The organism is Pseudomonas sp. S2_H10 (assembly GCF_054668285.1).
Genome location: NZ_CP162754.1, coordinates 6,207,153 through 6,264,823 on the forward strand (window position 1 = coordinate 6,207,153; position 57,671 = coordinate 6,264,823).

Below are 57,671 nucleotides of genomic sequence, written 5' to 3' on the forward strand. Positions count from 1 at the left end.
GTGCACCTGCATTACGACAACCCGCTGGGCCGCCTGAGCGATGTCAGGCGCGTGGTCGACAACGAGGCCGTTGAAACCCTGGTGCAATACCGTTACGACGACAACGGCCAGCTTGCTGAAGTCATCAACCGCAACGGCGATTCAGTGCGCCGTTTCAGCTACATCGACGGCGTGATGGCCAGCCACAGCAACGCCCTGGGCCTGACCTGCAATTACCGCTGGGAGCACATCGACAGCCAGCAACGGGTAGTGGAGCATTGGACCAGCGATGGCGAGCGCTTCCAGTTCCGCTACGACAGCAAGGCGCGCACCACGCGGGTCACTGACGTGCTCGGGCGCGAAGCCGAGATTCACTACAACGCCGATCATCGCATCACAGCCAGCCGCGACTTCGGCGGCGAGCACTACGTCATCAACATCGATGACACCGGCAACATGACCGGCCTGACATTGCCCGAAGGCAACAGCATCACACTCAAGTACGACGAATACTCACGCCTGCTCGAAGAGACCGACCCGCTCGGGCGCACGATCAAATACCGCTATCACCACCTGACCCCGCTGATCACGCAGGTGGACTACCCCGACGGCAGCACCTGGAAAGCCCGCTACGACGACAAGGGTAACCTCATCGCCGAAGTCGACGCCCTCGGCCACACCACCGAATACCTCAACGGCGACGACGGCCTGCCGCATACCATCATCGACGCGACCCACAAGTCCAAATACCTGTGGTGGAACACCCTGGCCCAGGTCGAACGCTTCCAGGATTGTTCGGGTAAAAACACCACCTACCGCTTCGACGAGCGCCAGCACCTGGTCGCCGTCACCGACGCGCTGGGCCAGACCACTACCCTGGAACGCAAACCCGACGGCGAAGTGCTGCGCATCAATCATCCGGACGGCAGCGCCGAGTCCTTCACCTACAACGCCCTCGGCCAAGTACTGACGCACACCGACGGCAAAGGCCAGACCACGCGCCTGCTGCGCACCGCCCGAGGATTGCCGAGCAGCCGCCAGGACGCCAAGGGCCAGCGCATCCGCTACGAATACGACCCGGCGATTCGCCTGACCGCACTGATCAACGAAAACAACGCGGCGTACCAGTTCGCCTACGATGCGTCCGACCGGTTGATCGAAGAGAAACGCATCGACAACCTGATCCGACGCTTCAGCTACAACCTCGGCGGGCATCTGACCCAGGTCGACGAAACCGGCTACGGCGAACGCGGCGAACGACCACAGCGTCGTACCGAGTTCGAGCGCGACAGCATTGGCCGACTGCTGGCCAAACTCAATGCCGATGCCCGTCAGGATTATGTGTACGACGACGGCGACCGCCTGCTGTCGATCCAGCGCCTGCCGACCGGGCAGGGCAAGCAACTGGGTGTCAGCGAAGAAACACTCGAGTTCTCCTACGACCTGCTCGGCCGACTGGTCCAGGAGACCACGGCGCAAGGCGCCTTGTCCTACGAATACGACCCACTGAGCAACCTCACCACCCTGACGTTGCCCACCGGCCAACACCTCAATCACCTGTACTACGGCAGCGGCCACCTGCACCAACTCAACCTCGACGGCCAACTCATCAGCGACATCGAGCGCGACGACCTGCACCGCGAAGTCCTGCGCACCCAGGGCACGCTCACCAGCTGCTTCGGCTACGACGCCCTGGGCCGCAAGAGCTGGCAGTTCGCCTCGCGCCTGCCGGCGGAAAAACTCTCGAGAATCCACAACCCCGGCATCCAGCCCGACCTGCTGGTCGAACACGCCTACAACCCGATCCACCGCCGCCACCAGTACGACCCCGCTGGCGAACTGACCCGCACCCTCGACAAACTACGCGGCGAGATCAAGTACGAATACGAAGCCAACGGCCAACTGCACAGCCGCGACACCGGGCAGTTGATCGACAGCGAAGAATTCCGCTACGACGCCGCGGCGAACCGGCTGAACTTCAACACCAGCCAGTTTGAACACGTCAAAGACAACCGCCTTAAACGCTGGCGGGATCAGGAATTTGCCTACGATGCCTGGGGCAACCTGATTGAAAAACGCAGCGGCATGGGCACGCTGCAGACGTTTGGTTATGACTGTGAAAATCGCTTGGTGCGGGCTGAGACGTTGGTCAATGGCAAGCTGGAAAGTACCGGTGCGTATCGGTATGACAGCCTGGGGCGGCGGGTTGCCAAGGTTTCAGAGGTCAACGGCAAGACCGAGCAGAAGCACTTTTTGTGGCAAGGCTTGCGGATGTTGCGTGAGGAGCGACCGGGGCAGAGTAGTTTGTACCTGTATGAGCCGGGGAGTTATGCGCCGCTGGCGCGAGTGGATCAGGCTGAGGGGGAAGAGCAGCAGCTCTATTACTTCCATACCGATCAGATTGGTACGCCGTTGGAGATGACTGACCGTGAAGGGCAGATTGTCTGGCAGGCGACGTACAAGGCTTGGGGGGCGGTTGAAAAGCTGGCGGTTAATGAAGTCGAGCAGAACCTGCGGTTTCAGGGGCAGTATTTTGACGATGAGACGGGGCTGCACTACAACACGTTTCGGTACTACGATCCGGAGGTGGGGCGGTTTGTTACGCAGGATCCGATTGGGTTGTTGGGTGGTGGAAACCTTTATCACTACGTTCCTAACTCAATGGGCTGGATTGACCCGCAAGGATTATCAAGTGCTGATTTGCGTGTAGAGCTAGGAATGCGCACTGGAGATATGCATGCTGCTCACCATATCATTCCAGAAGAGGTAATGAAGAAATACCCGCAAATGTTTGATAAAGCGAAATCGATAGGGTTTACGCCTGATGGTGCCTCAAACGGTATCGAGCTGCCACGAACAAAAGAATTGGCAAAAACACTCGATCTCCCCGGGCACTGGAGTAATCACGTAGATTACAGTGCTCTGGTTGAAAGCGATGTGAGTAAGCTCAATACTGCATTTAGAGCTGGCCGATTGTCGGATATGGATCTGGCGTTGGGGTTAAAATCTATCCAGAACAAATGGCGTTCTAATATTTTAGCGAAAAATGTCCCTATTAATGCGAAGGGGCGACTATGCTAAGTGCTATGGAGAAAATCATGTTTGCGATTACCTATAAAGGTGGTGAAAGCGGTTGTCCGGAAGGAGGGGTTTACGGAGAGTTGGTTGGGTATAATTGGAACTCAAATAATTTTGAGGATGATAAATTTCCACCTGAAGGCGCGATTCTAGATTTTTACGCACAACATAAAGCTGTGGCGACGGACTTCTTTTATTTTGGTAGTGAATTTATTTGTTCCGGTGATTTTCTTGCATTGATTAAATCATCTAATTGTGGTGTTGTGGATGTCAGGGAGATTCGACTCCATCAGGAGAGTAAAGTCTCCCCAGTTTCATCAAAAAAATACTATTTGGTGCGTAGTAGAGAAATTCATAAGATTTTGGATATGGAAAAATCGAAATACGAGTTACGGCTTGATCCGGTTACTAAAGATCCAGAAGAGGATGTGTTTCATCCAGGTAGAGTGATTTTTGACACAATATCCGATATTATTATAAAAAAAGACGTTTGTGATTTAGATTTTTTTATTTCTTCTGAGATGCTGAGAGAGGAGTATGTTTTTTCAGCCGAACTTGGAGAGAAAATTATTAGACTTGATATGAAGGGTGTGATGTTAATGCCATTGTCTGAATTGGTGTATGATGCAAAATTAGATTTTTAGTGTTAGGTAGTTTTTTTCTTGGTGGTAATTAGATTTGGAGAGTGTGCATCTAAAGGTGGATTTTGACAGTGGCTGGTTCCTAATTGGTTGCGGCGTTCTTTAATAAGTTGGTTTTCGGAGGGGCTGAAATAATAACTCGGCCTCTAATGTTTACACTGTTATTGCTAACAATAAAGCACGCAGCACACGGGGCACCGACCCGCTCGGACGCACGGTCAAATACCGTTATCACCACCTGACCCCCTTGGTCACGCAGGTGGATTATCCCGACGGCAGTACCTGGCAAGCCCGCTACGACGACAAGGGCAACCTCATCGCCGAAGTCGACGCCCTCGGCCACACCACCGAATACCTCAACGGCGACGACGGCCTGCCGCACACCATCATCGACGCGACCCACAAGTCCAAATACCTGTGGTGGAACACCCTGGCCCAGGTCGAACGCTTCCAGGATTGCTCGGGTAAAAACACCACCTACCGCTTCGACGAGCGCCAGCACCTGGTCGCCGTCACCGACGCGCTGGGTCAGACCACCACGCTGGAACGCAAACCCGACGGCGAAGTGCTGCGCATCAACCACCCGGACGGTAGCGCCGAATCCTTCACCTACAACGCCCTCGGCCAGGTACTGACGCACACCGACGGCAAAGGCCAGACCACGCGCCTGCTGCGCACCGCCCGCGGATTGCCGAGCAGCCGCCAGGACGCCAAGGGCCAGCGCATCCGCTACGAATACGACCCGGCGATTCGCCTGACCGCGCTGATCAACGAAAACAACGCGGCGTACCAGTTCGCCTACGATGCGTGCGACCGGTTGATCGAAGAGAAACGCATCGACAACCTGACCCGGCGCTTCAGCTACAACCTCGGCGGGCATCTGACCCAGGTCGATGAAACCGGCTACGGTGAACGCGGCGAACGGCCACAGCGCCGCACCGAGTTCGAGCGCGACAGCATTGGTCGGTTGCTGGCCAAACTCAATGCCGATGCCCGTCAGGATTATGTGTACGACGACGCTGATCGCCTGCTGTCGATCCAGCGCCTGCCGACCGGGCAGGGCAAGCAACTGGGTGTCAGCGAAGAAACGCTGGAATTCTCCTACGACCTGCTCGGCCGACTGATCCAGGAGACCACGGCGCAAGGCGCCTTGTCCTACGAGTACGACCCACTGAGCAACCTCACCACCCTGACGTTGCCCACCGGCCAGCACCTCAATCACCTGTACTACGGCAGCGGGCACCTGCACCAACTCAACCTCGACGGCCAACTCATCAGCGACATCGAGCGCGACGACCTGCACCGCGAAGTCCTGCGCACCCAGGGCACGCTCACCAGCTGCTTCGGTTACGACGCCATGGGCCGCAAGAGCTGGCAGTTCGCCTCGCGCCTGCCGGCGGAAAAACTCTCGAGAATCCACAACCCCGGCATCCAGCCCGACCTGCTGGTCGAGCACGCCTACAACCCGATTCATCGCCGTCACCAGTACGATCCGGCCGGCGAACTGACCCGCACCCTCGACAAACTGCGCGGCGAGATCAAGTACGAATACGAAGCCAACGGCCAACTGCACAGCCGCGACACCGGGCAGTTGATCGACAGCGAAGAATTCCGCTACGACGCCGCGGCGAACCGGCTGAACTTCAACACCAGCCAGTTTGACCACGTCAAAGACAACCGCCTCAAGCGCTGGCGGGATCAGGAATATGCCTACGATGCGTGGGGCAACCTGGTTGAAAAACGCAGCGGCATGGGCACGCTGCAGACGTTTGTTTATGACTGTGAGAATCGGCTCGTGCGGGCCGAGACTCTGGTCAACGGCAAGCTGGAAAGTATCGGTTCGTATCGGTATGACAGTTTGGGGCGACGGGTTGCCAAGGTTTCAGAGGTCAACGGTAAGATCGAGCAGAAGCACTTTTTGTGGCAAGGCTTGCGGATGCTGCGTGAGGAGCGACCGGGGCAGAGTAGTTTGTACCTGTATGAACCGGGGGGTTATGCGCCGTTGGCGCGGGTGGATCAGGCAGAGGGTGAAGAGCGGAAGCTTTATTACTTTCATACTGACCAGATTGGTACGCCGTTGGAGATGACGGATGCGGACGGGAGCATTGTCTGGCAGGCGACGTACAAGGCGTGGGGTTCGGTTGAGAGACTGGACGTAAACGAAGTCGAACAGAATCTGCGGTTTCAGGGGCAGTATTTTGACGATGAGATGGGGCTGCACTACAACACGTTTCGGTATTACGATCCGGAGGTGGGGCGGTTTGTTACGCAGGATCCGATTGGGTTGATTGGCGGGGAAAACCTGTATCAATACGCTCCTAATTCCATAGGTTGGAGCGATCCGTGGGGGTGGAGTTGCAATCGTCCCGGCGGCTACAAAGCTGGTGATGTTGATGCCCACGGTAACCTGTCTCCAGGTGTTAATAGGGCATCGGGCCACAAAAATATTTCGGAAGATAAACTAGTTCAGTCACACCATTTTATCCAAGATGAGTGGGCGAAAAGAAATGTCACTGGGTATAAGAGAAACGAGGCGCCTGCTATTCTTCTAAAAAGCTCTTCGGGAGAACCTCATGCGATTGTCTCATCGCTTCAGCGAACTAGACGGCGAATTTCTGGGTTTGGTGGAACGATTAAGGAAGAGTTTGGTGTCGCTTACAAAGAATTAATTGACGCTGGCGTTGATCCTGGCGCTGCGAAAAAGGCTGCCAGTAGGTCATACAAATATTTTGATTCATTAGGGGCGTTTCAATGACTCTAAGTTATACAGAAGTAAATCCGCCTGCGTCGGCAGCGATGATCAATGAAGCGGTCCGCTTGTTGGGGGTCGATGAGGACGTATGGGTTGCCAGGTTTTGGGCTCTCTATAATGGAGCTTTGCTTGATGATCAAGTGCTGATTTATTCAACGGAGGAAATAGCTGAGCGCAATAAGACATATGATATAGACAAGGACTTTCCAGGGCAGCTTTTGGTGGGTGATGACTCTGGTGGCAGGCTTGTTCTGATCGATAGATCTGCCGAAGATAAATTTTATCTCATAGGCTCTGGTGATCCATTTTTAGACGATGCGGAAATATTCTTCTCAGTTGAAGCATTGGTAGCGTATGTCCTTGAAGATGACAACGAATTGCCGGACTCCGTAAGTATTTTGGCAATAGGTAAAGCTAAAGCCACTTTGCAAGAAATTCTGGAAATCAAGAAAGGGTTAGGGTTGAGCGATTCGGTGAAAGATCTGAAAGAGAAACTCGAAAAAGAAAATGAGGTAGTTCTGAGAGAGGTGAAAGCTGCCAAATACGAGGGTGTATTAGCGAGATATCGACATCTGATTCGGTTCGATAACTAGTTGGGGCGCTGATCTAGGGTTTGTGCTGATGATCTTCTAGAAAATACCCCTTGGCATCAGCCCAACACCTCAATCACCTGTATTACGGCAGCGGCCACCTGCACCAACTCAACCTCGACGGCCAGCTCATCAGCGACATCGAGCGCGACGACCTGCACCGCGAAGTCCTGCGCACCCAAGGCACGCTCACCAGCTGCTTCGGTTACGACGCCATGGGCCGCAAGAGCTGGCAGTTCGCCTCGCGCCTGCCGGCGGAAAAACTCTCGAGAATCCACAACCCCGGCATCCAGCCCGACCTGCTGGTCGAGCACGCCTACAACCCGATTCATCGCCGTCACCAGTACGATCCGGCCGGCGAACTGACCCGCACCCTCGACAAACTGCGCGGCGAGATCAAGTACGAATACGAAGCCAACGGCCAACTGCACAGCCGCGACACCGGGCAGTTGATCGACAGCGAAGAATTCCGCTACGACGCCGCGGCGAACCGGCTGAACTTCAACACCAGCCAGTTTGACCACGTCAAAGACAACCGCCTCAAGCGCTGGCGGGATCAGGAATATGCCTACGATGCGTGGGGCAACCTGGTTGAAAAACGCAGCGGCATGGGCACGCTGCAGACGTTTGTTTATGACTGTGAGAATCGGCTCGTGCGGGCCGAGACTCTGGTCAACGGCAAGCTGGAAAGTATCGGTTCGTATCGGTATGACAGTTTGGGGCGACGGGTTGCCAAGGTTTCAGAGGTCAACGGTAAGATCGAGCAGAAGCACTTTTTGTGGCAAGGCTTGCGGATGCTGCGTGAGGAGCGACCGGGGCAGAGTAGTTTGTACCTGTATGAACCGGGGGGTTATGCGCCGTTGGCGCGGGTGGATCAGGCAGAGGGTGAAGAGCGGAAGCTTTATTACTTTCATACTGACCAGATTGGTACGCCGTTGGAGATGACTGACCGAGAGGGGCAGATTGTCTGGCAGGCGACGTACAAGGCTTGGGGGGCTGTTGAAAGGCTGGCGGTCAATGATGTCGAGCAGAATCTGCGGTTTCAGGGGCAGTATTTTGACGATGAGACGGGGCTGCACTACAACACGTTTCGGTATTACGATCCGGAGGTGGGGCGGTTTGTAACGCAGGATCCGATTGGGTTGTTGGGTAGTTTCAATCTTTATGAGTATGTAAAAAACCCGGTTTTGTGGTCCGATCCGTGGGGGCTATGTGCAGATAAGGATTGGGGAGCTTATTACGCAAGTAAGACTGGGACACGTCCTCCGAGCTCCATGGTCAAGCCGCATGCGCACCATATTGTTTTTAAGGGATCGTTCGCGAGATCCCCTGGAATGCAGAAGGCGCTAGAACGCAGTCGTGCTGTGCTAGATAAATACAAAATTGATGCGGTAAATGATCCTGCTGCCATGATGTGGGCTGAAAACCAAGGGCATACCATTGCGAATGCGCGGTTGGTTGCGAGTAAACTCGAAGCAGCAGATACCGCTGTTATGGCTAGAGACTTACCGTTTAAAGATGCAGTATCTGTGATGAAGTCTGAGCTTCAAAAAATTGGTGCTGAAATATTTGGAAGCTAACAAGGGTAGGAGGTTTGTTATGGATTGGGTTGATCTGGAAGCGCGTATATATAATGCCACAAAGTCTGCTTTTTCGAGCCTGAAAAATGCTCATCCTAATGAAGAGTTTTACGTGTGTGCGCTATATACCGATAGCGGTGCTATGACCATATGTCCCTCTGCTAACTCTTTTCGGGGGTTGGAAGAGAAAATAAGTCAAGAGGATGAGGAGGACAGAAGTCCTGAGGTTATTCAGTATTATAAATGGGCATCTTCTGAGTGGGCGTATGAAGCTTGGCGAAGTGAAGAATTTAAAGGGGTATGCAAGTCTCTAAGGGAGTCTGCGGAAAGGAGCGATTTTGAGAGTTTTCAATCGCAGGTTTTTTTAGCTATGACAAACGCTCTTCTGTTGCTGAAAAATGAGGATTTTTTTCAAGATTTTAATACTCATCAATCTCCTGTTTTGTTTGTAACTATCACAGATGATGATCGTGCGGAGGAACTTGAAAATAAGTCCGCAAGAGTTCTTAATAGTGAGAAAGTGTTTGATGAGTTTATGAGTCGTTACAGTGGTGTATAGTGGTTGAGCTCTTTAATATTTAACTTTCAGAGTGGCTGCGGAATTTCTTCGGCCACTGATTTACGATTTGGTTGAAGTAACCTGAACTACGGCAGCGGCCACCTGCACCAACTCAATCTCGACGGCCAACTCATCAGCGACATCGAGCGCGACGACCTGCACCGCGAAGTCCTGCGCACCCAGGGCACGCTCACCAGCTGCTTCGGCTACGACGCCCTGGGCCGCAAGAGCTGGCAGTTCGCCTCACGCCTGCCGGCGGAAAAACTCTCGAGAATCCACAACCCCGGCATCCAGCCCGACCTGCTGGTCGAGCACGCCTACAACCCGATCCATCGCCGCCACCAGTACGACCCGGCCGGCGAGTTGACCCGCACCCTCGACAAACTGCGCGGCGAGATCAAGTACGAATACGAAGCCAACGGCCAACTGCACAGTCGCGACACCGGCCAGTTGATCGACAGCGAAGAATTCCGCTACGACGCCGCGGCGAACCGGCTGAACTTCAACACCAGCCAGTTTGACCACGTCAAAGACAACCGCCTCAAGCGCTGGCGGGATCAGGAATATGCCTACGATGCGTGGGGCAACCTGATTGAAAAACGCAGCGGCATGGGCACGCTGCAGACGTTTGGGTATGACTGTGAAAATCGGTTGGTGCGGGCTGAGACGTTGGTCAATGGCAAGCTGGAAAGTACCGGTTCGTATCGGTACGACAGCTTGGGGCGGCGGGTTGGCAAGGTTTCAGAGGTCAACGGCAAGACCGAGCAGAAGCACTTTTTGTGGCAAGGCCTGCGGATGTTGCGTGAGGAGCGACCGGGGCAGAGCAGTCTGTACCTGTATGAGCCGGGGAGTTATGCGCCGTTGGCGCGGGTGGATCAGGCAGAGGGTGAAGAGCGGAAGGTTTATTACTTCCATACTGATCAGATTGGCACGCCGTTGGAGATGACTGACCGTGAAGGGCAGATTGTCTGGCAGGCGACGTACAAGGCTTGGGGGGTAGTTGAGAAGCTGGCGGTCAATGAAGTCGAGCAGAACCTGCGGTTTCAAGGGCAGTATTTTGATGACGAGACGGGGCTGCACTACAACACGTTTCGGTATTACGATCCGGAGGTGGGGCGGTTTGTTACGCAGGATCCGATTGGGCTTAGTGGTGGGACGAATCTATATCACTACGCAGCAAACCCTTATGGATGGATTGATCCTTGGGGTTGGGTGTGTATTCCAAATAAAGTTGCTGGCACTGCTCGAGAAGCTAAGGTGGGTAGTAGGCTTGAGGCTACTTTCGGCAAGCAAAATGTTTTAAAAGAGCGTTACTTGAGAGACGCTACAGGAAAAATTGTAAAAGGTCCGGATGGCACTGCACGGCGCGTGGATTTCGTGGTTAAGCGTTCCGATGGGAGTTGGCAGCCAATTGAAGTGACTAGCAAAACGGCAGATAAAACGCTTCAGCTGATCAAGGAGCAAGAAATACGCGAGGCTGGAGGTATGTTTGTACGCAATCCTAAGACAAAAGAGTTGATTGAAGTTTCGGATATTTCTAGATTGATAAGGGTGAAATAATGGTTGATTTTACAAAGTATAGTGTTCCAATGCTGTATAGCAGGAATAAAAACTTAGAATATAAGCAGCACATCATTGATACATCGATAGCGTTGTTGGGTTTTTTGTGGAGGGAGGGCCTAATTGTAAGTAAGCCATTTGATGATGCTGGGGGTTTGAAAATGGACTTCATTGTTAAGCTATCTGATCTAAGCCCGGAAGGAGTAGAGCTTTTTAAAAAAGCAGTACCAGCATGGCTACAGAAAATTGACCGTGGAGGTGACCGTTCAGATGTAGTGGGGTTAGAGAAAGAACTGAAAAAAATCAGGGCTAAGTGAATAGTTGAGGTAACACCAAAACGCTATCGCCAGCCGGCTCAAATTCAATACCAGACAGTTTGATCGGGTTAAATACAACCGCCTCAAGCGCTGGAGGGATAAGGAGTGTGCCTAAGACTGGTTGAAAAGCGGATGACGAGTAACGTGTAGGTTTAAACATAGGATGCAGAAAGTGGCGCGTGAAGGATTGGAAGACGGAAAATACGCCGTAGATAAAGTTTTAGAACGACTTCTATGAGTGAAAATTGTTTTATTTAATTGGTTTTTTGTTGGAGGTCGTGCAGTCAGTCTGAGTTTATATCGGGTGAGTTTGAATGTGGTGAGTGGGGTGGGATGAATTTGAACCTTGTGCAGAAAGGGTTGTTATAAGAAAAGCATATAAATTCAAAGTTTTTGGTCGGGCTGTAAAAAACTCAGATTACTTTAAGGATGTTGTACGGAGTTTTTGAAAAGCTATAGGGGCGTAGAATGCTCAGAGATTGCTTTGAAAGGTGATTTTGATCGAAAATAAGATGAGTTTTTGTTTGAGTAAGGAGAAGTAACGTGTATTCAAAAAATATGCTGGCAGGGATGTTGATGTTGGTCGGGTTTTTTCTGAGCGGATGTGATAACTCCGACAGCACTCAAGGTGTGGCGTCCCACGATCAGGAACATCAGGAAGAGAAGAGTTCAAACCAGGTAGAGATAGAGAAATACAATATTTATGTCGAGGCCGCGAACAGGGGCGGGGATTTTGTCACCACGCTGGAGAAGCGTAGGGTCGAATATTCGGAAACGCTCGCGTCAGGAAAGAAACTGACGAGTTACTACATGTTCAGCGGGTATGACATCAGTATTTTGCAAGATAACCTTAACAAAGCATTGGAACTCTCTTACCCGATGCCAGAACTGGATGAACCTGCGAAAGGCATGCTTGTAGCGCTCGCAAAACTGCAGCCTATCCACGCAGAACTCGCCAACTATGCCAATTCCAAGGGCTACCTGTCCGATGACGGGGAAAAAGCCAGGGAAATGGAGCCATTGCTGGATGCGGCCTTGGAAGCCGTTGCCGTTGAGCAGGCGAAGTTTTATGCCGGTATCAACAAGCACGACGAAATAAATACCCAGACAGCCTTTGATAGCGCCGAGAAAGACAGCCTGGGTTACTACCGTGCAGGCATCGTGCTTTACGCCAAGCAATCTGTTCGATTGTCTGGTGATTTTTTCCAGTCATCTGGTGCGGAGGAAGCTACCAAACATTTTGAAGACAGCCTCAATAAGACCGCCCAAATGATCGATGGTTGGGACAGGAAGGGCAAGGCCCAGACGCCAGCTCTCAAATGCAGTGTCTTGCTCAGTGATTTGAACCGTTTTGTCGGTAAAGGGCGTGAAGCGATCCACACGGCGAGAAGCGGTGGCTACAAGCCTGATGAGCAACGACAAATGATGTGGAAAATGAATAATCCCATCGAGCGCGATGCCAAGACTTTTGGACAGTCCTTTGACTCTGTGATCAACGGGCTGAACCGTACAACCTGTATCTGAAGGTTTGCAATGGAGTCGACAGTGTATTCGCAGGCAACGCCTGTTAATGAAAGATCGTTGTCTGGATTATGTTTTTTTTACAATCAACTACTAGGGAAGTAACCATCTCATGCAGCAATCACCCACACCCGCTTCAACGGTGACAGGTCAACTGATCTCCACCTTCCGTCACGGCAAAGGCTTTCTGGTCTTCTTGCTGTTGCTCGCAATCGGCCTGTTGTGTATGGCGGGATTTGTGTTGTACCTGGGTACCCTACTGCCGGTGGCCAGTTCCGGGGCGAACACCAGTCGTGGTTCCAACCCGCAGTTGTTGATCTATTCGGTCAGTGTCCTGCTGGTCGTCATTTCGGCGGTCTTCTTCGGGCTTTATCCGTGGCAGAAGAAGTTGCGCGGAACCCATTATGAGGTTTACGAACACGGCATTGTTGCTGTCAGTGGTAAGCAGCAACAATATACGGCGTTTGCTGAAATAGAAGACCTTTACCTGTTCAGTTCAGGGCAAACCGTATTCACTGGTCTGATCACCAACCTGGCGTATCGGCGTAATGAAAGTGAGCCATTTCATCGCGTCATCGAGACGTTGAAAGGCTTTCAGGAATTCCAGCAACTGGTGCGTGAGTTGCATGTTCGCGAGTGTCTGCCGGTTGTGATGAACAAGCTTGAGTCTGACGGCGCAGTGACGTTCAAGTACGTGCCGACCGGGCAGGTCTGGCGCAAGCGAGTCTCGGGGGACTTCCTGAATGTCGTCACACAACCGATTATTGTGACACGCGAGTTTCTGGAAGTTGAAGGACGTAAAGTCCCGGTGTCGACCCTTGCTTCAATTGATTTAAATGCCTGGAGTGAAAAGGTCACTCTAAAAGACGCAGCCGGGAATCAGATGCTGTCAACGCTGTGCACCGGGATCATGAGTCATGACCTGTTTCTCACCACTCTGGATGTGCTGCTGGATGCTCAGCGGGCAAGCAGGGGTGAGACTGCCCCTACTCTGGCCTGAAGATCTCAGTCCTCCGCGAGGCTGACCATTACAAAAAAACCGGCTGATCAGGCCGGTTTTTTTGTGGGGCGGTAGTAGAGCAACTTTTTCAGGCAGTGCGATTCTGGATCAGACGATCCGAGCCGCCTTCAGCGACGCGGTTTTGCAGGAGCTTGTCGGAACCACCTTCAGCGACGCGGTTTTGCAGCAGTTTGTCAGAGCCACCTTCAGCGACACGATTCTCGATCAGGCGGTCGGAACCACCCTCTGCCACACGGCTTTCAATCAGACGATCCGAGCCGCCTTCAGCGACCACAGGTTGAGCAGAGGTAGCGGCAAAAGCGTTAACTGCGAAAACCGAGAAAGCGATGCTGAGGAGGGTCTGGCGTTTCATGATCGTGTGCTCCGGGGTACTTGTGGGTTGGTATGGAGCAGATGTTACGCCGTGGATTTTTTAAGAGAACTTCATTGAATCAATGGTGACTATCGACGCAGTCAATGGATGATTCGGTGTTCTTTATGGGATAGGTTAGAACGTTTATTTCTTTAAGTTATTTAAATAGATGCAATCTGCATATCCATAACCGAATAATCCGCGTCATGGTTTTTACCTTGTCCGTGATCGAATCGGATCGTTCGTCACAGCAGAAACAATCCTCCTGCCTGCCTCGTAAAGCCTGCCGCGACATCGACTTTGGCTGCTTGATCGCCAGCTTGTCGCGGCCGGCCGATTCCCTAGAATCCGCCTTCATCAGCTTCGTCCAACTATCCAGTCCTTCAGGGAACAACACCATGATGAATGCCATGCAGATGCAAATGCCGATGAACGCCAACATGCCAATGATGTCGATGATGGGCATGCCGATGATGATGGCGACCATGTCCTGCGACATGATGGACGACGGCATGATGTGCAAGATGATGCCGGCCGCTGGCATGGACATGGCCATGTTCCGGAACAGCGCTGAAATGATGCAGTTGATGATGAACTGCGGCATGCCGATGATGATGCACTGCGGCAACATGAGCATGATGTGCATGTCCCCGGCGAGCATGGCCATGCCGATGATGAACATGATGATGCCGATGCCGATGATGGGCATGCCGATGCCGTCGATGAAGTGCGTGATGGAATGCACGCTCATGGCGGACTGCATGATGTGCAAAATCATGCCGATGGCCGGCATGAACATGGACATGATGAAAAACTGCTGTGCCCTGATGATGAAAATGATGAACGACTGCAGCATGCCGATGATGATGAGCTGCAACGGCATGCCGCTGATGTGCTGCACTTGCTGATCGCTGCACTGTACCTGTACCTGTAGGAGCGAGCCTGCTCTGGGCGGCGATCCGACGATGGGCTCAAGGCTGACGCGTTTTTTCAGAAAACCCGCGTTATCGTTGACGTCCATCGTCGGATCGCCGCCCGGAGCAAGCTCGCTCCTACAAGAAGGCGGTTTTAGTCCAGGCGTTCGGGGTAGGTCACTACAAGATAGGCCACGGCCTCACTGTCGGCGGGGTTGCGATAGCGGTGGGGCTGGTCGGCGTAAAACAGGATCGAGTCCCCCGTGGATAGCAGGTAACGTTCATCGTTGACGCTGATTTCCAGCACACCCTGCGCCACCACGAGGTTTTCCTGGACACCTGGGCCATGGCCCTGCGACTGGTCCTCTCCCAACGCGCTCAGGCGCAGTTCGTAGAATTCCGATTGGCGCGCCACGTCAAAGGGGAACAGGGCGCGGCTGACAAAAGCGCCGTTGGCACTGACCAGGCGTTTGCTCTGGCTCGCCGACAACAGGGCCACTCCTTCGAAGGCCCGATGCTCCAGAAACGCGGCCACCGATACCTTCAAGCCTTTGGCGATTTTGCACAGCACCTTGATGGACGGCACGCTGCGCCCCGATTCGATTTGCGCCAGCATGGCGCGGCTCACGCCGCACTGTCGGGCCAGGGCATCAAGGGACAGATGACGCTTGCTGCGCAGACGCAGCAGGTTTTGTCCGACCCGCTCGCAGATCGGGTCCTCTTCCGGGGCATCCGGATTGTTCAGGTCCAGCACAGGCTCGTGCGCACTTATCAGAAAGCGCGAGGGTTCGTGCGCGTTCACGCCTGACGTGTCTCGGTAGACCGAGACGCCTGAACCCACTGCAATGCCTGTAGTCCCGCGTTGCGTGCGTACATCTCCCACATGGCCCGTGCCCGTTGCTGTGCTTGTTTGCGTTTGCGGTAGCTGGCGAAATCGATGAGGTTGTCAGTCGGATTCATGGGGCACTTCACTGTGGTGATGAATGACGGGATGACTGGAGAGTACGCTGCTATTTTTATAACGATAAATACTTAATTTTCATTTGTTAATTCTTTTTCGTTCTTATTGTTAGACGATTTTTCAGGCGCGCATGAATGCCCTTTATATTTCCAAAAGGTCTAAGCATGTAATTATATATTCCTTTTGGTGTTGTTCGATGCCGTGCATCTTGAGGGCCTGCCCATCCATGCGGATGGTCCCGACGCCAGACAGGAAGCCTCATCATGACCATCAAAGCGATCAACGTCCGTAACCAGTTCAAGGGCGTCATCAAGGAAATATTCGAAGGCGAAGTGGTCTCCGAAATCGACGTGCAAACCGCCTCCGGGATCGTCACTTCCGTGATTACCACGCGTTCGGTGCGCAGCCTGGAGTTGAAGGTGGGCAGCGAGGTGATTGCCTTCGTCAAGTCGACGGAGGTCTCCATCGCCAAGCTTTGAAAGCTTGAATGATGGGTAGATAACGGATGATCTGCCGGTTCAAGAAATCCTTGAAAAAACCCGGCTGATCAGGCCGGGTTTTTGTTGGGCGTTGTGGTGACGCGGTTTGTTTACGCGACGCGGTTCTGCAGCAGTTTGTCGGAGCCACCTTCAGCTACGCGGTTCTGCAGCAGTTTGTCAGAGCCACCTTCGGCAACACGGTTCTGCATCAGCTTGTCGGAGCCATCGGCGGCGACGCGGTTTTCGATCAGGCGATCGGAACCACCCTCGGCCACACGGCTTTCAATCAGACGATCCGAGCCGCCTTCAGCGACCACAGGTTGGGCAGAGGTAGCGGCAAAAGCGTTAACTGCGAAAACCGAGAAAGCGATGCTGAGGAGGGTCTGGCGTTTCATGATCGTGTGCTCCGGGGTGCTTATGGGTTGGTATGGAGCAGATGTTACGCCGTGGATTTTTTAAGAGAACTTCATTGAATCAATGGTGACTATCGACGCAGTCAATGGATGATTCGCTGATCCTTGTGGGAGCGAGCCTGCTCGCGAAGGCGGTGTGTCAGTCGCCATCAATGTTAAACGTGCCGGCCTCTTCGCGAGCAGGCTCGCTCCCACAGGGTTCGAGGTGTCAGCGGGAGATGAGGCCGTGATCGAGGGCGTACTTGACCAGCGCGGCCGGTTTGTCGATGTTGAGTTTGCGCCGGATGCTCAGGCGATGGGTTTCCACCGTGCGCACGCTGATGTCCAGTTCCCGGGCCATTTCCTTGTTGTTCAAGCCTTGCGCCATCTTCGACAGGACCTGGCTTTCCCTCGGGGTCAGTTCGTTGTCGGTGTTGCGGTCGGCGATCAGGCGCTGGGCGATTTCGGCGCTGTAGAAGGTTCCGCCGCTGGTGATGGCTTCGATGGCGGCGATGATTTCCCGTGACGGGGCGTTTTTCAGCACGTAGCCGCTGGCGCCGGAGCGCACCGACTCGCTCACGTATTCGTAATTGTCGTACATGCTCAGCACCAGCACCTTGAGCGACGGGTACTGGCTGCGCAGCACGCGGGTCAGCTCCAGGCCGTTCATGTCCGGCAGGCTGATGTCGACCAGCAGCAGGTCCGGCCGGCAGCGTCCGACCATCTCGATGGCCTCGGCGCCGTTTTCCGCTTCGCCGACCATTTCCAGGGGCGACATCACGGCCAGCAGCGCCTTGATGCCGTCGCGGACCAGGGAGTGATCGTCGACCAGGGCGACGCGGATCGGGGAGGGCAGGTTCATCGCAATATTCACTCTTGTAGTTTTGCGCAGGCTCAGCGTTTTGTGCCTGGTTTCATTGGCAGCCGTACGTCCAGCTCGCTTCTGCCCGGCATCGAGATCAAATCGAAGCGCCCGCCAAAATGTTCGACGCGTTCGCGGATGTTACGCAGGCCAATGCCGGCCTGACGACGTTCGACCTGGGCGACGTTGAATCCGATGCCGTCATCGACCAGGGTCAGGCGCACGGACTCGTCGCAGCCGCGCAGGGTAATGGATACGTTTTTCGCTTGGGCGTGGCGTTCGATATTGGTCAGGCCTTCCTGGACGATGCGGAACAGCGAAACCGCCGCGCCGTCGACCAGCAGGCAGTCGAACTCATTTTCGTCATAGGTCACGGTCAGCCCGCTGCGCTGCTCGAATTCGGCGGCGAGTTGGCCGATGGCCGCCGGCAGGCCGAGGGTGTCGAGCAAGGAGGAGCGCAGGTCGTGGGACAGGCTGCGCACTTCACCGATGGCATCGCCCAGGCGCTCGGTGGCGTCTCTGAGTGCGTTCAAACCCTTGTCGTCGGCTTGTCCGCGTTCCAGCAGATGGCTGGCCAGTTCGAACTGAAACTTGATCGACACCAGCACCTGGCTGATGCCGTCGTGCAGTTCGCGGGACACCCGCGATCGTTCTTCTTCCTGCAGGCTGACAATGCGCTGGGTCAGGCGCTGCAGTTTCTTGTCCGCCAGGCGATGTTCGCTGACGTTGAGGGTCATGCCCGTGGCGAACACGAACAGCACCGCGACCAGGGCAACCACGGCAATCGCCATCATGGTCTTGCGGATGCCCATGGCCACTTCGGCGCGGGCCTGCTGGGTGGCACGCTCGACGTCTTCGAGGTAGATGCCGGTGCCGAGCATCCAGCCCCAGCGATCGAGCATCACCACGTAGGCGAGCTTGTCGGTCACCTGGCCGGAGGAGGGCTTGTTCCAGGCGTAGCGCTGGAAGCCTTCGCCCGATTGCGCGCTTTGCAGCAGCGCCTGAATCACCGGCAGGCCGTGGGGGTCTTTCATGTCCCAGAGGTATTGGCCGACCAGTTCCGACTGCCGCGCGTGCATAAGGCTGCGGCCTTCGTGGTCGTAGACGAAGAAGTAGCCGTTGATGCCGAAGCTGAGCTTGCGCAGTTCTTCCAACACCTGTTGCTGGGCGCGGGCATCGCCGTGGCCGTCGTCGTACAGGGGGGCGATCAGGCTCTGGGCCATTTCCACGTAGTTTTTCAGCTCCGCGCGCTTGCTCGCCAGAATGCTGTCTTCGATCAGTTGTGCCTGTTGATCGCCCAGTTGGCGGTTGAGGGAAATCACCAGCGCGCAAATGACGGCAATGGCCAGCACCAGCGGCAGAATCCCGAGGGCGACGATCTTGTGTTTGAGCTGCATGTTGACTCCTGCCCACGCGAAGGCTCGGCATCATATGCCAAAGATACGCCCTGTAGGAGCGAGCTTGCTCGCGATAGCGGGGCGTCAGCACCATCAATGTCAACTGACACTCCCTCTTCGCGGGCAAGCCCGCTCCCACAGTGATCTGTGGCTCACCATGAATGTGTAGCCAACGCAGAACCCTGTGGGAGCGGGCTTGCCCGCGATGGCGGTCTGATAGCCGACATAGATGTTGAATGTTATGGCCCCATCGCGGGCAAGCCCGCTCCCACAAGGAGATCGTGGTGCCTACGTAGTACTACGTAGACACCACGTACGTAGTAACGCGGATTTATTTGTGGACGCCATGCGCGGATATTGGGCCAGCTCCGCATCGCGGACACAATTATAAAAATTACCGCCGCAGTCACTGGCTGTCGGCAGGAGACACGCTATGCCCCGTCTGGCTAAACACCTCGCCTGGTTTGCCGTGGCTGTCCTGGGAGCGATTGCGCTGAGTGTCGTGGCCCTGCGCCGCGGCGAAGCGATCAACGCCCTGTGGATCGTAGTCGCAGCCGTCGCCATCTACCTTGTTGCCTACCGCTACTACAGCCTGTTCATCGCCAATAAAGTGATGCAGCTGGACCCCAATCGGGCCACGCCGGCTGTGCTCAACAACGATGGTCTGGACTACATACCGACCAACAAACACGTGCTCTTCGGTCACCACTTCGCGGCTATCGCCGGCGCCGGTCCTCTGGTCGGTCCGGTATTGGCGGCGCAGATGGGCTACCTGCCCGGCACGCTGTGGCTGATCGCCGGCGTGGTGCTGGCCGGTGCCGTGCAGGACTTCATGGTCCTGTTCATGTCCACCCGCCGCAACGGCCGCTCCCTGGGCGACATGGTCCGTGAGGAAATGGGCCGCATCCCCGGCACCATTGCGCTGTTCGGTTGCTTCCTGATCATGATCATCATCCTCGCGGTGCTGGCGCTGATCGTGGTCAAGGCCCTGGCCGAGAGCCCGTGGGGCATGTTCACGGTGATGGCGACCGTGCCGATCGCGATGTTCATGGGCGTCTACATGCGCTACATCCGCCCGGGCCGCATCGGCGAAATCTCGGTGGTCGGCGTGCTGTTGCTGCTCGGTTCGATCTGGCTTGGCGGGCAGATTGCCGCTGACCCGGTCTGGGCCAAGGCCTTCACCTTTACCGGTATCCAGATCACCTGGATGCTGATCGGCTACGGCTTCGTCGCCGCGGTCTTGCCGGTGTGGCTGATCCTGGCGCCGCGCGACTACCTCTCCACCTTCCTGAAGATCGGCACCATCGTCGCCCTGGCCATCGGCATCCTGGTGACCATGCCCGAGCTGAGAATGCCGGCACTGACCCAGTTCATCGACGGCACCGGCCCGGTATGGAAGGGTGGCCTGTTCCCGTTCCTGTTCATCACCATCGCCTGTGGCGCGGTATCGGGTTTCCATGCGCTGATCGCTTCCGGCACCACGCCGAAATTGCTCGCCAGTGAAGGGCATGCCCGCTACATCGGTTACGGCGGCATGCTGATGGAGTCCTTCGTGGCGATCATGGCCATGGTCGCCGCATCGGTGATCGATCCGGGCGTGTACTTCGCCATGAACAGCCCGGCTGCCGTGGTGGGCGCCGATGCAGTTACCGTCGCGCAAACCGTCAGCAGCTGGGGTTTTGCGATCACGCCGGAAGCGTTGCAAGCAGTGGCCCGCGACATCGGTGAGACCACCATCCTGGCCCGTGCCGGCGGTGCGCCGACCCTGGCGGTGGGGATCGCGCAGATCCTGCACCACGTGTTGCCGGGCGAGAACACCATGGCGTTCTGGTACCACTTCGCGATCCTGTTCGAAGCGTTGTTCATCCTGACTGCAGTCGACGCCGGTACCCGTGCCGGGCGCTTCATGCTCCAGGACTTGCTCGGTTCGTTCGTGCCATCCCTGCGTCGCACCGAATCCTGGACCGCCAACCTGATCGCCACGGCCGGTTGCGTGGCCATGTGGGGTTACCTGCTGTACCAGGGCGTGATCGATCCTTTGGGCGGCATCAACACCCTGTGGCCGCTGTTCGGCATCTCCAACCAGATGCTGGCCGGTATCGCGCTGATGCTCGGCACCGTGGTGCTGATCAAGATGAAACGTCAGCGTTACGTCTGGGTCACCTTGCTGCCAGCGGTATGGCTGCTGATCTGCACCACCACCGCCGGCTTCATCAAGCTGTTCGACGCCAACCCGGCGATCGGCTTCCTCGCCCTGGCGAAAAAATACAGCGATGCCCTGGCCAACGGTCAGGTGCTGGCCCCGGCCAAGAGCATCGACCAGATGCAGCACGTGATCTTCAACGCCTACACCAACGCGACGTTGACCGCGCTGTTCCTGTTCGTGGTGTTCAGCATCCTGTTCTTCGCGCTCAAGGTCGGTATTTCCGCCTGGGGCACCAAGGAGCGTACGGATAAAGAAGCGCCGTTCCAGGCGCTGCCGAATGCGTAAGCGAGGAGGGCAGCATGTTCAATGACCTGAGTCGCCTGGGTAAATACCTCGGTCAGGCCGCGCGCCTGATGGTCGGCATGCCCGACTACGACAACTACGTCGAGCACATGCAGAACAAGCACCCGGACAAACCGGTGATGGACTACGAGGCGTTCTTCCGCGAACGCCAGGAGGCCCGTTACGGCAGTAAAGCCGGACCCAAGTGCTGTTGAGCGAGATAAAAAAACCGGCCCAAAAGGCCGGTTTTTTATTGGTCTGTCCGCAGGTCATGGAGCCTTGTCACCCTTGCGTCCGGGGGGCTGACTGTCCGGCTTGGTGATCTTGAGTGCGCGGTCGGCGACCTTGGCGTTATGCACCAGGCGACAGAGCACGGCGACGACGATGATCGCCAGCACTACCCAGATGACAATGGCTTTGACGTACATGGCGAAACCTCTCGCGCAAAACGATCCTGCCGATCGCCGACGTCCCTGTAGCAATAGTATTAATCCATTGTGGCAGGTGTTGATGATCTTGCCTCTCGTTTCTGATTTGCGCTGTTTATCAGCTATCTCCCCGGATGAAGCGACAGTTTCCCCGACCGGTACTTTAATGGATGTTCTGGAGCGACTGATCGCGGGGCCGTCATAGCCTTATGGCTATGGATCCCATACCGAAAAGCTATTTCATCAATCGGTGATCCGGATCCACGCTCAAGGGTGGTTAGCTAAAACAAAATAAAGAGGAGATGCCATGTCAACTGAATCGAAATGCCCGTTCAATCACGCCGCTGGCGGTGGCACGACGAACCGCGACTGGTGGCCGAACCAACTGAACCTGAAGATCTTGAGCCAGCACTCGCCCAAGTCTGACCCGTTGGGGGGCGACTTCAACTACGCCGAAGCCTTCAAGAGCCTGGACTTCCAGGCGCTGAAAAACGACCTGACAGCACTGATGACCGATTCCCAGGACTGGTGGCCGGCGGACTTCGGTCACTATGGGCCCCTCTTTATTCGTATGTCCTGGCACGCCGCCGGCACCTATCGCACCGGCGACGGCCGGGGTGGCGCCGGTTCCGGCCAGCAACGTTTTGCACCGCTCAACAGCTGGCCCGACAACGTCAGCCTCGACAAGGCTCGCCGGCTGCTCTGGCCGATCAAGCAAAAGTACGGCAACAAAATCTCCTGGGCCGACCTGATCGTCCTCACTGGCAACGTCGCCCTGGAATCCATGGGCTTCAAGACCTTCGGGTTTTCCGGTGGGCGCGCGGATGTCTGGGAGCCGGACGAAGACGTTTACTGGGGTTCTGAAAAAAAATGGCTGGGTGGCGATAGCCGCTATGGCAAAGACGACAGCAAGCCCGCGCAACCGCCAGGCGACGTGCCGCTGGTGGCTGAGCCAGGGCGGAACGAAGACAGCCGTACCGAAAATGGCCGCGATCTGGAAAACCCCCTCGCCGCGGTGCAGATGGGCCTGATCTACGTGAACCCGGAGGGCCCGGAAGGCGAGCCTGATCCGGTCGCTTCGGCCAAGGACATCCGCGAAACCTTCGGCCGCATGGCGATGAACGATGAGGAAACCGTGGCGCTGATCGCCGGTGGCCACGCCTTCGGCAAGACCCACGGCGCCGGGCCTGCCGACAACGTCGGGGCGGAGCCCGAGGCCGCCGGTCTGGAACTGCAAGGCCTGGGCTGGAAGAGCACATTCGGCACCGGCAAGGGTGCCGACACCATCACCAGCGGCCTGGAAGTGACCTGGACCACCACGCCGACCAAATGGAGCAACAACTACCTGGAAAACCTCTTCGGTTTTGACTGGGAACTGACCAAGAGCCCCGCCGGCGCCCATCAGTGGAAGCCGAAGAACGGTGCCGGTGCCGGGACCATTCCCGATGCCTTCGATCCATCCAAGCGCCGTGATCCGACCATGCTGACCTCGGACCTGGCCCTGCGTTTCGACCCGATCTACGAGCCGATCTCCCGGCGCTTCCTGGCCAATCCCGATCAACTGGCCGATGCCTTCGCGCGCGCCTGGTACAAACTGCTTCACCGTGACATGGGCCCGCTCTCGCGTTACCTCGGCCCGGAAATGCCGACCGAAGAGCTGCTGTGGCAAGACCCGATCCCCGAGGTCGATCATCCGCTGGTCAATGACAGCGATGTGGCAGGCCTGAAAAGCAAGGTGCTGGCGTCCGGCCTGTCGGTCTCGCAGCTGGTATCGACCGCCTGGGCGGCGGCTTCCACCTTCCGTGGCTCCGACAAACGCGGCGGCGCCAACGGCGGGCGTCTGCGCCTGGCTCCGCAAAAATCCTGGCAGTCCAACCAGCCGGAGCAACTGGCCAATGTGCTGGGCAAACTCGAAGGCATCCAGAAGGATTTCAACAGCGCGCAAACCGACGGCAAGAAAATCTCCCTGGCCGACCTGATCGTGCTTGCCGGTGGCGCAGGTGTCGAACAGGCGGCGAAAAATGCCGGCCACAGTGTGACGGTGCCGTTCAGCCCGGGACGTACGGACGCCAGCCAGGAACAGACCGACGTCGATTCCTTCGGTTTCCTTGAGCCGATTGCCGACGGCTTCCGCAACTACCTGAAGCAACAGTACCGTGTGCCCGCCGAAAAACTGCTGATCGACAAGGCCCAACTGCTGACGCTCAGCGCGCCGGAAATGGCCGTATTGCTGGGTGGCCTGCGGGTGTTGAACGCCAATGTCGGCCAGAGCAAACACGGTGTGTTCACCCAACGGCCGGAGGCGCTGACCAACGACTTCTTCACCAACCTGCTCGATATGGGCGTGGAGTGGAAGCCGGTGTCGGACGCCCAACAGGAGTTTGAAGGACGTGATCGCAAGACCGGTGCGGTGAAGTGGACGGGCACCCGGGTTGACCTGGTCTTCGGCTCCAATGCGCAGCTGCGTGCGGTGGCCGAATTCTATGCCAGCACCGATTCGCAGCAGCAGTTCGTCAAGGACTTCGTCGCTGCGTGGACCAAAGTGATGAACCTGGATCGTTTCGATCTGAAATAGGGGAGGTTGGCGTAACGCTGGAATGACGTGCCCTCCGGCTTCTGCATCAGCGGAGGGCATCCAGTGACCAGATTACCCAGTGAATGGGGCATCTTCCTCCTTGAACTGTTCACGATTCTTGTAGGCCCATCCAGAGAGCGAATTGCTCTCCAGGATTTCATCCTCGACTGCGTCCTTAAGTGCATTGCGCGACTGGTTATCTTGAATCAATATGTTTTTCAGAAATTGCCCTGCGATGCAGGGTGGCGTGAAGCTTTTCAAATATATGGAGTGTTAAAGGTGCAATCAGGGATAAAGTTTGTAAAAGCGAAAGTGCCCTATTTTTTTCTTGCACTTACGTTGTTGCCAATTTTCTTTTTTTCAATTCTTGTTCCAGCGTACGCGGATACGTCATTTTACTCTGCTCTTGATAGTGATATTGATAGATATTTTTTCGGGAGTGTGGGTTTTGGCTCGTCTAATTTTCCTCTGGTTTCCAAGGTTGTCGCTAACTATATTTGTTTGCTTGCACCGTTTTTTGCGCTGGGCTACTCGTATTTAATTATAAGTAAATCGAAATTTACAGCGTCTAATTTTGAAGACGCACCGCTACGCGTTTTTTTGATGTTGCCGTTTTTTTTGGTTTTGCTTTCTTTTTTTGTGATTTATATTAATTATCTTGATTACACTAATTTAATTGCTAAAAAGAAAATGAGTTTTTTCGGGAGGAGCGAGTTTTTATACGCGATTTTGTCATCTGGCATAATGTATTTGATATATAATCTGACGCTTGTAAATATTCTGTTTTTTAGATATTACCCGGTCGCGGCATTCATTCGATTTCGTCGGTTTATGTCGCAACCATGAACCGAAAGCAGAAGTGTGTTGCTCGCCAGTCAGCGTTGAATGAACGAGAGGTTTTCCTCTCGAATGGCGCTGGCAGCTTCATCGTATAGAAACGGCAGAAACATATAACGGCTTCCCTGGGTTACCGAAGTGGCCTCGTGCAAAAGTGAACAGGAAAACACCACAGCCCCTCCTGTGGGAGCGCTGTAAAGCCCTTTTCCATACTCCGGGAAACGGAGAAAGCCACCTTCGAATTCTCCCGAATTGAGAAACAGGGAAACGGCAAAACGGCGATGTGCCGTACCCTTCGTGGTGTTATCCCTGTGGGGCCGGAAATACCCGCCTTCCTCGCTGTTGTAGCAGGACACCAGATAGCGCTCCATTCGAGTGGCATTGAACTGGAAGGCTTTCTGTAACTCTGGCAGCAGGCGGTTGGTGATACGCAATGAACAGGCCTTGGATAGAACTTCATCTTCAATGACGCAGTCACGACGTTTCTTGTGGCTGTGGTCTTTGATGTGGACGGTTTTCCCCGCCTGCTCTGTCATGAACCCGGATTCCTCTCCGCCGCGTTCGTCGTAATAACTTATCAGTGCCTTACACAACGACGGCTCGAATATCCGCGGAACCACCAGGACGGGGGCGTGTGGCGTGGCGGCATGTGGCGCGGCCAGTGCAGGCAATTTATCCAGATAGCGCACCAACGAGGGGACATGGTTATCAATCGCTGCCTCTATCGGGACAATGGCCAGGACACGTAGCGCAGGATCCAGCACATAGGTCATTTGCCTGATGCTGCCGTCTGGCTGCAAGACACCGTAGAGCTGACTGACCGCCCGATCGAAATCCCAGATGAAGCGTATGCCGGGGATCAAACTTTCCACGCGCTTGAGCTTTTCATCATCAGGATCGACGGAAACACCAAAGAAGCAGACTTGAGCATCATCGAACCGCTGGCGATGGGCCTGGATACTGTCCAGTATTTCAGTGGCTGCAGGGTCAGCCGCAGACCCGAAAAAACACAGCACGACATACCGACCGGCAATGGTATCGAAGCAAAAGCGTTCTCTGAGTTGAGTGCGGCAATGGAACCAGGGGGCTGGCTGACCGACTGAAAATGCCGTGGCACGCATCACAACTCCTTGCCGGTTGGCAGTGGATCGCTGGCATGAAGACCTTGCCTGTAACGCTAGTTCAGTCTTGGCGACGCTGCCTGTTGTGCTGAAGGGTTGGGCATAAGTGTTGAGTACAATGCACCCGTTTGTATCCGCAGGTATCCGCAGCGCCCACCGTTACCCGGGCATACAAAACCTGTGTTTCCCGACACCCTGGCGATACACGGCGGCCTTCAAATGCAATCACCGGCACCGCGCCACTTTCGACGCGGCCGAGCATGATTCAACTGGAGGCAAGGCTATGTTGCGTATCAACACCCGTCACACCATCGGCAAGCTTGGCATCGCCCTGGCGGCAGCGGGGCTGGCGACTTTCGCGAGCCTCTCGCAGGCCCAGGAAGTACAGCCGGCTCCAGCCGTCAAAAGCTGGCAACAAGGGCTGCATCGCACGGACCTGTTGCGTGACGACCTCGGCGCCGCCGATCGCGAAGTGATTCAGGTGCTCGTGGACTTCGATACGGGCGTGACTTCGCCCAAGCATGCCCACCCGGGCGTAGAGGTGGCCCACGTGATCAGCGGCACCTTCGAGTATCAACTGGAAGGGCGGGCACCGGTGACGCTCAAGGCCGGCGATTCGTTGTACATCCCTGAAGGCGTCGCGCATGTGGCGAAGAACGTGGGCCAGGACAAGGCATCGGAACTGGCCACCTACATCGTCAAGAAAGGCGAGCCGCTGCTGATTCTCAAGCAGTAGGCGACACCGGATCATTGCGCACTGCAAACCTCCCACACACAACCGCGCAGCCAGCGATGCGCCGGGTCGGCGTCCATGCGCGGATGCCACAGCATCGAAACCGTGATCGCTGGCGTGGGGAAGGGCAGGGCAAAGCAGTGCATCCCCTGGCAAAGGTTGCCGACGTGCCGCTGCGGCACGCTGGCGACCAGGTCTGAAGCCCGCGCCAATGCGATCGCAGAGGAAAAACCGGCGACGATGGTGATGATCTCCCGTTGCAATCCCAGCTCATTCAAGGCGTCGTCCATGACGCCTTTTTCGTGGCCCCGGCGCGAGACCAGGATGTGCCGGGCGGCGGCATAACGAACCGCTGTCATCTCGCCGCGAGCCAGTGGATGGCCCTTGCGCACGACGCCAATGAAGCGGTCGCGAAACAGCATCCGGGTGCGCACTTCGGGGCTGGTGGACTCGTCGATCACGCCGGTTTCCAGGTCCACCGAGCCGTCGCGCAGCAGGGTGCTGTCCTTGTTGAGCTTCTGCACGAAATTCAAGCGGACACCGGGCGCTGCTGCGTTGAGGCGGACGATCAGTGGCGGTCCGAAGTTTTCCACGAAACCGTCGCTGGTACGCAGGGTGAAGGTGCGGGTCAGTTGCTTGAGATCGAGTACCTCGGCGGGGCGCAGCACGGCTTCGGCGTCCTGCACGAGCACACCGACGCGTTCACGCAACTCCAGCGCCCGAGGGGTGGGCACCAGTCCACGTCCGGCCCGCACCAACAGCGGATCGCCCGTGGTTTCGCGCAGTCGCGCCAAGGCCCTGCTCATGGCGGATGGGCTTAGGCGTAAACGCTGTGCCGCTCGCGCGACGCTGCATTCTTCGAGCAACACGTTGAGCGTGATCAGCAAATTCAGATCGGGCATCGGAATGGGGTCCTGTGGGAGCGAGCCTGCTCGCGAAAGCGGTATGTCAGCCAACGTTGATGTTGAAGCTGATGGCCTCTTCGCGAGCAGGCTCGCTCCCACACTGGTTTGTGGATCTGTGGCGTTATATGCATGTATTAAGTGCAACCGCTGCGTCTTCCGCCATGGTATGGCCGGGCTTAGTCTCGGTACAACCTGTTTGCGGAGTCGCAAGAAAATGAAGTCCCTATCGATTCGAGGCGCCTTGGCCAGCCTGTCGTTATCCATGCTGCTGGCATCCCTGGGCACCAGCATTGCCAACGTTGGGCTGCCGGTATTGGCCGAGGCGTTTTCTGCGTCGTTCCAGGCCGTGCAGTGGGTGGTGCTCGCCTATCTGTTGAGCATCACCGCGCTGATCGTCAGCGTTGGCCGGCTCGGCGACCTCATGGGGCGGCGGCGCTTGCTGCTGATTGGCATTGCGCTGTTTACCGTCGCCTCGCTCCTCTGCGCCCTGGCGCCCGGCCTGTGGTTGCTGATTGCCGCCCGGGCCCTTCAGGGCGTCGGCGCGGCCATCATGATGGCGCTGACCATGGCGCTGGTGAGCGGGGCGGTGCCCAAGGAAAAAACCGGCAGCGCGATGGGCGTGCTCGGCACGATGTCGGCGATAGGCACTTGCCTGGGGCCGACGCTTGGCGGCGTGTTGATTGCCCAGGTGGGCTGGCAGGGGATTTTTCTGCTCAGCGTATTCCTGGGGGTGTTGGCGTTCGGACTGGCCTGGCGTTTTTTGCCGGTGGATCGCCACGAATTCACCTCCACCCGGCCGGACTTCGACGCACTCGGCACGCTGGTACTGGTCCTGACCCTGTTGGCTTACACGCTGGCCATGACCCTCGGGCGCGACAGCTTCGGCCCGCTCAATACCGCACTGCTGCTGGTCGCGGTGATCGGCCTGATCCTGTTCGTGTTCGTCGAGCAAACGGCTGAGTCGCCGCTGGTCAACCTGGCGATGTTGGGCAATCCGCTGCTGAGCGCCGGGTTCGCCATGAGCGCACTGGTGACTACGGTGGTCATGGCCACCCTGGTGGTCGGCCCCTTCTATCTGTCGGGTGCGCTGGGGTTGAAGGCGGCAAGTGTCGGGCTGGTGATGTCGGCCGGCCCGCTGGTGGCGGCACTGGCCGGCATGCCCGCCGGACGCCTGGTCGACCGGCTGGGCGCGCAGCGTTCGGGTGCGCTCGGGCTGATTACCATGTTGACCGGCGCCTGCATCCTTGCGCTGATGCCGATGAGCGTCGGTGTACCCGGTTACCTCGCGCCTCTGGTGGTCCTCACGGCCGGCTATGCGCTGTTCCAGGCGGCGAACAATACCGCCGTCATGCTGCAAATCGAGGCGCAACAACGTGGTGTGGTTTCCGGCCTGCTCGGGTTGTCGCGCAATCTCGGCTTGATCACGGGCGCCTCGGTCATGGGCGCCGTGTTCGCCTTCGGCACGGCCAGCGAGGATATCTTGCAGGCGCAACCCGAGGCTATCGCGCAGGGGATGCGGTTGACGTTTGCGGTGGCTGCGGGGCTGATTCTTTTGGCGCTGATGCTGGGAGCAGTCAGCAAAATCGTTTCACGTCGCTTGATCGCGCCGTGCTGAAAAACGGCGCGACTGTCGTGAAAACGACCTGTTTGCGCTGAACGCGAAGCCTTGTGAGTTTTCTGTTGAACGAGTGTTCAGTCTGGACTATGTTGGGGGCCACCTTCCCCCGGCTGGTTGCGGGCTTGCGTTTCTTCAATTCGAACGAGGCACTGGCATGCGGTTTTCACCCTTTGTTGAACGGATCAGTGGCCAAGGCGTTGCCGCCTGGGATATTCACTACGCGGCCAATGCAGCACAACGCAACGGCGAGGACGTGATCATCCTCAGCGTCGGCGACCCGGATTTCCCCACTCCCGATTTCATCACCGACGCCGCCATCCACGCCCTGCGCGAAGGGGATACCCACTACACCGAAATCGCCGGCCGCCAGGCCTTGCGCGAAGCCATCGCCGGTCGCTACAGCCAGTCGATCGGCCGCGAAGTGCAGGCCTCGAACATCATTCTCACGGCAGGTGCGCAGAACGCCCTGTTCGCCACCTCGATGTGCCTGCTCGGTGCCGGCGACGAAGTGATCGCCTTCGATCCGATGTACGTCACCTACGAAGCCACGCTCAAGGCCTCCGGCGCCACGCTGGTGCGGGTGCCCTGCGCGGCGGACTCGGGTTTCCGCCTCGATGCCGCCGTGCTGGCCAAGGCCATCACCCCGCGCACCCGGGCGATTTTCTTCTCCAACCCGAACAACCCCACCGGCGTGGTGCTGGGTCGCGAAGAGCTGCAAGCCATCGCCGACCTCGCCATCGCCCATGACCTGTGGGTGGTGGTGGACGAGGTCTACGAGAGCCTCGCCTACGAGCGTGAACACCAGAGCCTGGCAGCGTTGCCGGGCATGGCCGAGCGTTGCGTGGTGATCGGCAGCCTGTCGAAATCCCATGCCATGACCGGTTGGCGCATCGGCTGGGTCATGGCCAATGAAACCCTGGTCAACCATGTCGAAACCCTGGTGCTGAGCATGCTCTACGGCTTGCCCGGGTTTGTCATGGAAGCGGCGCTCAAGGCCGTGCAGTCCCATGATGAAGTCACCCACGGCATGCGCGAGATCTATCGTCGGCGCCGCGATCTGGTGGTGTCCGGCCTGGCCGATTGCCCGGGCATCAGCGTGCTCAACCCCGATGCCGGAATGTTCGTGCTGGTGGACGTGCGCGGCACCGGCCTGACCTCGCTGGAATTCGCCTGGCGCCTGCTGCGCGAGGCGGGCGTCTCGGTGCTCGATGCGGCGGCGTTCGGCGAGCCGGCCCAGGGGTTTGTGCGGCTTTCGTTCACCCTCAGTGACGAGCGCCTGGCCCAGGCCTGCCAGCGTATTCGCGGTTTTGTCCAGGTGCTCAATGGTGAGGCGCCGAGGCCGGTGCTCGGCACGGTGACCAGCACCGCAACGGTCGAACCGGTCGCGGCCAAGACCATGATCGAGGTCGATCGCCTGCACAAGCGCTTCGGCAATATCGAGGTGCTCAAGGGCGTGTCCCTGACCGCCCGCGAGGGCGAAGTGATCTCGCTGATCGGGGCCAGCGGCTCGGGCAAGAGTACCTTGTTGCGCTGCATCAACATGCTCGAAGTGCCGGACCAGGGCCGCATCCTGGTCGACGGTGAAAGCATTCACCTCAACCAGAACCGTCCCGGCGCACCGCTGGTGTCGGACGCCAAACAGCTGGTGCGCATCCGTTCCAGCCTGGGCATGGTGTTCCAGAATTTCAACCTCTGGCCCCATCGCACCGTGCTGGAAAACCTCATCGAAGCGCCGACCCAGGTCCTGCGTGAAAGCCGTGCGGAGGCCACTGAACGGGCCGAAGCCCTGCTCGAACGCGTGGGCCTTGCGGCCAAGCGCAACGAGTACCCGGCGTTTCTCTCCGGGGGACAGCAACAACGGGTGGCGATCGCCCGGGCCCTAGCCATGCGGCCTAAGGTCATGCTGTTCGATGAACCCACCTCGGCACTCGACCCGGAACTGGTCGGGGAAGTGCTGCGGGTGATCCGCTCCCTCGCCGAAGAAGGCCGGACCATGATCCTGGTGACTCATGAAATGGCCTTCGCACGCGATGTCTCTTCCAAAGTCGCCTTCCTGCATCAAGGGCTGATCGAGGAAACCGGTTCGCCGGACGAAGTGTTCGTACACCCACGCAGCGAGCGTTGCCGACAATTCGTCAACGCTCATCAGACTCGCTAACTCATCATAAAAAGACGGGAAAACAACATGGGAAATCGACGTTTTGCAAACTGGTTGACCGGTGCAGCCTGCGTATTGCTGGCCGGCATGAGTACAGCCCAGGCACAGCCGATCAGGTTCGCGGTGGCCGCCGAACCCTATCCGCCGTACACCGAAAAGCAGGCCAACGGTGAGTGGAAGGGCTTCGAAGTCGACCTGATCCACAAGCTGTGCAGCGAAATGAAAGCCGATTGCGAGATCAAGGAAGTGGCGTGGGACGGCATCATTCCGTCGCTGCTGGCGAAGAAGATCGACGTGATCTTTTCCTCGATGTCGGTGACCGAAGAACGCGAAAAACAGATCGCCTTCAGCAAGGCCTACTACGACTCGGCGATTGCCGTCGTCGGCCCGAAAGAAGCGTCGGTGAAGAAGTACCCGGATGACCTCAAGGGCAAGATCATCGGCGTACAGAACTCGACCGTCAGCGCCAGCTACCTGAAGACCTACTACGAAAAAATCGCCGACGTTAAGTACTACGACACCCAGGACTCGGCCAACGCCGACCTGATCGCCGGGCGCATCGACCTGATGATGGCGGACGGCACCGCCATGGCTTCGTTCATCAAGACCCCGGACGCCAAGGACCTGGCCTACCTCAGCACCGTGCCCTACGACCCGATTTTCGGCAAAGGCGTAGGCGCCGGCATGCGCAAGGACGACACCGAACTCAAGGCCAAACTGGACAAGGCCATCCAGCAGTTGCTGGCGAGCAAGGACTACGACGACCTGTCCCAGAGCTACTTCGGCACCAGCGTGAAGCCTGCGTTCTGATCTGAACACAGATCCTGTGGCAAATGCGAAACCTGTGGGAGCGAGCTTGCTCGCGATAGCGGTGGTTCAGTCACCATTGATATTGACTGGCATGTCCTCATCGCGAGCAAGCTCGCTCCCACAGGATCAGGGGAGACTGAAATGCCGGCAATGTTCGATCTGATCAATTTCACCGAGCAGGGATGGGGCAGTGCGCTGTTGAAGGGGCTCTGGATGACCCTGCAGATTTCCGCCGGGGCCTTCGTGCTCGGGCTGGCGATCGGGCTGGTGGTGGCGTGCCTCAAGCTGGGCGCGCCGAAGCCGATTGCCGCACTGATGCGCGGCTACACCACCTTGTTCCGCGCGGTGCCGGAACTGCTGCTGATTCTGTTGCTGTACTACGTCGGTTCCATGCTCCTCAATTCGCTGATGACCCACCTGGGCTACGGCGTGGTCAATGTCAGCGGTCCGCTGGCGGCCATCGTGGTGCTGGGGCTGGTGCAGGGCGCCTACGCCTCGGAGATTTTCCGCGCGGCGATCCAGGCGATTCCCTTCGGCCAGATCGAAGCGGCCAAGGCATTCGGCCTGAGCGGTTTCGGGCTGTTCCGCCGGGTCACGCTGCCGATCATGGCGCCGTACGCCATGGCCGGGATGGCCAACCTGTGGATCAACCTGATCAAGGACAGCGCGCTGATCAGCGTGGTCGGCACCAACGAGCTGCTGTACACCGCCAAGCAAGGCGCGGGTTCGACGCGCCACTATCTGTTGTTCTACCTCACGGCTGCCGCGCTGTACTACGCGGTGACACTGGCGTCGAACTATCTGTCGGGTCGGCTTGAGCGACGTATTCGTCGCTGGATGCCTCTTGTTGACTGAACCGGCTGAGTAAATGAAATGATTCCAGCGTGGATAATTGAATACGCGGCACTGTTGGGCCGGGGCTTGCAAACCACCCTCACGATTCTACTGATCGCCAGTGTGTTCGGGTTTGCCCTGGCGGTCCTGGTGGCCCTGGCGCGGATCTCGAAAAACAAGGTGATCGCCAAGGTCAGCCTGTTCTACACCAGCGTCACCCGCGGCACGCCGTTGCTGATCCAGATCTACATCTTCTACTACGGCCTGGGCAGCCTGTTTGCCCAGTTCCCGCTGATTCGCGGCAGCTTCCTCTGGCCGTATTTGCGTGATGGTTACTGGTACATCGTGTTCGCCCTGGTGGTGTCGGTCGGCGCCTATGTCGGCGAGGTGATTCGCGGCGGCCTGCTGGCGGTGCCCAAGGGCGAGATGGAAGCGGCGTCGGCCTTCGGCATGACCAAGCGCCAGTCCTTGCTGCGGGTACGGTTGCCCCGGGCCATGCGCCTGTTGCTGCCGACCCTGGCCGGGGAAACCGTGATGCTGCTCAAGTCCACGGCGCTGGCCTCGACCATCGCCGTGATCGATCTGCTCGGCGCCGCCAACGTGGTCCGCGCACAAACCCTGCAAGTGTATGAACCCCTGTTGCTGGTGGCCGGTGTCTACGTCTGCCTGACCTTCCTGATCGAGGCGCTGTTTGCCTTCGCCGAACGGCGCGGCACGCCGGTGCGCAGGTCGGCCTGATGAGTTCGTCAACGGTTGACCGCTCGCTGCAAGGCATTGGCCTGTGCGTCCTGGGCTATGCGTTCCTGTCGTTTCAGGATGCGCTGATCAAATGGCTGGTGGCCGACTATTCGGTGGTCACCATTCTGTTCTGGCGCGCCGCCGTGGTGGTCGTGGCGGTGCTGCTGGCAGGCCGTCTGCGCGTCATCCGCCGGGCCTGGCATTCACCCAGCCGGCGCCTGCTGGTGGTGCGCGGCCTGCTGTCGATCGTCGCCTGGGTGCTGTACTACACGGCGGCCCGCGACCTGACCCTGGCCGAGATGACCACCCTATATTTTTCCGCGCCGATCATGGTCACGGTGCTGGCGGCGGTGATCCTCAAGGAACGCGCCAGCGGCTGGCAGTGGTTCAGCCTGATCATCGGTTTTATCGGGGTGGTCATTGCCTGTCGCCCCGACCACATGACCGATCCCTTGCCGATCGTCCTGACCCTGCTGGCGGCGATGTGCTGGGCGTTCACCTACATCCAGCTGCGGCAGGTGGACGAGCAGACCTCGGTGCTGGAGCAGATGCTGATCACCAACGTGGTGTTCGTGATTTGCATGGCGGTGGCCCTGCCGTGGACTCACACGCCTTCGCCGACACCCGCCTGGCTGGGCATGCTCGGCGCCGGGCTGGTGGGCGGTATCGGTCAGTTCCTGTTGTTCGCCAGTTTCCGCCGCGCCACCGCGACCTTGCTCGCGCCGTTCGAGTACACCGGGCTGATCTGGGCGTTCGCGCTGTCGAGCCTGGTCTGGGGCACGCTGATGGACACCTCGCTGATGATCGGCGCCGGGCTGATCGCGGTCAGCGGCACGCTGGCGATGATCTTCGGCCGGCACGCATCACAGGACGTCGTCGGTGCTGAATGCTCCGTGACGCAGCCCCTTTATCCAGCAACGGCAGATATGCAATCCGTTGGCGGCGCTGAAGGTCTCGGGGTTCAGGCACCACTCGAGCCAGAGACCGTCGAGCATCGCCGATAGGCCGATGGCCGCCAGCCGGGTGTCGTGAATCACGAAGCCTTCGCTGGCGGCCAGGCCGTCGAGCAACTGGCGGATCAGATCGAGGTAGGCGCGGTAGCTTTTTTCGTGGGACTGGCTGACGTGTTCGGAGTGACGGATCAGGCTCCAGAACACCACCCACACGCCGAGCAGTTTCGGGTCCATGACCCTGGGCGAGAACGAGCCGACCAGGAAGGCGTCGATCTTCTGCGCGGGTGTCCCGGCCTGCTCGATTTCCAGGAGCAGGGCCGTGGTCAGTTCGCTCGCGAGCCGCTGGTAGGTGTCGGCGATCAGGGCCTCGATGCTGCCGAAATGATGGTTGAGCAACCCCACGGACACCCCGGCTTCGGTGGCGATGCGTCGCACGGAAATCCCGGCGTGACCGTCGCGGCCCAGGCAGCGCAGCGTGGCGGCCACCAGCATTTCGCGGCGGTCTTCGGGTTCGGCGCGACGGTTCTTCGGGGCAACGGTTGGCACAAGGCTGTCCTTGGGTGAGGTTTCACGCAGTCGAGCTTAGTTGAACGTCTGTTCAATCACCAGCCTCGACAGCAGCGACACAGCGTTTTTCAACGGTCATGACGGGAGGGAAAGCCAATGCCGCAGGATATTTCGTTCAGTGTTAGCAACAACAACGGCGATGCCGTGCAGGTCGGTGCCTGGCGTTACGCAGGCGACGGCAGCGGGCCCAACGTACACCTGCAAGCCGGCGTGCATGCCGATGAAATCGCCGGGATGCTGGTCCTGCACCTGCTGATGCAACGGCTGCAAACCGCCGAAGCCCAGGGCCGGCTCAAGGGCAACATCACCGTGGTGCCGCAGGCGAATCCGCTGGGCATCGGGCAGTTTCGCCAAGGGCGGATTCTCGGGCGTTACCACGACGCCACCGGGCACAACTTCAACCGCGCGTTCGACCAGTCGGCGGCCATGGAGCGACCTTCGACCTGCGTCCAGCAATGGCAAAAAAACTGGTGCAACTGGCCGCCCCGGCCGACGTAATGCTCGACCTGCACACCGATGACGAAGCCTTGCCGTACCTCTACGTGCACCGCAGTTTTCAGACCCGTGGCCGCGAACTGGCGGCGGCGATGAAGATGGACGTGGCGATCATCTGGGATGACGGCGGTGACGGCTCCTTCGAGGAAACCATCATCGCCCCGTGGCTGCGCGAAGGCGTCACCGACAAGCGCATGGCGGCAACCCTGGAGCTGCGCGGGCAGGGCGATGTCAGCGACCGTTTCGCCGAGTCGGATGCCGAAGGGCTGTACAACTGGCTATGCGGTTTCGGCGTCATCGGTGAGTCAGTGACGCCTGCGGACTGGCCTGTCGAAGCCGTGGAAATGGGCCACATGGAAACCATCATCGCCCCGCAACCCGGCGTGCTGATCTTCGAAAAGGAGCTGGGGGATTTCGTCGAGGAAGGCCAGCGCTTTGCACGAATCCTCAGGACCCCGGGCGACCCGTCCTCCGAAGTGGTGCTGCATGCCGAGCAAGCGGGTCGCCTGGTGACGCGCTATCGCGATCGCCTGATCCCCCAGGGCATGGGCGTGGCGAAATTCACCGGCAGCCGGGTGTCGCGTAACTGGAGCGGCGGGTTGCTCGACCCCAATTGATACGCAGGTGATTCAGCGCAGCGGACGAAACGCCGTGCGCAGCTCCTCGGTAAAAAGCTCCGGCTGCTCCCAGGCGGCGAAATGGCCGCCCTTGGTCGCCTGATGGAAGTAGATCAGGTTGCCATAGGCGCGCCGGGCCCAGCTCTCCGGCGGGAAATAGACATCGTCGGGAAACACCGTGACGGCTACCGGTAGTTTGATTTCGCCGGTCTTCTGCGCCGCAGAAAAAAGCGGACTGCGCCCTTTGTTTTCCCAATACAGCCGACTCGCCGAGGCGCCGCTGTTGGTCAACCAGTACAAGGTGATGTCGTCCAGCACTTCATCCTTGTCTGGCGATTGCTGCGGGTCGGCACCATACGACCATTTGGAAAATCCCGGGTGACCGAGCATGAACGCCGCGAGGAATGCCGGCGAATCCGTAACGCCGTAGCCAATCAGTTGCGGCCGCGCAGCCATCATCGCGCTGTAGGCCAGGTTGCCCTGCTTGATCGAGGCGGCCAGCGCGTCGTAGGTCGCGCGCTCCTGCTCGGTATACCGCGCAGGTGCGGGAGCACCGGCAGCGAGCGCGGCAGTCGCCTCCGGAGGCACCGTCGCCGGCAGGTTGAGGTGAATGCCCAGCAACCCGGGCACGGACTGGCGCGCCATGGCGCTGGTGATGGGACCGCCCCAATCCCCACCCTGAGCGACGTAGCGGGAATATCCCAGCCGCTGCATCAATTGCCCCCAGACCCGAGCTACTTGGTCCGGGTCCCATCCGGGCTCAGTCGGTTTGCCGGAAAAGCCGTAGCCAGGAATCGACGGAATCACCACATCGAATGCATCCGCGCCATTGCCTCCATGAGCGGCCGGATCGGTGAGCGGCCCGACCACCTTGAGAAACTCCAGCACCGAGCCCGGCCAACCATGGGTCAGGATCATCGGCAACGCATTCGGCCGGGGCGAGCGCACCCAGATGAAATGGATAACGACCCCATCGAGGGTGGTCGTGTACTGCGGCAGGGCGTTGAGCTGCGCCTGGGCCTTGCGCCAGTCATAGTCCGTGCCCCAATAGCGAACCAGCGCCTGCAGTTTCTCAAGCTGCATACCTTGTGATCGATCGCCCACCGTCTCCTTGTCCGGCCAGCGCGTTGCCGCGAGGCGGCTGCGCAGGTCAGTGAGTTGCTGATCCGAAATGTCGACATGGAAGGGCACAACGGCGTCGTCGCCGGCGCTGACGAGGGGCGGGTTGCAGAGTGCGAGGGTCATCAGCAGGACGACGAAAGCGGATTTCATCTTCAATTCCTCGCTGGAAGGCGACACTGCCCCCGAGACTGATCCCGTTCGACAGGACACGCAAGCGGTTCTACCAACCACACAAAAACCTGTGGCGAGGGAGCTTGCTCCCGCAGGGTCGCGTAGCGGCCCAACCGATAGATGGCGCGTTGTGAACACAAACCCGTAGGAGCCGGCTTGCTGGCGAAGCGATGATGAATGCACCACCGCCATCGCCGGCAAGCCAACTCCCACAATTGAACGTTGTGAACACGAACCTGTAGGAGCCGGCTTGCTGGCGATGCGATGGTAAATGCACCACCGCCATCGCTGCGATGCGGCGACCCGACAAACCAGCTCCTACAATTGCCCGTAATTATTCACGCGGATCAATCTGATCCAACACCCGATTCGCCGTAATCTCCGCCAACATCACACTGTTGGAAATCCCCAGCAGCGCATTGCGCGATCCACCGTCCAGATGATCCACCAACTGATGCACCATCACATCGACCGAGGCCAACGTCTCTACCAGATACACCATCAGGGTTTCGGTATCGACCTTGGGATCGACGGTAAACAGCGAGCCAGGCGTGCGCGGTGTGGCTTTGATATCTGCGGTCGAAGGGAAGGCGAGGGCAGGCTCATCGAGCTGTTTTGAATCGGGTTCATACGGGGATGCCGGATCGGTGTCCGGCGGGTTGGGGGTGACCTTGAACATGGCAACTCTCCGTCTATGAGCTAGAGCTGCACCATTCGGTTCCAAGCGAAGGGTGGCAGCTGTACGCAGGTTGGAACCCGGGAAACGGAAACCCGGCAGACCCTAAGGTCTCCCACGCACAGCCGCCATAACGAAGCACACACTCAAAGGTGTGCAGCATGGGTTATGAAGGGCGTCATGCGCCGTTTATAAATCAGGGTTCCAAGCCTGGTCGCTGAATTGGCAACGACGCGGAAACGATAAAACCAGGCCCCTGGGCGCACAAGCCGGCGGATTCTGGCGTAACCGTAGGCAACGACGCAAGGTCTTGTAGCCCCCCGGAAATACCCTACAACCCTTTTAAACAAACGCTCTTTCGGACATCAGCACCGAGTATCGCCTTTCGTGTATCGCCGTGTATCAGGGCGCTGCATCCGCATACAGCCATACAAAACCATCACTTCACGGATACAGCCCGGATACACCACTGGGGCCAAATAGACCTGTCAAAGCGAGATGCACAACGCACCTCGCCACCAGGTTCATCACCCCTTGTGGTACGACCAATAGTGGTCCAGCCACGCCATTGATCCGGAGTATCAACATGTCTCGTATCCAGTCGAACAAAACCCGCATTGGCCTGCTCGCAGTTGCACTGGTCGGCGGTATCAACTTCGCCTCCACCGCGTTCTCCGCCGAGGCCTTGCCGCAAGGCTACCAACTGGCCGCCGCAGAAAAGACCAGCGAAGGCAAATGTGGCGAAGGCAAATGCGGCGCCGAAGCCAGCGCCAAGAAGACCCAGGCCGAAGGCAAGTGTGGTGAAGGCAAATGCGGCGCCGAAGCCAGCGCCAAGAAGACCCAGGCCGAAGGCAAGTGTGGCGAAGGCAAATGCGGCGCCGAAGCCAGCGCCCAGAAGACCCAGGCCGAGGGCAAGTGCGGTGAAGGCAAATGCGGCGATGCGTCCTTCGCACGCACCGACGCCGACCACGACGGCCGCGTGTCGCTCAAGGAACTGCTGGCCGTAGCGCCCAAGGGCACAGAGGAATTCAAGGCGATGGACACCAACAGCGACGGTTTCCTGTCGGAAGGTGAGGTGTACAAGTTCCGCACCAACCAGTTCACCTCCAACGGCAAGAAAGTGCCGACTGAGCTGTTTACCAAGTTGAGCCAGGCTAAAGACTGATCGGCTGCAACGAAAAAACCCTTCCTGTGGTGATGCGCAGGGAGGGTTTTTTGTGTGAGTAGTGGTGGTTTGGCTGTCAGGTGCGGAATTGCGCTGCACTTGACCACCGTTTGCATCGGATTTAATCAGCAGGCTTTGTAACGATGTGCGGCAGAGAGCGGCCAAAAGAAGACGTTCGTTCTCGGCCATAATGTGGTCCAAAACCCAGCCAAAAAAAGGTCACTGTTTTTCGTTGACATTAGTGACCGAGATGGTCACTATTCGACTGCAAATTAAGTGACCGTGGTGAAACAGTATGGAAGTTTTTGAGTGCACCCACCGGGGTGAGCTAGTAATCGGTGATAAAACAATCTCATGTGCAGTCTTAAGCAACGGTATGAGAATAATCACGCAAACCGCGCTATTCGATGCCTTTGATCGTCCAAGGAAGGGTGAGAAGCGCATCGACGGGTTGCCCTCTGTGATCGGGGCTAAAAACCTCCTTCCATTTATCTCCGATGAGCTTAAAGAGAAATCAGCTGTCGTACACTACTACTCACCCACGGGAAAGGTTGCTTCGGGCCACAATGCCGAGTTAATTCCCCTGATATGCGAGTTGTACCTCACAGCAAACGATGTAAATGCGCTGCTGGAAAGTCAGGAGAAAATTGCTCTTCAAGCGCATATTCTGATCCGTGCTCTCGCAAAGGTTGGTATCGCCGCTCTCATCGACGAGGCAACCGGATATCAATATGAGCGCGAAAGTAACGCGCTGCAAACAATTCTCAAAGCGTACATTTCTGAAGATTTTCTCAAATGGCAGGCACGATTCCCGAGAAAATACTATCAAGAGCTATATCGGCTCTACGGTTGGGAATATGACCCTTTGAAAATGACGCACCCTCAGTATTTAGGGAAATTCACTAACGAGTATGTTTACGAGCATCTCCCAGCGGGCATACTCAAGGAGTTACGGGAAAAAAACCCAAAAAACGAGTCAGGGAATCGTGTAAAAAAACATCACCAATTCTTGTCGGGCGATATTGGTATTCCTCACTTAGAAAAACACATCACTAAGCTCATTACGATCATGGAGCTTTCAAATGGCGTAGTTGAATTTAAAAATAATTTTGATCGTGTATTCGGTGCGAATTATAAAGAGCAACTCTCTTTAACTTTGAAATAGCTCCAAATGCTTTATCAAAAAACACGACAGAGTGGAGAAGTGAGTCTCCACTCCTTTCAAATAAAGGACGATTGGCATGCCAGATAACTCACAAGTCAATATTGCCACGGCAGATGCTCTGACATTGCTTCTGCACAACCGGCATGCTCTGGGCGCGGCAATAGAGGAAGTGACGAAATGGCTCTCAGAGAATGGCGTTGAGAGCGTTACAGATAACGCAGTAGTGGCCATGAAAACCCTGGGCACAAATGCAAAAGCGATTACAGATGCGATTATGCAACTACGATAGTCCTAGAAAACTGCCAGTCACGAAAAATCCAAGGGGCGCGATATCGCGCATGATGCTCGAGCGGTCAAGCTAATCTAATTGCTATGGCACTATCTTGATAGTGTTACAGAACAGCTAAAATCAAAAAAACCTTTCATGCTCCATCTTACGAGCATGCGAACTAATATGTGCTGGGGTATTTTCGTCAATGACACCTAAAACTTTGGTGGCCCGCTTTTTTGATATCACGTCACTGTTAGCCAGCAACGCCTTTACAGCATGTGCTGCGGCGGTGATTGCCTTCGACAATTCGGGAGTTGAAGCGTCTGAAGTGCTCTTTCCTGCTGACAAGCTGGCCTTGTATGCACTCATTGCATTTTTCATGTATATGGGCCTGGCGGTTGTGGTATGGGGGTTCCGTGCATATCAAGTACGAAAGTTAATGATAAAGGCCGGCTACAAAAAATTTCCGAGGATCGAGGAGAAATCAACGGACACAATTACCGATCCGATTTTGCGCATGAAGGTTCGACAGGCTGAAGTTGAATACTACGCAGATATGCAATCAGTGTGTCTTGGAACTTCGTTCATGGCCGCGGGAATGATCGCGGCGATGTATTTGAGTAATACTGGAATTACGCCTAATGGCTGGGCTGCGACCACGGCCGCCCTGTTTGCGTATCTTGCACCAACTCTACTACTGATATTTTTTGTCTATATGGGGGTGTATTGCTTTATCAAAAGTAGGAAGTTCGTTGATACTACCCAAAAATGGATCGAAGTTGCACTTCGCAAGCCTAAGTCGGCGGACTTTGAGCCTGGTTTTATCCCGAAAACAGTTCTGTGTCGCGCTCCTGAGCGCCTTGAAAAATGGGGTAAAAGTTATTATAAAGTGATTGAGGTTAGTCATCTGGAGAAGCACCTACCTCCCGAAAATAAGCGGCAGGGTATCGTATGGTCATTCATTCCGGAATAATTGCCGACCTAGATTAATCGTCAACTTGTAGTCGTTAGTTGCACTCCACGAAGGGCAGCTATGGGGCGCTCACTGCCGCTCAGGGCCACGATACATGGTGGTTAAATCTGGCGTAAATGGCTGGTCATTTCCATTGCACGCGGGAGGGTAAACTTGAGCAATCACCACATGGGCCTGAGCTACGGTATGGTTAGTTTCTTTATTATGGATTTGCCATTACGGACAAGCATGACGTCGACCGTCTTTCCCTGGCGCGCGCGTACAAAATCGGCAGCATTAGGAATTTTGTCAACGGAAAGATTATCAGCTTTAAGAATTGTATCTCCAGGAAGTAGATCCGCTTGATAGGCAGCAGAACCGCGCACAATGGAGGTAATCACAACAGCACGTTGTGTGCCAAGAGCTTGAGCTTCCGCAGTAGTAGGTGCGCGGAAATGCAGTCCTAAGGGCTGGTTGGTCCTGACGTAGTACGTGGCGGTCTGAAAGTAGCTATCCCGACTAACTTGTATCGCAGTCCATTGTTGCCCAGAAATAGTTGCATACGAAGAGCCATATGCAGTGGCTGATCCTCCATAGTTATTGTAAGCAGTCGCTTGCCCATAACTAGTCACAGTTTGCTTAGTGGGAAGAGATACCGGTACAGCTTGGGTGTTGGTGCGCTGGTAAATGGGTTCGTAGTAGATCACCAGATCAGCACCAACTTTCCGACCTTGCTCAATTGCTTTCTGCTGTGTCGATAATTCGTCGCTGAACATACTAAACCCAAGTGCTTCAAAGCTATCTTCATAGTACGTCTGAACGTCCTGGACCGGGTTTGTGCCGAGCGCCAGGGTCGGCTCCGCAGGAGCGGGAGCGGTGCGATAGGCGGCGATATATTCTGGATCAGAAAGTGACTTGTAGCTTTTGGCGTAGGGGTTTGCGCAACCAGCTAGAGCGAGGAAGCCAACGATCATCAGTACGTTCTTGATCACAGCCATTTTCCCTATGAGCTATTTGATAGATGCCACATGTTCGAGAGCAGACCGAGCCTAGAGCGTCGTCTAGCTCGGTGGCAAGGAAATCCTCTAAAAAATCAAAAGCTGTGCAGCTATGAGGCTTTTGTCGGTGAACCGTTACGGTGGTAGTTGTAGATCGTGGAATTATATGTAGACCAGAGCAGCTGCTTCTGGCTGTTTTTGACTATCGCCACCGACAGCAATAGGTCGCTTTTTCTGCCGATCATAGCCATAAACCGCGGTAGTCAACTCCATACAAATACTTGCGCAGCTCGAATGCAATCCCGCTGAGCAAATCTATCCACTCCCCCCATCAAGCCTTAACCCACCGCTGCCGACTCCAACTACTCAACCCATCAACCGCAAACACCAACACCAACATCGCCAAAATCACCGTACTGGCCTGAGCCTCCTGAAACAGACTAAGGCTCACATAAAGCATCTGCCCCAACCCCCCAGCACCCACAAAACCCAGCACACTGGCCATCCGAATGTTGTTCTCCCAGCGGTACAAAATGTACGCCAGCAACTGCGGAAACAGGTTGGGCAGTGTGCCGTAGCAGAAAGCCCAAACCACATTGCCGCCCTGCAAACGAATGGCTTCAGCCGGTTGCGGCGGGGTGTTTTCCAGGGCTTCGGCGAACAGTCGACCCAGCACTCCGGTGGTGTGCATCGCCAATGCCAGGGTTCCGGCGTTCGGACCAAGCCCGGCGGCCAGCACCATCAGGGCGGCCCACACCAGTTCGGGAATGGCGCGCAGGGCGTTAAGCACAAGCCGTGATGCGCTCTGCAACGGCCAGCCGAATCGCCCGGCCGCCGGCAGTGCCAGCAGCAGGCCGAACACGGCGGCGAGTAGGGTACCCAGGGCTGACATGGCCAGGGTTTCCACGGCGCCTCGGCCGATGGCTTGCAGGTGGCCGGTGCTCAGGTCCGGGCTGAGAAAGCGCAGCACGTAGGCGCCCATCTGTTGCAGGTTGCCGCTGCCGGTCAGTTCGCCGAGGTCGATGCCCAGGTAGCGGAACGAGGCGATGACTGCGGCGCCGATGCCCAGGATCAGCAGCAGGTTGATCAGGCGATTCATGCGAACCTCCAGCGCAGCAGGCGGCTGATCTGATCGGCGAACAGCACCAGGACGAAAAAGGTCAGCAGCATGCTCGCCACTTCACCGCCGGCGAACATGCGCAGCGACAGGTCGATCTGCTGACCCAGGCCGCCGGCGCCGACGAAGCCCATCACCACCGACGCGCGGATCGCGCATTCCCAGCGATACACGGTGTACGACAGCAACTCCGCCGCGACATTGGGCAGGATGCCGTAGCAGAACGCGGTCAATCGACCGCTGCCGGCTTGCAGCAGGGCGTGGGCGGGGCGCTGGTCGACCGATTCGAAAATTTCCGCGTAGACCTTGCCGAGCATGCCGCTGTAGGTGATGGCGATCGCCAGCACCCCGGCGGTCGGGCCGAGGCCGACAGCGCGCACGAACAGCAGGGCCCAGACGATTTCCGGCACGCTGCGCAGGAAGATCAGCAAGCCGCGCACCGGCCAGCGCAGCAGTCGGCCCAGGGCGCTGGGGCGACCGCCGCGCGAAGCCGCCGACAGCGACAGCGCGCGGCTGGCGAGCAGGCCGGCGGGCACGGCCAACATCAGGGCCATGGCCATGCCGGCGGTGGCGATGGCCAGGGTCTGTAACGTGGCTTGCCAGAGTAACTCGAGGAACTCTTGGTCATGGGCGGGGGGCCAGAAGGCCGAGACGAAACGGCCCATTTCACTCTGGCTGTCGGCCTGGAACAGCACGCCCAGGTCCAGTTCGCTGAAATGGATGCCGGGCCATAGCAGGACGAGCGCCAACAGCGTGAGCAGCAGACGAGGAAGGGTGGCCGGGTCCCGCGTATCGCGTGTCAGCATCGGGGAATCTGCAGGCTCAAGGGCGCCACCGGCGCGGGCGGCGATTGCAGTTGCTCGTTGGCGTAGAGCCTGTCGAGCAAATCGTGGTCGACCTCGCTGGCGGGCAGGTCGAACAGGACCTGGCCGTCACGCAGGCCGATGATGCGCGAGAAGTGCGTCAGGGCCAGCTCCACGGCATGCAGGCTGGCGACCAGGGTCACCTTGTGTTCCCGGGCGTGGCGGCAGAGGATCGACAGGGTGTGCCCGGCCAGCACCGGGTCCATCGCCGACACCGGCTCGTCGGCCAGCAGCACTTCGGGGGCCTGGTACAGCACCCGGGCAATGCCCACGCGCTGCAACTGGCCGCCGGACAACTGCTGGCACTGGGCGAACAGCTTGTCGCCAAGATCGAGTTTGAGCAGGGCCGCCCGCGCGCCCGGCACATCCAGCGGATGCAGCAGGCTCAGCAGGCTTTTGGCAAAACCCCATTGCCCCAGTTTGCCGGCGAGCACCGCGGTGACCACGCGCTGGCGCGGTGGCAGTGGCGGCGCCTGATGCACCAGGCCGATGCGTGCGCGCAACTGCTGACGTCGACGCGCGGAGAGGTGCCAGGCTTGTTCGCCGAGCACCTCGACCGTGCCGCTGCCGGGGCGCAGGGCGGTGGCGAGCAGGTTGAGCAGGCTCGACTTGCCGGCGCCGGACGGGCCGATGATTGCGACCTGCTCACCGGCGGTGATGTGCAGGTCGATCTCATTTAGCGCCAGCACGCCCGTGTCGTGGGTGAGGCTGACGCGGTTAAGATGCAATGTCATTTCAGCAGGTCGGCAGCGCGCGCGGCTTCCTCGATGCCCTTGTAGTTCTCAGGCTTGGTCGCGATGAAACGGCTGGCGGCTTGCAGGTCCAGGATGGCCTTGTCTTCGGGTTTTGCCGGGTCGAGCGCGAGGAAGGCCGCCTTGATCTTCTCGGCGAGGGCCGGGTCGAGGGTGCCGCGCACGGTCCAGTTGTAGTCGAAGTAGGCCGGCGTGGTGGCGAAGACCTTGACCTTGTCGGTGTCGACCTTGCCGGCCTTGACCAGTTTTTCCCAGACGCTGGCATTGAGCACGCCGGCGTCTACTTTGCCGGCCTGGACCCAGGCGACCGTGGCGTCGTGGGCGCCGGAATAGCCGACGCGGCTGAAGTAGGTTTCCGGCTTGATGCCGTCCTGGAGCATGAAGTAACGCGGCATCAAGCTGCCGGACGTCGACGACACCGAACCGAAGGCGAAGGACTTGCCCTTGAGGTCGGCCAGCGACTTGACGGCCGGGTCGGCGGTGATGAATTTGCTGGTGAACTGCGCATCCTGCTCACGCTGTACCAGTGGAATGGCATTGCCGGTTTTCAGGCGCGCCTGCACGAAGGTGAAACCGCCCAGCCAGGCCATGTCGATGCGGTCGGTGGCCAGCGCCTCGACCACCGCCGGGTAGTCGGACACCGGCACGAACTCGACCTTCATGCCCAGTTGCTTCTCCAGGTATTCGCCCAGCGGCTTGAACTTGCGCAGCAATTCGGTGGGGGCTTCGTCGGGAATGGCGCTGACCTTGAGGGTGTCGGCAGCCTGTGCCAGCAGGGCGGTAACGGATAGGGTCAGGCCGACGGCCAGGGCCAGGGTACGTTTGAGCATGGAAGTTCTCCGGTTCAATAGCGGAAAAATGTCGATGCGCCCCGCACACGCTGATTGCTGCACGACGCTTCGTGAGGGTAGACGAAAACGTCGGGATTATAGGGACTGTTGCGTGCCAGACCAGCAAAACCTGTAGGAGCGAGCTTGCTCGCGATGACGGAGTGTCAGCCAGCCTCAGTATTGACTGATCCACCGCTATCGCGAGCAAGCTCGCTCCCACAGGTTTTGTGGTGTTCCTCAGTTCTGGTGATTTACATCTTTGCCAACGCCTGCGCCAGATCCGCCCGCAAATCCTCCACATCCTCAACCCCCACCGACAACCGCACCAACCCGTCGCCAATCCCCAGTTCCGCACGGGTATCGGCCGGAATAGTGGCGTGGGTCATGATCGCCGGGTGTTCGATCAGGCTTTCAACGCCGCCCAGGCTTTCGGCCAGGGCGAAGATCTGTACGTTCTCGAGGAAGCGCCTGGCGCCGGCCAGGTCGCTGTTGAGGTCGAGGGCGATCATGCCGCCGAAGCCGCGCATTTGCCGTTGCGCCAGTTCGTGTTGCGGGTGCGAGGGCAGGCCGGGGTAGTAGACGCGCGAGACTTGTGGCTGACGTTCCAGCCACTGCGCCAGGTCCAGTGCGTTGCTGCAATGGCGTTCCATGCGCAGGGCCAGGGTCTTCACGCCGCGCAGGGTGAGGAAGGCGTCGAAGGGGCCGGCGATGGCGCCGACGGCGTTTTGCAAAAAGCCCAGGCGCTCGGCCAGTTCAGCGTTGTCGCCGACCACGGCGATGCCGCCGATCACGTCGGAGTGGCCGTTGAGGTATTTGGTGGTCGAGTGCAGCACGATGTCGAAACCCAGCTCCAGCGGGCGCTGGATCCATGGGCTGGCGAAGGTGTTGTCGGCCACGCAGATGATGCCGCGCGCGCGGCAGGTGCGGGCGATGGCGGCGAGGTCGGTGAGGCGCAGCAGCGGATTGCTCGGGGTCTCGACCATGACCATGCGGGTGTCGTCTTGCAGGGACGCTTCGAACGCCGCCAGGTCGGTCAGGTCGACGAAGCTGAAGCGGTGTCCGGCGCTGCGCTGGCGCACCTTGTCGAACAGGCGGAAGGTGCCACCGTACAGGTCGTTGCCGGAGACGATGTGCGAGCCGGCGTCGAGCAGTTCGAGCACCGTGGAAATGGTCGCCAGCCCCGAGGCGAAGGCAAAGCCCCGGGTGCCGCCTTCGAGGTCGGCCACGCAGCGCTCCAGGGCAAAGCGCGTCGGGTTGTGCGAGCGTCCGTAGTCGAAGCCCTTGTGCACGCCGGGGCTTTGTTGCAGGTAGGTGGAGTTGGCGTAGATCGGCGGCATCAGCGCCCCGGTGGTCGGGTCCGGCGCTTGCCCGGCATGGATCACCCGGGTGGCGAAGCCCTGTGGCGGGGCGTTTTTGTCCTGTTGACTCATGGCAGGGATCTCCGCAAATGGTTGAGCATGTCGGTTCGGGTAATCAGGCCGTGGAAGCCCGAGGCATCCTGGATGATCGCCACCAGGCCACGGCCCAGCTCTGCCTCCAGTTCCGCCAGCGTGGCGGCGGGGGACAGGGTTTGCAGTTTGTCGGTCATGGCGCTGGCCACGGTCTTGCGGAAGTGCGCAACGTCTTCATGCACGCCCAGCAGGATGTCGGACTCGTCGATCACGCCGACCAGTTGCTGACCCTTCACCAGCACCGGCAGTTGCGAGACGTCCGCCAGGCGCATGCGCTGGAACGCGGTGAGCAGGGTGTCGTCGGGGCCGACGCTGATCACCCGGCCATCTTCGAAGCGCCGCGCGATCAGGTCGCGCAGGTCGCCGTAGTGCTTGCGTTGCAGCAGGCCCTGATCGTTCATCCACTGGTCGTTGTAGACCTTCGACAGGTAACGCGTACCGGTGTCGCAGACGAAGCTGACCACGCGTTTCGGCTGGGTCTGTTCGCGGCAGTAACGCAGGGCGGCGGCCAGCAGGGTGCCGGTCGACGACCCGCCGAGAATGCCTTCGGCGCGCAGCAACTGGCGGGCGTGGTCGAAGCTTTCCTCGTCGCTGATCGAATAGGCGTGGCGCACGCTGGAGAGGTCGGAAATCGACGGAATGAAGTCTTCGCCGATGCCTTCCACCGCCCAGGAACCTGGGGTGGGGAGGGTGCCGCTGCGGCTGTATTCGGCCATCACCGAGCCGACCGGGTCGGCCAGGACCATTTCCAGGTCCGGCTGCACGCGTTTGAAGAAGCGGGTCAGGCCGGTGAGGGTGCCGGCCGAACCGACACCGACGACGATCGCGTCCACATCGTGCTGGGTTTGCGCCCAGATCTCCGGCGCGGTGCTGCATTCATGGGCCAGCGGGTTGGCCGGGTTGTTGAACTGGTCGGCGAAGAATGCATCGGGAATCTCCGCCGCCAGCCGCGCGGCGACGTCCTGGTAGTACTCGGGATGGCCCTTGCCGACATCGGAGCGGGTGATGTGCACTTCGGCGCCCATGGCCTTGAGGTGCAAGACCTTCTCGGTGGACATCTTGTCCGGCACCACCAGCACCACGCGGTAGCCCTTGGCGCGACCGACCAGGGCCAGGCCCAGGCCGGTGTTGCCGGCGGTGGCTTCGACGATGGTGCCGCCGGGCTTGAGGCGGCCATCGCGTTCGGCGGCATCGATCATCGCCAGGCCGATGCGGTCCTTGATCGAACCGCCGGGGTTCTGTGATTCGAGTTTGAGAAACAGCGTGCACGGGCCGGTATCGAACCGGCTGACGCGCACCAACGGTGTATTGCCGATCAGTTCGAGCACGGCAGGGCGGGAATTGGTAAGCATGTCGTCACTTCCTTGCGCTAATTCGCACTGGGTGGACAGCGGCCTGCAATGTGCCATCAGGCGTCAATCACAGGCATTGCATCGCTAGGACCATAGGCCGGGATCCGGCCACCCGCAACCTCGCACAGCCGATCGGTCGGCTCGACGCTTTTTCCTCGCCAGCAACCACAAAAAACATAATTTCGCTAATCCCCGGCTCCGAACAGAATGCGGCCAACACCCTGACACCGATAGCCGTAGCAGAAGAACAACAGTGATCAGAATCGAGGCGGCAGCCATGACCGACCTGAATCAAACCACCTTTCAGAAGTGCACAGCCATGACAGTTGATAAAACCGAAATTGATACGCTTGTTGTTGGCGCCGGCCAGGCCGGCGTGGCCATGAGTGAACACCTGAGCAAACTCGGAGTGCCCCACCTGGTGCTGGAGCGCAACCGTGTTGCCGAAGCCTGGCGCACCGGTCGCTGGGATTCGCTGGTGGCCAACGGTCCTGCCTGGCACGACCGCTTCCCGGGACTGGAATTCGACGGCCTGGACCCGGATGCCTTCGCCGGCAAAGAACGGGTGGCTGCGTACTTCGAAGCCTATGCCCGCAAATTCAATGCGCCGATCCGCACCGGCGTGGACGTGAAGAAAGTCGAACGTAATGCCGACCGTCCGGGGTTCACCGTTGAAACCTCCGAGGGTGTGATCGAGGCTCGCCACGTGGTGGTCGCCACCGGCCCGTTCCAGCGTCCGGCCATCCCGCCGATTGCCCCGGACATCGCCGGCATCAGCCAGATTCACTCCGCTCAATACTTCAACCCGCAGCAACTGGCCGAAGGCGCCGTGCTGGTGGTGGGCGCCGGTTCCTCGGGCGTGCAGATCGCCGATGAACTGCAGCGCTCCGGCAAGCAGGTCTACCTGTCGGTGGGTGCCCACGACCGTCCGCCGCGTGCCTATCGCAACCGTGATTTCTGCTGGTGGCTGGGGGTGCTTGGCGAGTGGGATGCCGAGGCCATGCAGCCGGGCAAGGAGCACGTAACCATTGCTGTGAGCGGTGCCCGCGGCGGCCACACCGTGGACTTCCGCCGCCTGGCCCATCAAGGCATGACCCTGGTCGGCCTGACCCAAGCGTTCAATGGCGCCGTGGTGAGTTTCGAAAACAACCTCGCCGACAACATCCGCCGTGGCGATGAAAACTACCTGGCACTGCTCGACAAGGCCGACGCCTATATCGAACGCAACGGCCTCGACCTGCCGCTGGAACCGGAAGCGCGCGCCATGCTGGCCGATCCGGACTGCGTGACGAATCCAGTCCTTGAGCTGGACCTGGTCAAGGCCGGCGTGACCACGATCATCTGGGCCACCGGTTACACCACCGACTACAGCTGGCTGAAGGTCGACGCCTTCAAGGACAACGGCAAGCCGCAGCACCAGCGCGGCGTGTCGGCCGAGCCGGGCGTGTATTTCGTCGGGTTGCCGTGGCAGTCCCGTCGTGGCTCCGCGTTCATCTGGGGCGTTTGGCACGACGCCAAGCACATCGCCGATCACATCGTTAAACAGCACACCTATTTCAACTATCGGGATGCGACCCAGCGTCAAGCCGACGCCGCCCGCGCACCTCTTCAGAAAGCCAGCCTCATGGGAGTTCGTTGATGCCTACTCATACCCGCATCCGCATGTTCAACACCAAAGACACCTACCCGAACCAGACGCTCGACAACGACCTGTGCCAGGCCGTGCGCGCCGGCAACACCGTGTATGTGCGTGGTCAGGTCGGTACCGATTTCAACGGTCAACTGGTGGGCCTCGGTGATCCGCGCGCCCAGGCCGAACAGGCCATGCGCAACGTCAAGCAATTGCTCGAAGAGGCGGGCAGCGACATGAGCCACATCGTCAAGACCACCACTTACCTGATCGACCCGCGCTACCGCGAGCCGGTGTACCAGGAAGTCGGCAAGTGGCTCAAGGGCGTGTTCCCGATTTCCACCGGCCTGGTGGTCAGCGCCCTCGGCCAGCCGCAGTGGCTGATGGAAATCGACGTGATTGCCGTTATCCCCGAATAAGGAATTCACCATGACTTTTTCCATCGTGGGTCGCTGCGCCGAGACCGGCCAGCTGGGCATTGCCATCAGCTCTTCGAGCATTGCCGTCGGCGCGCGTTGCCCCTGGCTGCGCGCCGGAGTCGGTGCGGTGTCGAGCCAGAACATCACGCTGCCGGCCCTCGGCCCGCAGATCCTCGATGAGCTGGCCAACGGCTCGGCGCCGCCCCAGGCGCTGGACCACTCTTTGACCCGCAACGGCTACAGCCAGTATCGGCAGGTGGCGGTGGTGGATGCCCATGGGCGCACGGCGGTGTTCAGCGGCAACCATGCCCTGGGCATCAACAACGCCGTGGCCGGTGATCAATGCGTGGCGGCCGGCAACCTGCTGGCCAACAGCGGGGTGATCGAGGCGATGGTCGCGGCGTTCGAAAACAGCGAAGGCTGCCTCGCCACCCGGCTGATGAACGCCTTGCAGGCCGGGCAGGACGCCGGCGGTGAAGCCGGCGTGGTGCACTCGGCGGCGCTGTCGGTGGTCGGTGACCTGACCTGGCCGATCGTCGACCTGCGGGTGGACTGGGCCGATGAAAACCCGATTGGCGAGCTGGGCAAATTGTGGACGGCCTATGAGCCGCAACTTCAGGATTATCTGACCCGCGCTCTCAATCCAACCCTGGCTCCCGCGTATGGAGTACCCGGCGATGAGTGAGTTGCGCAGCCGCGCCATGCTCGCGCGGTTGATCGGGTTCGCCACGGTCAGCCGCGATTCGAACCTGGCGCTGATCGAGTTCGTGCGCGACTACCTGCGCGACCTCGGCGTGGATTGCGAACTGATCTACAACGCCGAGCGGACCAAGGCCAATCTGTTGGCCTCGGTCGGCCCGAGCGTGGCCGGCGGCATCGTGCTGTCCGGTCACACCGACGTGGTGCCGGTGGACGGTCAGGCGTGGACGGTCGAGCCGTTCTGCCTGAGCGAGGCGGGCGGCAAGCTGTATGGGCGCGGCACCGCGGACATGAAAGGTTATCTGGCCTCGGTGCTGGCGGCGGTGCCGATGTTTCTCGCCAGCCCCTTGAAGCGCCCGGTGCATTTGGCGTTTTCCTATGACGAAGAGGTCGGTTGCCTCGGCGTGCGCGGCTTGCTCGAAGTGCTGCCGCAACGCATCCCGGCACCGGCCTTGTGCCTGATCGGCGAGCCGACCGAACTCAAGCCGGTGCTCGGCCACAAGGGCAAGCTGGCGATGCGTTGCCACGTGCGCGGCGCGGCCTGTCATTCGGCCTACGCGCCTTATGGGGTCAATGCTATCGAGCAGGCCGCGCGCCTGATCGGCCGGCTGGGTGACATCGGCACCACCCTGGCGCGCCCGCAGTTGCACGACAAACGCTTCGATCCGGCGTTCTCCACCGTGCAGGTCGGGGTGATCCAGGGCGGTACGGCGCTGAACATCGTGCCCGCCGATTGCCGTTTCGATTTCGAGATCCGCGCCTTGCCGGACTTCGCCCCGCAAGTGGTCGTCGATGAACTGCAGGACTACGCCGAGCAGACGCTGTTGCCGGCCATGCAGGCCGTGGACAGCGATACCGGCATCCGCTTTGAAAAAATCTCGGCCTATCCCGGCCTGGCGACACCGGCCGACAGCGCCGCCGCCCGACTGATTGCCCAACTGTGCGGCAGCGACGAGTTCAGCACCGTGGCCTTTGGCACCGAGGGCGGGCTGTTCGACCAGGCCGGCATTCCTTCGGTGGTCTGCGGTCCCGGCAGCATGGACCAGGGGCACAAGCCCGATGAATTTGTCAGCGTCGATCAGATGGCGGCCTGTGACCGCCTGATGGATCGCCTGGCGGCGTACTTGAGTGAATCCGAACACCCATGACAACAACGGGCCACCAGGCCCGAGGAAGTGATCCATGTCCAGATCCTTGCGTTGCAGTGTTCCGTTTGCCCTGGCGTTGTTGAGTGCCAGTGTGTGGGCGGCCCCCCAGGACCTCACCGTGATTTCGTTCGGTGGTGCTACCAAACAGGCCCAGGATAAGGCCTATTTCCAGCCCTTCAACGCCAGCGGCGCGGGCAACATCATCGCCGGTGAGTACAACGGCGAGCTGTCGAAGATCAAGGCCATGGTCTCCGCCGGTCACACCAGCTGGGACGTGGTGGAAGTCGAAAGCCCCGAGCTGTTGCGTGGCTGCGAGGAGGGCCTGTTCGAGAAGCTCGATGCGGGACGCTTTGGTGATTCGGCGAACTTCGTGCCGGGTGCGCTGACCGAATGCGGGGTGGCCACTTACGTCTGGTCGATGGTCATGGCCTTTGACCAGAGCAAGCAGGCCAAGGCGCCGCAATCCTGGGCGGACTTCTGGAACGTCGCCGACTTCCCGGGCAAGCGCGGCCTGCGCAAGAGCGCCAAGTACACCCTGGAAATCGCCTTGCTCGCCGACGGCGTCAAGGCCGATGACATCTACAAGGTCCTCAATACCCCGCAAGGCGTGACACGGGCCTTTGCCAAGCTCGACCAGATCAAGCCGAACATCCAGTGGTGGGAGGCGGGCGCCCAGCCGGCGCAATGGCTGGTGGCCGGGGATGTGGTGATGAGCGCGGCCTACAACGGGCGGATCGCTTCGGCGCAGAAGGAAGGCATGAAACTGAGCATCGTCTGGCCGCAGAGCCTCTACGACCCGGAATACTGGGCGGTGGTCAAGGGCACGCCGAACAAGGCGCTGGCGGAAAACTTCATCGCGTTTGCCAGCCAGCCGCAGACGCAAAAAGTCTTCTCGGAAAACATCCCTTACGGGCCTGTGCATCGCCAGACCCTGCCATTGCTGCCCAAGGACGTGCAGGAACAATTGCCGACCGCCGAAGCCAACCTGGCCGGCGCCCGAGCGGTGGACGCCGAGTTCTGGGTAGACCACGGCGAAGAGCTCGAACAGCGCTTCAATGCCTGGGCTGCGCGGTAGTTCAGCCAACACATAACCCTGTGGGAGCAACTGTCTTCAGCATGCCACTCGTCACCGCCATCGCGGGCAAGCCCGCTCCCACAAAAATCCCGGTCGGCCGCAAGTTTTGCAGCCAACCGCTTTACCCCTGTGGGAGCGGGCTTGCCCGCGATGAGGCCATCAGATCCAACATCTTCGTTGGCTGACCCACCGCCATCGCGGGCAAGCCCGCTCCCACAAAAATCCCGGTCGGCCGCAAGTTTTGCAGTCAACCGCTTTACCCTTGTGGGAGCGGGCTTGCCCGCGATGAGGCCATCAGATCCAACATCTTCGTTGGCTGACCCACCGCCATCGCGGGCAAGCCCGCTCCCACAAAAATCCCGGTCGGCCGCAAATTTTGCAGTCAACCCTTTACCCTGTGGGAGCGGGCTTGCCCGCGATGAGGCCATCAGATCCAACATCTTCGTTGGCTGACCCACCGCCATCGCGGGCAAGCCCGCCCCCACAAAAATCCCGGTCGGCCGCAAGTTTTGCAGCCAACCGCTTTACCCCTGTGGGAGCGGGCTTGCCCGCGATGCGGCCAGTACAGGCGACATCAATGTTGCCTGACCCACCGCCATCGCGGGCAAGCCCGCTCCCACAAAAATCCCGGTCGGCCGCAAGTTTTGCAGTCAACCGCTTTACCCCTGTGGGAGCGGGCTTGCCCCGGGCGGCGTTCCGACGATGAGGCCATCAGATCCAACATCTTTGTTGGCTGACCCACCGCCATCGCGAGCAAGCTCGCTCCCACAGGGATTTTGTCGTTCGTGCTGTGCTTTGTTTTCTGTCGAAATTGGTTTTTCCTGCTGATAAATAGCCATTACTACGCAATCTTTTTTAAGGTTTAAAGGCACAAATTAACTAATTTTCCTCCCCGCACTCTTTGTCCATGATCACTCCCAACAAGAAATGCGCCGTTCCGTCCGCGCACACCGAAGTACGAACACGTACTCATCCTTGCCTTGGAGTTCGTCATGTCCACCACCGCTTCATCCGCCCCGCTCATCGAGAAACACACGATCGGGTACGTCCCTCCTGAGGATCGCCACGGAAAGGTCAAAGATCTGTTCACCCTGTGGTTCGGCGGCAATATCGCGCCGTTGCCCATCGTCACCGGCGCGCTCGGCGTGCAGCTGTTTCACCTGAATCTGGTCTGGGGCATTGTCGCGATCATCGTCGGCCATCTGGTCGGTGGGGTGCTGATGGCGCTGCACTCGGCGCAAGGCCCGCAGATGGGCATTCCGCAGATGATCCAGAGTCGCGCGCAGTTCGGTTCGCTGGGCGCGTTGCTGGTGGTGGTGATTGCCGGCGTGATGTACATCGGTTTCTTCGCTTCCAACATCGTCCTGGCCGGCAAGTCGTTGCACGGCGTGGTCGAGAGTGTGCCGGTGTCGGTGGGTATCGTCCTCGGCGGCCTCGGTTCGGGGATCATCGGCATCATCGGCTACCGCTTCATCCACGTGCTCAACCGCATCGGCACCTGGGTGCTGGGCCTGGGCATCGTGCTGGGCTTCGGCTACATCCTGACCCATGTGCAGACCGACGACTTCCTCACCCGCGGCAGCTTCAACATCTCCGGCTGGCTGGCCACGGTGTCGCTGGCAGCGCTGTGGCAGATCGCGTTCGCGCCCTACGTGTCCGACTACTCGCGTTACCTGCCCAAGGACGTCAAGGTCCGCTCGACCTTCTGGGCGACCTACCTGGGTTCGTCGCTGGGCTCGATCCTGTCCTTCGTGTTCGGCGCTGTCGCCGTGCTGGCAACGCCGGTGGGCATGGACACCATGGACGCCGTGAAGCTCGCCACCGGTGCCATCGGCCCGTTGATGCTGGTGCTGTTCCTGCTCAGCGTGATCAGCCACAACGCGTTGAACCTGTATGGCTCCGTGCTCTCGGTGATCACCCTGCTGCAAACCTTCGCCCACCGCTGGATTCCGACTGCGCAGAGCCGGGCAGTGCTGTCGCTGATCATCCTCGCCGGTTGCTGCGTGGCGGCCATCGGTGCCTCGGCGGATTTCATCGGGCACTTCGTTGACCTGGTGCTGGCCTTGCTGGTGGTGCTGGTGCCGTGGACCGCGATCAACCTCATCGACTTCTACGCAATCCACAAGGGCGACTACGACATCGCCTCGATCTTCCGCGTCGACGGCGGCATCTATGGCCGCTTCAACCCGCAGGCACTGTTGGCCTACGCCATCGGCATCGTGGTGCAGATCCCGTTCATGAACACACCGATCTACACCGGTCCCGTGGCGGTGCATATCGACGGTGCGGACCTGTCGTGGCTGGTCGGCCTGATCGTGACCACGCCGCTGTACTACTGGCTGGCGAACCGCGACACCGCGTACCGGCGCCGGCAGAACATGGCAGGTGTGATGTCGGGCAACATGTAATGGCTGTTGGAACAGGCGTACCGCGTTGAAAGGTTTGTGTAATTGGCGATAGCTGTTTTTCGGGCGTATGGCTATGCTCAGCGAGTTTGCCAAACGCCAATGATAAACAACCACAGTGAAGCCATGAGCCAATCAGACACGCGTGCGACTGTTCTAGCGCTGTATCCAGAAGACTCCCGCGAGGCGGCGGCATTGCTCAAGCAGGCAGTGCCGCTGATGGTTCGTCACAACATACCGCCCAACCCGGTGCACTACGCGCTCTGGTACACCTACAGCAAAGGCCAGGAGCCGGAACTCAATCGGCACCTGGACCGGGTGGTCAACGACTTCGACTATTTCCCGCCGGAGTCCGCTACCAAACTGTTCCGCGAATACATCATCCGCGATGAACTGGCGGACGCCCGCTCCGGCCAGCAGGACGCGATCAACCTGGTCGACGACATGGAGCGCGATGTTTCGCGCAGCGTGAAGGGCAACCAGAACTTCCAGGCCAGCCTCGGCCAATACCTGCAAATGCTCGAAGAGCCGGCCACCGAGCGCTTGCCGAGCATCCTGACCCAGCTGCAACAGAGCAC

Annotated in this window: 49 protein-coding genes and 5 pseudogenes (2 of these 54 cut by a window edge); 35 read left to right on the plus strand and 19 right to left on the minus strand. The window is 58.6% G+C overall.

The features are described 5' to 3' along the window. The 10 genes and pseudogenes from AB4O16_RS28145 to AB4O16_RS28190 all read left to right on the plus strand — a co-directional run. Positions 1–3,060, plus strand: the 3' portion of a protein-coding gene (locus AB4O16_RS28145) for an RHS repeat-associated core domain-containing protein (protein WP_460156402.1). It extends 1,158 nt beyond the left edge of the window; 3,060 of the gene's 4,218 nt are visible here — the last part of the coding sequence; the start codon falls outside the window, past its left edge; the stop codon is at positions 3,058–3,060. Between the two features lie 17 nt (positions 3,061–3,077). Beyond that, on the plus strand, positions 3,078–3,701 hold the full coding sequence (locus AB4O16_RS28150; protein ID WP_160387210.1) for an Imm43 family immunity protein: 624 nt from the start codon (positions 3,078–3,080) through the stop codon (positions 3,699–3,701). 187 nt (positions 3,702–3,888) lie between these two features. Next, positions 3,889–6,453 (plus strand): annotated as a pseudogene (locus tag AB4O16_RS28155) (RHS repeat-associated core domain-containing protein); the annotation flags it as partial. Then, entirely contained in the window at positions 6,450–7,043 is a 594-nt protein-coding gene (locus tag AB4O16_RS28160; RefSeq protein ID WP_460156403.1) for an SMI1/KNR4 family protein, read from the plus strand. The pseudogene AB4O16_RS28155 and the gene AB4O16_RS28160, both read left to right, overlap by 4 nt. A 50-nt stretch (positions 7,044–7,093) precedes the next feature. Continuing rightward, a pseudogene (locus AB4O16_RS28165) lies at positions 7,094–8,620 on the plus strand (RHS repeat domain-containing protein); the annotation flags it as partial. Between the two features lie 19 nt (positions 8,621–8,639). Next, entirely contained in the window at positions 8,640–9,179 is a 540-nt protein-coding gene (locus AB4O16_RS28170; protein ID WP_110663046.1) for a DUF4303 domain-containing protein, read from the plus strand. A 75-nt stretch (positions 9,180–9,254) separates the two neighbouring features. Then, positions 9,255–10,739: pseudogene (locus tag AB4O16_RS28175) on the plus strand (RHS repeat domain-containing protein); the annotation flags it as partial. Further along, positions 10,739–11,056, plus strand: a complete 318-nt coding sequence (locus AB4O16_RS28180) for a hypothetical protein (RefSeq protein WP_160386043.1) — start codon at positions 10,739–10,741, stop codon at positions 11,054–11,056. The pseudogene AB4O16_RS28175 and the gene AB4O16_RS28180, both read left to right, overlap by 1 nt. 543 nt (positions 11,057–11,599) lie before the next feature. Continuing rightward, the gene (locus AB4O16_RS28185) at positions 11,600–12,580 is read left to right on the plus strand and encodes a YiiG family protein (RefSeq protein ID WP_160386042.1); all 981 of its coding nucleotides are present in this window, start codon (positions 11,600–11,602) and stop codon (positions 12,578–12,580) included. Positions 12,581–12,689: 109 nt separating this feature from the next. Next, entirely contained in the window at positions 12,690–13,577 is an 888-nt protein-coding gene (locus tag AB4O16_RS28190) for a hypothetical protein (RefSeq protein ID WP_160386041.1), read from the plus strand. An 88-nt stretch (positions 13,578–13,665) separates the two neighbouring features. Here AB4O16_RS28190 and AB4O16_RS28195 read toward each other — a convergent pair whose 3' ends face one another. Further along, entirely contained in the window at positions 13,666–13,950 is a 285-nt protein-coding gene (locus AB4O16_RS28195) for a hypothetical protein (RefSeq protein ID WP_160386040.1), read from the minus strand. Between the two features lie 398 nt (positions 13,951–14,348). Between AB4O16_RS28195 and AB4O16_RS28200 the strand changes: the two genes are divergently transcribed. Beyond that, positions 14,349–14,858 carry a hypothetical protein gene (locus AB4O16_RS28200; protein WP_460156404.1) on the plus strand — a complete coding sequence of 170 codons (510 nt, stop codon included), beginning with the start codon at positions 14,349–14,351 and terminating at the stop codon, positions 14,856–14,858. A gap of 160 nt (positions 14,859–15,018) precedes the next feature. Here AB4O16_RS28200 and AB4O16_RS28205 read toward each other — a convergent pair whose 3' ends face one another. Both AB4O16_RS28205 and AB4O16_RS28210 read right to left on the minus strand, forming a co-directional pair. Beyond that, entirely contained in the window at positions 15,019–15,609 is a 591-nt protein-coding gene (locus AB4O16_RS28205; protein ID WP_160386044.1) for a helix-turn-helix domain-containing protein, read from the minus strand. Between the two features lie 53 nt (positions 15,610–15,662). After that, positions 15,663–15,824, minus strand: a complete 162-nt coding sequence (locus tag AB4O16_RS28210) for a hypothetical protein (RefSeq protein ID WP_177336468.1) — start codon at positions 15,822–15,824, stop codon at positions 15,663–15,665. Between the two features lie 264 nt (positions 15,825–16,088). Between AB4O16_RS28210 and AB4O16_RS28215 the strand changes: the two genes are divergently transcribed. Beyond that, positions 16,089–16,304: a TOBE domain-containing protein gene (locus tag AB4O16_RS28215; RefSeq protein WP_056724180.1), complete on the plus strand. Its 216-nt coding sequence runs from the start codon at positions 16,089–16,091 to the stop codon at positions 16,302–16,304. A gap of 110 nt (positions 16,305–16,414) precedes the next feature. On the opposite strand, the gene AB4O16_RS28220 is transcribed toward AB4O16_RS28215, so the two are convergent. The 3 genes from AB4O16_RS28220 to AB4O16_RS28230 form a co-directional block, all read right to left on the minus strand. Further along, the gene (locus AB4O16_RS28220) at positions 16,415–16,699 is read right to left on the minus strand and encodes a hypothetical protein (protein WP_160386038.1); all 285 of its coding nucleotides are present in this window, start codon (positions 16,697–16,699) and stop codon (positions 16,415–16,417) included. Between the two features lie 226 nt (positions 16,700–16,925). Beyond that, the gene (locus AB4O16_RS28225; RefSeq protein ID WP_160386037.1) at positions 16,926–17,558 is read right to left on the minus strand and encodes a response regulator; all 633 of its coding nucleotides are present in this window, start codon (positions 17,556–17,558) and stop codon (positions 16,926–16,928) included. Positions 17,559–17,590: 32 nt separating this feature from the next. Continuing rightward, positions 17,591–18,955, minus strand: coding sequence for a cache domain-containing protein (locus tag AB4O16_RS28230; protein ID WP_160386036.1), 1,365 nt, complete (start codon positions 18,953–18,955; stop codon positions 17,591–17,593). A gap of 433 nt (positions 18,956–19,388) precedes the next feature. Between AB4O16_RS28230 and AB4O16_RS28235 the strand changes: the two genes are divergently transcribed. Beyond that, a complete protein-coding gene (locus AB4O16_RS28235) occupies positions 19,389–21,446 on the plus strand; it encodes a carbon starvation CstA family protein (protein WP_160386035.1) in 2,058 nt (685 codons plus the stop codon). A gap of 14 nt (positions 21,447–21,460) precedes the next feature. Next, a complete protein-coding gene (locus AB4O16_RS28240) occupies positions 21,461–21,658 on the plus strand; it encodes a YbdD/YjiX family protein (RefSeq protein WP_046042517.1) in 198 nt (65 codons plus the stop codon). 54 nt (positions 21,659–21,712) lie between these two features. Here the strand turns inward: AB4O16_RS28240 and AB4O16_RS28245 are convergent, their stop codons facing one another. Next, the gene (locus AB4O16_RS28245) at positions 21,713–21,871 is read right to left on the minus strand and encodes a hypothetical protein (protein WP_178120483.1); all 159 of its coding nucleotides are present in this window, start codon (positions 21,869–21,871) and stop codon (positions 21,713–21,715) included. 307 nt (positions 21,872–22,178) lie between these two features. Here AB4O16_RS28245 and katG point away from each other — a divergent pair, with 307 nt between their 5' ends. Then, entirely contained in the window at positions 22,179–24,446 is a 2,268-nt protein-coding gene (katG, locus tag AB4O16_RS28250; RefSeq protein ID WP_460156405.1) for a catalase/peroxidase HPI, read from the plus strand. Between the two features lie 63 nt (positions 24,447–24,509). Next, positions 24,510–25,292, plus strand: coding sequence for a hypothetical protein (locus AB4O16_RS28255; RefSeq protein WP_460156406.1), 783 nt, complete (start codon positions 24,510–24,512; stop codon positions 25,290–25,292). 29 nt (positions 25,293–25,321) lie between these two features. On the opposite strand, the gene AB4O16_RS28260 is transcribed toward AB4O16_RS28255, so the two are convergent. Then, positions 25,322–26,404 (minus strand): redoxin domain-containing protein, encoded by a 1,083-nt coding sequence (locus tag AB4O16_RS28260; RefSeq protein WP_460156407.1) that lies wholly within the window; start codon positions 26,402–26,404, stop codon positions 25,322–25,324. A gap of 283 nt (positions 26,405–26,687) precedes the next feature. On the opposite strand from AB4O16_RS28260, the gene AB4O16_RS28265 reads away from it, so the two are divergent. Beyond that, positions 26,688–27,140 (plus strand): cupin domain-containing protein, encoded by a 453-nt coding sequence (locus tag AB4O16_RS28265; RefSeq protein ID WP_460156408.1) that lies wholly within the window; start codon positions 26,688–26,690, stop codon positions 27,138–27,140. Positions 27,141–27,151: 11 nt separating this feature from the next. Here AB4O16_RS28265 and AB4O16_RS28270 read toward each other — a convergent pair whose 3' ends face one another. Next, the gene (locus tag AB4O16_RS28270) at positions 27,152–28,039 is read right to left on the minus strand and encodes a LysR family transcriptional regulator (protein ID WP_460156409.1); all 888 of its coding nucleotides are present in this window, start codon (positions 28,037–28,039) and stop codon (positions 27,152–27,154) included. A 217-nt stretch (positions 28,040–28,256) separates the two neighbouring features. Between AB4O16_RS28270 and AB4O16_RS28275 the strand changes: the two genes are divergently transcribed. From AB4O16_RS28275 to AB4O16_RS28300, 6 genes are all read left to right on the plus strand, one after another. After that, positions 28,257–29,657, plus strand: a complete 1,401-nt coding sequence (locus AB4O16_RS28275; protein ID WP_460156410.1) for an MFS transporter — start codon at positions 28,257–28,259, stop codon at positions 29,655–29,657. A 157-nt stretch (positions 29,658–29,814) separates the two neighbouring features. Continuing rightward, positions 29,815–31,818, plus strand: a complete 2,004-nt coding sequence (locus AB4O16_RS28280) for an aminotransferase class I/II-fold pyridoxal phosphate-dependent enzyme (protein ID WP_460156411.1) — start codon at positions 29,815–29,817, stop codon at positions 31,816–31,818. A gap of 27 nt (positions 31,819–31,845) precedes the next feature. Beyond that, a complete protein-coding gene (locus AB4O16_RS28285) occupies positions 31,846–32,628 on the plus strand; it encodes a transporter substrate-binding domain-containing protein (protein WP_160385409.1) in 783 nt (260 codons plus the stop codon). A 141-nt stretch (positions 32,629–32,769) separates the two neighbouring features. Further along, complete coding sequence (locus AB4O16_RS28290; protein ID WP_110658706.1) at positions 32,770–33,483, plus strand: ABC transporter permease; 714 nt, start codon at positions 32,770–32,772, stop codon at positions 33,481–33,483. 18 nt (positions 33,484–33,501) lie between these two features. Beyond that, complete coding sequence (locus AB4O16_RS28295) at positions 33,502–34,200, plus strand: ABC transporter permease (protein ID WP_110658704.1); 699 nt, start codon at positions 33,502–33,504, stop codon at positions 34,198–34,200. Beyond that, a complete protein-coding gene (locus tag AB4O16_RS28300; protein WP_460156412.1) occupies positions 34,200–35,204 on the plus strand; it encodes a DMT family transporter in 1,005 nt (334 codons plus the stop codon). The genes AB4O16_RS28295 and AB4O16_RS28300 overlap by 1 nt, the downstream gene beginning before the upstream one ends. Here AB4O16_RS28300 and AB4O16_RS28305 read toward each other — a convergent pair. Beyond that, a pseudogene (locus tag AB4O16_RS28305) lies at positions 35,160–35,645 on the minus strand (TetR family transcriptional regulator C-terminal domain-containing protein); the annotation flags it as partial. The gene AB4O16_RS28300 and the pseudogene AB4O16_RS28305 overlap by 45 nt on opposite strands. Positions 35,646–35,816: 171 nt before the next feature. Here AB4O16_RS28305 and AB4O16_RS28310 point away from each other — a divergent pair. Further along, positions 35,817–36,832: pseudogene (locus AB4O16_RS28310) on the plus strand (M14 family zinc carboxypeptidase). A gap of 12 nt (positions 36,833–36,844) precedes the next feature. Here the strand turns inward: AB4O16_RS28310 and AB4O16_RS28315 are convergent. Next, the gene (locus AB4O16_RS28315) at positions 36,845–38,104 is read right to left on the minus strand and encodes an epoxide hydrolase family protein (RefSeq protein ID WP_460156413.1); all 1,260 of its coding nucleotides are present in this window, start codon (positions 38,102–38,104) and stop codon (positions 36,845–36,847) included. A 355-nt stretch (positions 38,105–38,459) separates the two neighbouring features. Continuing rightward, positions 38,460–38,804 carry a DUF6124 family protein gene (locus AB4O16_RS28320; RefSeq protein ID WP_460156414.1) on the minus strand — a complete coding sequence of 115 codons (345 nt, stop codon included), beginning with the start codon at positions 38,802–38,804 and terminating at the stop codon, positions 38,460–38,462. 583 nt (positions 38,805–39,387) lie between these two features. Here AB4O16_RS28320 and AB4O16_RS28325 point away from each other — a divergent pair. The 4 genes from AB4O16_RS28325 to AB4O16_RS28340 all read left to right on the plus strand — a co-directional run bounded on the left by AB4O16_RS28325 (position 39,388) and on the right by AB4O16_RS28340 (position 42,375). Then, a complete protein-coding gene (locus tag AB4O16_RS28325; RefSeq protein WP_460156415.1) occupies positions 39,388–39,966 on the plus strand; it encodes an HvfA family oxazolone/thioamide-modified RiPP metallophore in 579 nt (192 codons plus the stop codon). A gap of 295 nt (positions 39,967–40,261) precedes the next feature. After that, on the plus strand, positions 40,262–41,131 hold the full coding sequence (locus tag AB4O16_RS28330) for a P63C domain-containing protein (RefSeq protein WP_460156416.1): 870 nt from the start codon (positions 40,262–40,264) through the stop codon (positions 41,129–41,131). A gap of 76 nt (positions 41,132–41,207) precedes the next feature. Beyond that, positions 41,208–41,420 (plus strand): hypothetical protein, encoded by a 213-nt coding sequence (locus AB4O16_RS28335; RefSeq protein WP_460156417.1) that lies wholly within the window; start codon positions 41,208–41,210, stop codon positions 41,418–41,420. Between the two features lie 187 nt (positions 41,421–41,607). Then, positions 41,608–42,375 carry a hypothetical protein gene (locus AB4O16_RS28340; RefSeq protein WP_460156418.1) on the plus strand — a complete coding sequence of 256 codons (768 nt, stop codon included), beginning with the start codon at positions 41,608–41,610 and terminating at the stop codon, positions 42,373–42,375. A 179-nt stretch (positions 42,376–42,554) separates the two neighbouring features. On the opposite strand, the gene AB4O16_RS28345 is transcribed toward AB4O16_RS28340, so the two are convergent. The 7 genes from AB4O16_RS28345 to AB4O16_RS28375 form a co-directional block, all read right to left on the minus strand. Continuing rightward, entirely contained in the window at positions 42,555–43,346 is a 792-nt protein-coding gene (locus tag AB4O16_RS28345; protein WP_460156419.1) for a PDZ domain-containing protein, read from the minus strand. A gap of 337 nt (positions 43,347–43,683) precedes the next feature. Then, positions 43,684–44,451: a phosphonate ABC transporter, permease protein PhnE gene (phnE, locus tag AB4O16_RS28350; RefSeq protein ID WP_460156420.1), complete on the minus strand. Its 768-nt coding sequence runs from the start codon at positions 44,449–44,451 to the stop codon at positions 43,684–43,686. Continuing rightward, a complete protein-coding gene (locus tag AB4O16_RS28355) occupies positions 44,448–45,275 on the minus strand; it encodes a PhnE/PtxC family ABC transporter permease (protein ID WP_460156421.1) in 828 nt (275 codons plus the stop codon). The genes phnE and AB4O16_RS28355 overlap by 4 nt, the downstream gene beginning before the upstream one ends. Further along, complete coding sequence (locus tag AB4O16_RS28360; RefSeq protein WP_160385398.1) at positions 45,269–46,066, minus strand: phosphonate ABC transporter ATP-binding protein; 798 nt, start codon at positions 46,064–46,066, stop codon at positions 45,269–45,271. Before AB4O16_RS28360 ends, AB4O16_RS28355 begins: the two co-directional genes overlap by 7 nt. Continuing rightward, positions 46,063–46,914, minus strand: coding sequence for a putative selenate ABC transporter substrate-binding protein (locus tag AB4O16_RS28365; RefSeq protein ID WP_320402636.1), 852 nt, complete (start codon positions 46,912–46,914; stop codon positions 46,063–46,065). The genes AB4O16_RS28360 and AB4O16_RS28365 overlap by 4 nt, the downstream gene beginning before the upstream one ends. Positions 46,915–47,165: 251 nt before the next feature. Further along, on the minus strand, positions 47,166–48,344 hold the full coding sequence (locus AB4O16_RS28370) for a trans-sulfuration enzyme family protein (protein WP_460156422.1): 1,179 nt from the start codon (positions 48,342–48,344) through the stop codon (positions 47,166–47,168). Next, positions 48,341–49,717: a pyridoxal-phosphate dependent enzyme gene (locus tag AB4O16_RS28375; RefSeq protein WP_460156423.1), complete on the minus strand. Its 1,377-nt coding sequence runs from the start codon at positions 49,715–49,717 to the stop codon at positions 48,341–48,343. Before AB4O16_RS28375 ends, AB4O16_RS28370 begins: the two co-directional genes overlap by 4 nt. Before the next feature lie 277 nt (positions 49,718–49,994). On the opposite strand from AB4O16_RS28375, the gene AB4O16_RS28380 reads away from it, so the two are divergent. The 7 genes from AB4O16_RS28380 to AB4O16_RS28410 all read left to right on the plus strand — a co-directional run. Continuing rightward, a complete protein-coding gene (locus AB4O16_RS28380) occupies positions 49,995–51,356 on the plus strand; it encodes a flavin-containing monooxygenase (RefSeq protein WP_460156424.1) in 1,362 nt (453 codons plus the stop codon). After that, positions 51,356–51,766, plus strand: coding sequence for a RidA family protein (locus tag AB4O16_RS28385; RefSeq protein WP_046042476.1), 411 nt, complete (start codon positions 51,356–51,358; stop codon positions 51,764–51,766). The genes AB4O16_RS28380 and AB4O16_RS28385 overlap by 1 nt, the downstream gene beginning before the upstream one ends. A gap of 10 nt (positions 51,767–51,776) precedes the next feature. Continuing rightward, positions 51,777–52,451: a DUF1028 domain-containing protein gene (locus AB4O16_RS28390; protein ID WP_160385393.1), complete on the plus strand. Its 675-nt coding sequence runs from the start codon at positions 51,777–51,779 to the stop codon at positions 52,449–52,451. After that, entirely contained in the window at positions 52,444–53,613 is a 1,170-nt protein-coding gene (gene argE, locus AB4O16_RS28395) for an acetylornithine deacetylase (RefSeq protein WP_460156425.1), read from the plus strand. The genes AB4O16_RS28390 and argE overlap by 8 nt, the downstream gene beginning before the upstream one ends. Before the next feature lie 34 nt (positions 53,614–53,647). Beyond that, positions 53,648–54,688 (plus strand): ABC transporter substrate-binding protein, encoded by a 1,041-nt coding sequence (locus AB4O16_RS28400; RefSeq protein ID WP_460156426.1) that lies wholly within the window; start codon positions 53,648–53,650, stop codon positions 54,686–54,688. 992 nt (positions 54,689–55,680) lie between these two features. Continuing rightward, a complete protein-coding gene (locus tag AB4O16_RS28405) occupies positions 55,681–57,096 on the plus strand; it encodes a purine-cytosine permease family protein (RefSeq protein WP_460156427.1) in 1,416 nt (471 codons plus the stop codon). A 123-nt stretch (positions 57,097–57,219) separates the two neighbouring features. Next, positions 57,220–57,671, plus strand: the 5' end (the start) of a protein-coding gene (locus AB4O16_RS28410; protein WP_460156428.1) for a GGDEF domain-containing protein. Its footprint extends 616 nt past the window's final position; only the first 452 of its 1,068 coding nucleotides appear in the window; its start codon is at positions 57,220–57,222; its stop codon lies beyond the right edge, outside the window.

Coding starts and splice junctions, on each gene's coding strand:
- AB4O16_RS28150 (WP_160387210.1), top strand. CDS start 3,078: ATGTTTGCGATTACCTATAAAGGTGGTGAAAGCGGTTGTCCGGAAGGA.
- AB4O16_RS28160 (WP_460156403.1), top strand. CDS start 6,450: ATGACTCTAAGTTATACAGAAGTAAATCCGCCTGCGTCGGCAGCGATG.
- AB4O16_RS28170 (WP_110663046.1), top strand. CDS start 8,640: ATGGATTGGGTTGATCTGGAAGCGCGTATATATAATGCCACAAAGTCT.
- AB4O16_RS28180 (WP_160386043.1), top strand. CDS start 10,739: ATGGTTGATTTTACAAAGTATAGTGTTCCAATGCTGTATAGCAGGAAT.
- AB4O16_RS28190 (WP_160386041.1), top strand. CDS start 12,690: ATGCAGCAATCACCCACACCCGCTTCAACGGTGACAGGTCAACTGATC.
- AB4O16_RS28195 (WP_160386040.1), bottom strand. CDS start 13,950: ATGAAACGCCAGACCCTCCTCAGCATCGCTTTCTCGGTTTTCGCAGTT.
- AB4O16_RS28200 (WP_460156404.1), top strand. CDS start 14,349: ATGATGAATGCCATGCAGATGCAAATGCCGATGAACGCCAACATGCCA.
- AB4O16_RS28210 (WP_177336468.1), bottom strand. CDS start 15,824: ATGAATCCGACTGACAACCTCATCGATTTCGCCAGCTACCGCAAACGC.
- AB4O16_RS28215 (WP_056724180.1), top strand. CDS start 16,089: ATGACCATCAAAGCGATCAACGTCCGTAACCAGTTCAAGGGCGTCATC.
- AB4O16_RS28220 (WP_160386038.1), bottom strand. CDS start 16,699: ATGAAACGCCAGACCCTCCTCAGCATCGCTTTCTCGGTTTTCGCAGTT.
- AB4O16_RS28225 (WP_160386037.1), bottom strand. CDS start 17,558: ATGAACCTGCCCTCCCCGATCCGCGTCGCCCTGGTCGACGATCACTCC.
- AB4O16_RS28230 (WP_160386036.1), bottom strand. CDS start 18,955: ATGCAGCTCAAACACAAGATCGTCGCCCTCGGGATTCTGCCGCTGGTG.
- AB4O16_RS28235 (WP_160386035.1), top strand. CDS start 19,389: ATGCCCCGTCTGGCTAAACACCTCGCCTGGTTTGCCGTGGCTGTCCTG.
- AB4O16_RS28240 (WP_046042517.1), top strand. CDS start 21,461: ATGTTCAATGACCTGAGTCGCCTGGGTAAATACCTCGGTCAGGCCGCG.
- AB4O16_RS28245 (WP_178120483.1), bottom strand. CDS start 21,871: ATGTACGTCAAAGCCATTGTCATCTGGGTAGTGCTGGCGATCATCGTC.
- katG (WP_460156405.1), top strand. CDS start 22,179: ATGTCAACTGAATCGAAATGCCCGTTCAATCACGCCGCTGGCGGTGGC.
- AB4O16_RS28260 (WP_460156407.1), bottom strand. CDS start 26,404: ATGCGTGCCACGGCATTTTCAGTCGGTCAGCCAGCCCCCTGGTTCCAT.
- AB4O16_RS28265 (WP_460156408.1), top strand. CDS start 26,688: ATGTTGCGTATCAACACCCGTCACACCATCGGCAAGCTTGGCATCGCC.
- AB4O16_RS28270 (WP_460156409.1), bottom strand. CDS start 28,039: ATGCCCGATCTGAATTTGCTGATCACGCTCAACGTGTTGCTCGAAGAA.
- AB4O16_RS28275 (WP_460156410.1), top strand. CDS start 28,257: ATGAAGTCCCTATCGATTCGAGGCGCCTTGGCCAGCCTGTCGTTATCC.
- AB4O16_RS28280 (WP_460156411.1), top strand. CDS start 29,815: ATGCGGTTTTCACCCTTTGTTGAACGGATCAGTGGCCAAGGCGTTGCC.
- AB4O16_RS28285 (WP_160385409.1), top strand. CDS start 31,846: ATGGGAAATCGACGTTTTGCAAACTGGTTGACCGGTGCAGCCTGCGTA.
- AB4O16_RS28290 (WP_110658706.1), top strand. CDS start 32,770: ATGCCGGCAATGTTCGATCTGATCAATTTCACCGAGCAGGGATGGGGC.
- AB4O16_RS28295 (WP_110658704.1), top strand. CDS start 33,502: ATGATTCCAGCGTGGATAATTGAATACGCGGCACTGTTGGGCCGGGGC.
- AB4O16_RS28300 (WP_460156412.1), top strand. CDS start 34,200: ATGAGTTCGTCAACGGTTGACCGCTCGCTGCAAGGCATTGGCCTGTGC.
- AB4O16_RS28315 (WP_460156413.1), bottom strand. CDS start 38,104: ATGAAATCCGCTTTCGTCGTCCTGCTGATGACCCTCGCACTCTGCAAC.
- AB4O16_RS28320 (WP_460156414.1), bottom strand. CDS start 38,804: ATGTTCAAGGTCACCCCCAACCCGCCGGACACCGATCCGGCATCCCCG.
- AB4O16_RS28325 (WP_460156415.1), top strand. CDS start 39,388: ATGTCTCGTATCCAGTCGAACAAAACCCGCATTGGCCTGCTCGCAGTT.
- AB4O16_RS28330 (WP_460156416.1), top strand. CDS start 40,262: ATGGAAGTTTTTGAGTGCACCCACCGGGGTGAGCTAGTAATCGGTGAT.
- AB4O16_RS28335 (WP_460156417.1), top strand. CDS start 41,208: ATGCCAGATAACTCACAAGTCAATATTGCCACGGCAGATGCTCTGACA.
- AB4O16_RS28340 (WP_460156418.1), top strand. CDS start 41,608: ATGACACCTAAAACTTTGGTGGCCCGCTTTTTTGATATCACGTCACTG.
- phnE (WP_460156420.1), bottom strand. CDS start 44,451: ATGAATCGCCTGATCAACCTGCTGCTGATCCTGGGCATCGGCGCCGCA.
- AB4O16_RS28355 (WP_460156421.1), bottom strand. CDS start 45,275: ATGCTGACACGCGATACGCGGGACCCGGCCACCCTTCCTCGTCTGCTG.
- AB4O16_RS28360 (WP_160385398.1), bottom strand. CDS start 46,066: ATGACATTGCATCTTAACCGCGTCAGCCTCACCCACGACACGGGCGTG.
- AB4O16_RS28365 (WP_320402636.1), bottom strand. CDS start 46,914: ATGCTCAAACGTACCCTGGCCCTGGCCGTCGGCCTGACCCTATCCGTT.
- AB4O16_RS28370 (WP_460156422.1), bottom strand. CDS start 48,344: ATGAGTCAACAGGACAAAAACGCCCCGCCACAGGGCTTCGCCACCCGG.
- AB4O16_RS28375 (WP_460156423.1), bottom strand. CDS start 49,717: ATGCTTACCAATTCCCGCCCTGCCGTGCTCGAACTGATCGGCAATACA.
- AB4O16_RS28380 (WP_460156424.1), top strand. CDS start 49,995: ATGACCGACCTGAATCAAACCACCTTTCAGAAGTGCACAGCCATGACA.
- AB4O16_RS28385 (WP_046042476.1), top strand. CDS start 51,356: ATGCCTACTCATACCCGCATCCGCATGTTCAACACCAAAGACACCTAC.
- AB4O16_RS28390 (WP_160385393.1), top strand. CDS start 51,777: ATGACTTTTTCCATCGTGGGTCGCTGCGCCGAGACCGGCCAGCTGGGC.
- argE (WP_460156425.1), top strand. CDS start 52,444: ATGAGTGAGTTGCGCAGCCGCGCCATGCTCGCGCGGTTGATCGGGTTC.
- AB4O16_RS28400 (WP_460156426.1), top strand. CDS start 53,648: ATGTCCAGATCCTTGCGTTGCAGTGTTCCGTTTGCCCTGGCGTTGTTG.
- AB4O16_RS28405 (WP_460156427.1), top strand. CDS start 55,681: ATGTCCACCACCGCTTCATCCGCCCCGCTCATCGAGAAACACACGATC.